Origin of the sequence: Streptomyces sp. NPDC005402, from assembly GCF_040606575.1 — a bacterium.
Taxonomy (GTDB): domain Bacteria; phylum Actinomycetota; class Actinomycetes; order Streptomycetales; family Streptomycetaceae; genus Streptomyces.
Map to the genome: position 1 here is coordinate 44,404 of NZ_JBEXFB010000028.1, position 56,801 is coordinate 101,204.

51 protein-coding genes, 4 tRNA genes and 1 other RNA gene (1 of these 56 running past the window's edge) are annotated in these 56,801 nt (G+C 69.6%); 22 read left to right on the forward strand and 34 right to left on the reverse strand.

Annotated features, from left to right (window positions below):
- Nucleotides 1-327 precede the first annotated feature (327 nt).
- Nucleotides 328-543: a DUF6274 family protein gene (locus ABZT02_RS38165; protein ID WP_356026218.1), complete on the forward strand. Its 216-nt coding sequence runs from the start codon at nt 328-330 to the stop codon at nt 541-543.
- Between the two features lie 391 nt (nt 544-934).
- On the opposite strand, the gene bldC is transcribed toward ABZT02_RS38165, so the two are convergent.
- Both bldC and ABZT02_RS38175 read right to left on the reverse strand, forming a co-directional pair.
- On the reverse strand, nt 935-1,141 hold the full coding sequence (gene bldC / locus ABZT02_RS38170) for a developmental transcriptional regulator BldC (protein ID WP_003949541.1): 207 nt from the start codon (nt 1,139-1,141) through the stop codon (nt 935-937).
- Between the two features lie 514 nt (nt 1,142-1,655).
- Nucleotides 1,656-2,498, reverse strand: coding sequence for a hypothetical protein (locus ABZT02_RS38175; protein WP_356026219.1), 843 nt, complete (start codon nt 2,496-2,498; stop codon nt 1,656-1,658).
- Nucleotides 2,499-2,721: 223 nt separating this feature from the next.
- Between ABZT02_RS38175 and ABZT02_RS38180 the strand changes: the two genes are divergently transcribed.
- On the forward strand, nt 2,722-3,822 hold the full coding sequence (locus ABZT02_RS38180; RefSeq protein ID WP_356026222.1) for a Glu/Leu/Phe/Val dehydrogenase dimerization domain-containing protein: 1,101 nt from the start codon (nt 2,722-2,724) through the stop codon (nt 3,820-3,822).
- Nucleotides 3,823-4,103: 281 nt separating this feature from the next.
- Nucleotides 4,104-4,358 (forward strand): DUF3073 domain-containing protein, encoded by a 255-nt coding sequence (locus tag ABZT02_RS38185; RefSeq protein WP_123990237.1) that lies wholly within the window; start codon nt 4,104-4,106, stop codon nt 4,356-4,358.
- Between the two features lie 72 nt (nt 4,359-4,430).
- On the opposite strand, the gene purM is transcribed toward ABZT02_RS38185, so the two are convergent.
- The 7 genes from purM to purS all read right to left on the reverse strand — a co-directional run bounded on the left by purM (nt 4,431) and on the right by purS (nt 12,257).
- Complete coding sequence (purM, locus tag ABZT02_RS38190; protein WP_356026225.1) at nt 4,431-5,498, reverse strand: phosphoribosylformylglycinamidine cyclo-ligase; 1,068 nt, start codon at nt 5,496-5,498, stop codon at nt 4,431-4,433.
- A gap of 45 nt (nt 5,499-5,543) precedes the next feature.
- Nucleotides 5,544-7,070: an amidophosphoribosyltransferase gene (gene purF, locus ABZT02_RS38195; protein WP_356026227.1), complete on the reverse strand. Its 1,527-nt coding sequence runs from the start codon at nt 7,068-7,070 to the stop codon at nt 5,544-5,546.
- A 57-nt stretch (nt 7,071-7,127) separates the two neighbouring features.
- The gene (locus tag ABZT02_RS38200; RefSeq protein WP_356026230.1) at nt 7,128-7,922 is read right to left on the reverse strand and encodes an META domain-containing protein; all 795 of its coding nucleotides are present in this window, start codon (nt 7,920-7,922) and stop codon (nt 7,128-7,130) included.
- Between the two features lie 60 nt (nt 7,923-7,982).
- A complete protein-coding gene (locus ABZT02_RS38205; protein WP_356026232.1) occupies nt 7,983-8,777 on the reverse strand; it encodes a sterol carrier family protein in 795 nt (264 codons plus the stop codon).
- Between the two features lie 284 nt (nt 8,778-9,061).
- Nucleotides 9,062-11,320 (reverse strand): phosphoribosylformylglycinamidine synthase subunit PurL, encoded by a 2,259-nt coding sequence (gene purL, locus ABZT02_RS38210; protein WP_356026235.1) that lies wholly within the window; start codon nt 11,318-11,320, stop codon nt 9,062-9,064.
- Nucleotides 11,317-11,997 (reverse strand): phosphoribosylformylglycinamidine synthase subunit PurQ, encoded by a 681-nt coding sequence (gene purQ / locus ABZT02_RS38215; RefSeq protein ID WP_356026237.1) that lies wholly within the window; start codon nt 11,995-11,997, stop codon nt 11,317-11,319. Before purQ ends, purL begins: the two co-directional genes overlap by 4 nt.
- Nucleotides 11,994-12,257 (reverse strand): phosphoribosylformylglycinamidine synthase subunit PurS, encoded by a 264-nt coding sequence (gene purS / locus ABZT02_RS38220; protein ID WP_356026239.1) that lies wholly within the window; start codon nt 12,255-12,257, stop codon nt 11,994-11,996. The genes purQ and purS overlap by 4 nt, the downstream gene beginning before the upstream one ends.
- Nucleotides 12,258-12,527: 270 nt before the next feature.
- Between purS and ABZT02_RS38225 the strand changes: the two genes are divergently transcribed.
- From ABZT02_RS38225 to ABZT02_RS38260, 8 genes are all read left to right on the forward strand, one after another.
- On the forward strand, nt 12,528-12,845 hold the full coding sequence (locus tag ABZT02_RS38225) for an Lsr2 family protein (protein ID WP_328639513.1): 318 nt from the start codon (nt 12,528-12,530) through the stop codon (nt 12,843-12,845).
- A 124-nt stretch (nt 12,846-12,969) separates the two neighbouring features.
- Nucleotides 12,970-13,041: transfer RNA gene (locus ABZT02_RS38230), tRNA-Gly, on the forward strand.
- Nucleotides 13,042-13,121: 80 nt separating this feature from the next.
- Nucleotides 13,122-13,194, forward strand: a tRNA-Gly gene (locus tag ABZT02_RS38235).
- 127 nt (nt 13,195-13,321) lie between these two features.
- The gene (locus tag ABZT02_RS38240; RefSeq protein ID WP_356026241.1) at nt 13,322-14,260 is read left to right on the forward strand and encodes an ABC transporter ATP-binding protein; all 939 of its coding nucleotides are present in this window, start codon (nt 13,322-13,324) and stop codon (nt 14,258-14,260) included.
- The gene (locus ABZT02_RS38245; RefSeq protein WP_356026244.1) at nt 14,257-15,030 is read left to right on the forward strand and encodes an ABC transporter permease; all 774 of its coding nucleotides are present in this window, start codon (nt 14,257-14,259) and stop codon (nt 15,028-15,030) included. Before ABZT02_RS38240 ends, ABZT02_RS38245 begins: the two co-directional genes overlap by 4 nt.
- Before the next feature lie 14 nt (nt 15,031-15,044).
- Nucleotides 15,045-16,259, forward strand: a complete 1,215-nt coding sequence (locus tag ABZT02_RS38250) for a histidine kinase (RefSeq protein ID WP_356026246.1) — start codon at nt 15,045-15,047, stop codon at nt 16,257-16,259.
- Nucleotides 16,256-16,864, forward strand: coding sequence for a response regulator transcription factor (locus ABZT02_RS38255; protein WP_356026249.1), 609 nt, complete (start codon nt 16,256-16,258; stop codon nt 16,862-16,864). Before ABZT02_RS38250 ends, ABZT02_RS38255 begins: the two co-directional genes overlap by 4 nt.
- Nucleotides 16,865-16,886: 22 nt before the next feature.
- Nucleotides 16,887-16,959, forward strand: a tRNA-Gly gene (locus ABZT02_RS38260).
- 44 nt (nt 16,960-17,003) lie between these two features.
- Here ABZT02_RS38260 and ABZT02_RS38265 read toward each other — a convergent pair.
- The 6 genes from ABZT02_RS38265 to ffs all read right to left on the reverse strand — a co-directional run bounded on the left by ABZT02_RS38265 (nt 17,004) and on the right by ffs (nt 26,735).
- Complete coding sequence (locus ABZT02_RS38265; RefSeq protein ID WP_356026252.1) at nt 17,004-17,903, reverse strand: phosphoribosylaminoimidazolesuccinocarboxamide synthase; 900 nt, start codon at nt 17,901-17,903, stop codon at nt 17,004-17,006.
- Nucleotides 17,904-17,996: 93 nt separating this feature from the next.
- On the reverse strand, nt 17,997-19,517 hold the full coding sequence (locus ABZT02_RS38270; protein ID WP_356026254.1) for a N,N-dimethylformamidase beta subunit family domain-containing protein: 1,521 nt from the start codon (nt 19,515-19,517) through the stop codon (nt 17,997-17,999).
- A 237-nt stretch (nt 19,518-19,754) separates the two neighbouring features.
- Nucleotides 19,755-22,397, reverse strand: coding sequence for a hypothetical protein (locus ABZT02_RS38275; RefSeq protein WP_356026257.1), 2,643 nt, complete (start codon nt 22,395-22,397; stop codon nt 19,755-19,757).
- A 308-nt stretch (nt 22,398-22,705) separates the two neighbouring features.
- The gene (purD, locus tag ABZT02_RS38280; RefSeq protein WP_356026259.1) at nt 22,706-23,968 is read right to left on the reverse strand and encodes a phosphoribosylamine--glycine ligase; all 1,263 of its coding nucleotides are present in this window, start codon (nt 23,966-23,968) and stop codon (nt 22,706-22,708) included.
- Between the two features lie 83 nt (nt 23,969-24,051).
- The gene (locus tag ABZT02_RS38285; protein WP_356026261.1) at nt 24,052-26,577 is read right to left on the reverse strand and encodes a DNA polymerase III subunit gamma and tau; all 2,526 of its coding nucleotides are present in this window, start codon (nt 26,575-26,577) and stop codon (nt 24,052-24,054) included.
- Between the two features lie 59 nt (nt 26,578-26,636).
- Nucleotides 26,637-26,735, reverse strand: an RNA gene (ffs, locus tag ABZT02_RS38290) — signal recognition particle sRNA small type.
- Between the two features lie 72 nt (nt 26,736-26,807).
- On the opposite strand from ffs, the gene ABZT02_RS38295 reads away from it, so the two are divergent.
- A tRNA-Ser gene (locus ABZT02_RS38295) sits at nt 26,808-26,895 on the forward strand.
- A gap of 79 nt (nt 26,896-26,974) precedes the next feature.
- Here ABZT02_RS38295 and ABZT02_RS38300 read toward each other — a convergent pair.
- The 10 genes from ABZT02_RS38300 to ABZT02_RS38345 all read right to left on the reverse strand — a co-directional run bounded on the left by ABZT02_RS38300 (nt 26,975) and on the right by ABZT02_RS38345 (nt 33,992).
- A complete protein-coding gene (locus ABZT02_RS38300) occupies nt 26,975-28,216 on the reverse strand; it encodes a tyrosine-type recombinase/integrase (RefSeq protein WP_356026264.1) in 1,242 nt (413 codons plus the stop codon).
- Nucleotides 28,217-28,226: 10 nt separating this feature from the next.
- Nucleotides 28,227-28,460 carry an excisionase family DNA-binding protein gene (locus tag ABZT02_RS38305; protein WP_356026267.1) on the reverse strand — a complete coding sequence of 78 codons (234 nt, stop codon included), beginning with the start codon at nt 28,458-28,460 and terminating at the stop codon, nt 28,227-28,229.
- On the reverse strand, nt 28,453-29,772 hold the full coding sequence (locus ABZT02_RS38310) for a replication initiator (RefSeq protein WP_356026269.1): 1,320 nt from the start codon (nt 29,770-29,772) through the stop codon (nt 28,453-28,455). Before ABZT02_RS38310 ends, ABZT02_RS38305 begins: the two co-directional genes overlap by 8 nt.
- Nucleotides 29,773-29,895: 123 nt before the next feature.
- Nucleotides 29,896-30,144 carry a SpdD protein gene (locus tag ABZT02_RS38315; RefSeq protein WP_356026271.1) on the reverse strand — a complete coding sequence of 83 codons (249 nt, stop codon included), beginning with the start codon at nt 30,142-30,144 and terminating at the stop codon, nt 29,896-29,898.
- A gap of 25 nt (nt 30,145-30,169) precedes the next feature.
- Entirely contained in the window at nt 30,170-30,364 is a 195-nt protein-coding gene (locus ABZT02_RS38320) for a hypothetical protein (protein ID WP_329441665.1), read from the reverse strand.
- Nucleotides 30,365-30,379: 15 nt separating this feature from the next.
- On the reverse strand, nt 30,380-30,571 hold the full coding sequence (locus ABZT02_RS38325; RefSeq protein ID WP_356026274.1) for a mobile element transfer protein: 192 nt from the start codon (nt 30,569-30,571) through the stop codon (nt 30,380-30,382).
- A gap of 15 nt (nt 30,572-30,586) precedes the next feature.
- Nucleotides 30,587-31,216, reverse strand: coding sequence for a DUF2637 domain-containing protein (locus ABZT02_RS38330; protein WP_356026276.1), 630 nt, complete (start codon nt 31,214-31,216; stop codon nt 30,587-30,589).
- Nucleotides 31,217-31,297: 81 nt separating this feature from the next.
- Nucleotides 31,298-32,674 carry an FtsK/SpoIIIE domain-containing protein gene (locus ABZT02_RS38335; RefSeq protein WP_356026279.1) on the reverse strand — a complete coding sequence of 459 codons (1,377 nt, stop codon included), beginning with the start codon at nt 32,672-32,674 and terminating at the stop codon, nt 31,298-31,300.
- Nucleotides 32,674-33,030 (reverse strand): hypothetical protein, encoded by a 357-nt coding sequence (locus ABZT02_RS38340; protein ID WP_356026280.1) that lies wholly within the window; start codon nt 33,028-33,030, stop codon nt 32,674-32,676. Before ABZT02_RS38340 ends, ABZT02_RS38335 begins: the two co-directional genes overlap by 1 nt.
- Nucleotides 33,031-33,200: 170 nt before the next feature.
- Nucleotides 33,201-33,992, reverse strand: coding sequence for a GntR family transcriptional regulator (locus ABZT02_RS38345; RefSeq protein WP_062025424.1), 792 nt, complete (start codon nt 33,990-33,992; stop codon nt 33,201-33,203).
- Nucleotides 33,993-34,102: 110 nt separating this feature from the next.
- Between ABZT02_RS38345 and ABZT02_RS38350 the strand changes: the two genes are divergently transcribed.
- The 5 genes from ABZT02_RS38350 to ABZT02_RS38370 all read left to right on the forward strand — a co-directional run bounded on the left by ABZT02_RS38350 (nt 34,103) and on the right by ABZT02_RS38370 (nt 38,653).
- A complete protein-coding gene (locus ABZT02_RS38350) occupies nt 34,103-34,510 on the forward strand; it encodes an NUDIX domain-containing protein (protein ID WP_356026336.1) in 408 nt (135 codons plus the stop codon).
- 46 nt (nt 34,511-34,556) lie between these two features.
- A complete protein-coding gene (locus tag ABZT02_RS38355; RefSeq protein ID WP_356026284.1) occupies nt 34,557-34,985 on the forward strand; it encodes an ATP-binding protein in 429 nt (142 codons plus the stop codon).
- Complete coding sequence (locus ABZT02_RS38360; protein ID WP_356026338.1) at nt 34,985-35,383, forward strand: hypothetical protein; 399 nt, start codon at nt 34,985-34,987, stop codon at nt 35,381-35,383. The genes ABZT02_RS38355 and ABZT02_RS38360 overlap by 1 nt, the downstream gene beginning before the upstream one ends.
- 9 nt (nt 35,384-35,392) lie before the next feature.
- Entirely contained in the window at nt 35,393-35,812 is a 420-nt protein-coding gene (locus tag ABZT02_RS38365) for a hypothetical protein (protein ID WP_356026286.1), read from the forward strand.
- Nucleotides 35,813-36,331: 519 nt separating this feature from the next.
- The gene (locus tag ABZT02_RS38370) at nt 36,332-38,653 is read left to right on the forward strand and encodes a hypothetical protein (protein WP_356026289.1); all 2,322 of its coding nucleotides are present in this window, start codon (nt 36,332-36,334) and stop codon (nt 38,651-38,653) included.
- A 1,233-nt stretch (nt 38,654-39,886) separates the two neighbouring features.
- Here ABZT02_RS38370 and ABZT02_RS38375 read toward each other — a convergent pair.
- Nucleotides 39,887-40,357, reverse strand: coding sequence for an SMI1/KNR4 family protein (locus tag ABZT02_RS38375; RefSeq protein ID WP_356026291.1), 471 nt, complete (start codon nt 40,355-40,357; stop codon nt 39,887-39,889).
- Nucleotides 40,358-40,691: 334 nt separating this feature from the next.
- Here ABZT02_RS38375 and ABZT02_RS38380 point away from each other — a divergent pair, with 334 nt between their 5' ends.
- From ABZT02_RS38380 to ABZT02_RS38390, 3 genes are all read left to right on the forward strand, one after another.
- A complete protein-coding gene (locus ABZT02_RS38380; RefSeq protein ID WP_356026294.1) occupies nt 40,692-41,207 on the forward strand; it encodes a hypothetical protein in 516 nt (171 codons plus the stop codon).
- An 840-nt stretch (nt 41,208-42,047) separates the two neighbouring features.
- A complete protein-coding gene (locus ABZT02_RS38385) occupies nt 42,048-44,894 on the forward strand; it encodes an SNF2-related protein (protein WP_356026296.1) in 2,847 nt (948 codons plus the stop codon).
- Entirely contained in the window at nt 44,891-46,126 is a 1,236-nt protein-coding gene (locus ABZT02_RS38390; protein WP_356026299.1) for an SWIM zinc finger family protein, read from the forward strand. The genes ABZT02_RS38385 and ABZT02_RS38390 overlap by 4 nt, the downstream gene beginning before the upstream one ends.
- A gap of 590 nt (nt 46,127-46,716) precedes the next feature.
- On the opposite strand, the gene ABZT02_RS38395 is transcribed toward ABZT02_RS38390, so the two are convergent.
- The 3 genes from ABZT02_RS38395 to ABZT02_RS38405 all read right to left on the reverse strand — a co-directional run bounded on the left by ABZT02_RS38395 (nt 46,717) and on the right by ABZT02_RS38405 (nt 49,256).
- Nucleotides 46,717-47,505 carry a DUF2637 domain-containing protein gene (locus ABZT02_RS38395; protein WP_356026301.1) on the reverse strand — a complete coding sequence of 263 codons (789 nt, stop codon included), beginning with the start codon at nt 47,503-47,505 and terminating at the stop codon, nt 46,717-46,719.
- Complete coding sequence (locus tag ABZT02_RS38400; protein WP_356026303.1) at nt 47,477-47,704, reverse strand: hypothetical protein; 228 nt, start codon at nt 47,702-47,704, stop codon at nt 47,477-47,479. Before ABZT02_RS38400 ends, ABZT02_RS38395 begins: the two co-directional genes overlap by 29 nt.
- Before the next feature lie 772 nt (nt 47,705-48,476).
- The gene (locus ABZT02_RS38405) at nt 48,477-49,256 is read right to left on the reverse strand and encodes an SDR family oxidoreductase (RefSeq protein WP_356026304.1); all 780 of its coding nucleotides are present in this window, start codon (nt 49,254-49,256) and stop codon (nt 48,477-48,479) included.
- Between the two features lie 31 nt (nt 49,257-49,287).
- Here ABZT02_RS38405 and ABZT02_RS38410 point away from each other — a divergent pair, with 31 nt between their 5' ends.
- Nucleotides 49,288-50,130: a DUF72 domain-containing protein gene (locus ABZT02_RS38410; protein ID WP_356026307.1), complete on the forward strand. Its 843-nt coding sequence runs from the start codon at nt 49,288-49,290 to the stop codon at nt 50,128-50,130.
- On the opposite strand, the gene ABZT02_RS38415 is transcribed toward ABZT02_RS38410, so the two are convergent.
- The 5 genes from ABZT02_RS38415 to ABZT02_RS38435 all read right to left on the reverse strand — a co-directional run bounded on the left by ABZT02_RS38415 (nt 50,096) and on the right by ABZT02_RS38435 (nt 56,094).
- Nucleotides 50,096-51,865 carry a copper resistance protein CopC gene (locus ABZT02_RS38415; protein WP_356026309.1) on the reverse strand — a complete coding sequence of 590 codons (1,770 nt, stop codon included), beginning with the start codon at nt 51,863-51,865 and terminating at the stop codon, nt 50,096-50,098. The two genes, ABZT02_RS38410 and ABZT02_RS38415, sit on opposite strands and share 35 nt — an antisense overlap.
- Nucleotides 51,866-51,988: 123 nt before the next feature.
- Nucleotides 51,989-52,741: a glucose 1-dehydrogenase gene (locus tag ABZT02_RS38420; protein WP_356026311.1), complete on the reverse strand. Its 753-nt coding sequence runs from the start codon at nt 52,739-52,741 to the stop codon at nt 51,989-51,991.
- On the reverse strand, nt 52,738-53,205 hold the full coding sequence (locus ABZT02_RS38425) for a cupin domain-containing protein (RefSeq protein WP_356026314.1): 468 nt from the start codon (nt 53,203-53,205) through the stop codon (nt 52,738-52,740). The genes ABZT02_RS38420 and ABZT02_RS38425 overlap by 4 nt, the downstream gene beginning before the upstream one ends.
- A complete protein-coding gene (locus tag ABZT02_RS38430) occupies nt 53,195-53,806 on the reverse strand; it encodes a GNAT family N-acetyltransferase (protein WP_356026316.1) in 612 nt (203 codons plus the stop codon). The genes ABZT02_RS38425 and ABZT02_RS38430 overlap by 11 nt, the downstream gene beginning before the upstream one ends.
- Before the next feature lie 8 nt (nt 53,807-53,814).
- The gene (locus ABZT02_RS38435) at nt 53,815-56,094 is read right to left on the reverse strand and encodes a penicillin acylase family protein (RefSeq protein WP_356026319.1); all 2,280 of its coding nucleotides are present in this window, start codon (nt 56,092-56,094) and stop codon (nt 53,815-53,817) included.
- A gap of 78 nt (nt 56,095-56,172) precedes the next feature.
- Between ABZT02_RS38435 and ABZT02_RS38440 the strand changes: the two genes are divergently transcribed.
- Nucleotides 56,173-56,801 carry the 5' portion of a siderophore-interacting protein gene (locus tag ABZT02_RS38440; protein WP_356026321.1) on the forward strand. The gene runs 109 nt beyond the window's last position, so only the first 629 of its 738 coding nucleotides appear in the window; its start codon is at nt 56,173-56,175; the stop codon falls past the right edge of the window.

Genomic DNA, 56,801 nt, shown 5'->3' on the forward strand with positions numbered 1-56,801 from the left:
CGCAATCAGACACAGCAAATCCCGTCAGGACCGCAGCAGAAGCGAGGCCCGCATCCCGGCAACGGGGCGCGGGCCTTCTTCGTATGCGGACGCGGGTCCAGGCATCCCAGCCCGTCCGGCAGTTGAGGACGAGGCCCCTTCAGGGCCGAAGCGGGGCACTGGGAGGCGGCAGCCCCCAGTACGGCCACCGCAGCGCCGGGTGAGGCATCGCGGGGGTTCAGGCGAGTCACGGCACCCCCGCGGAGCGCCACGCCATCTTGACGGCGCCTCGAAGCACCGGTACCCAGAAACCAGGCCCCCGTTCCCAACGGAGCCCGGAGGTGGCGTATGACGGCATCGGTCAGGCACGAGACGCGGGCATTGCTCCGCGCGCATCTGTCGGCCGCGTCGTCGTATCGGCATCTGACCCGCCACTGCCCGATCTGCCACCGCCTGTTGCGGCTGGCGATGGACTCCGCCCCAGGAGCCGGCACATCCCCGGAGGACCGCGCGGAGGACTTCACGGAGGAGTTCACGGAGGACGAGACTCCCTCCCCGGCCTGACGCTCTCTAGCGCACCGGGCCCGACGGCAACAAGGACTCTGGCATGTGACGGGAGTCACCGCATGAGTTTTTGAAACCGTGGAACTTACCCCTGTCTTACAACAGGTCAATTTAATATGTGCAATTGCACCCTTGATCGCACGTCGACCGGGGCCCGCCTCACAGGAGATCCGACACCCCTCCCCAGACTCCGACAAGCCCGCCCACAGGGCCACCGACCGCCCACGGTCCGCGCACAAAAAAGATCGCGCTGGACTCGGCGGAGTCCAGCGCGATCGACGACGAGGTTGAGAATGGGCCCTGTTGGGGCAGGACCCGCGTCGCTTGGAGCCGGTGTTCGGACGCCGCGGCCAGCTGGGGGGCGGGCCGGTTTGTCCGGTTATTCAGTTGTTCAGGCCTCGCTGCGCTGCTGCGGGATGCCCGCGAGCAGAGCGCGGACCTCAGCCTCGCGGTAACGGCGGTGCCCGCCGAGCGTGCGGATCGACGTGAGCTTGCCGGCCTTCGCCCACCGCGTGACCGTCTTCGGGTCCACGCGGAACATCGTGGCGACCTCAGCCGGGGTCAGCAGCGGCTCGGCATCAGGGGTGCGAGCGGTCATGAGCGGCCTCCTCGGGAGAACCGATCGTTCTCGGTTCTTTCCTCTAAATTCTGCACCTTGACCCGCGTTGCCCGAAATGGCGGATGCGGGTCGAGTCGGTTATAGGACGAACGGCTTGTCCTCGGCACTACAACTACACCATCTGTCCAGCCGCGTCGGCCAAACCGATGGAATTGCCCCCCAGGTGTTCATCGGCGACGGATGCCGATGGACCATGCCATAGCGGACAGTCACGCCACTGTGACGATCAGTCACAGGGCGATCAGGAGTCACCAGACCCCCCAAAGCGGAACCTCCCCCGGGCCCCTTGTCCTATTTTGGCATGAGGAGGGGCAAGAGATGCAAGAGCCGGGTACGTGCGGTCCGTCACGCTTGACACTTCGTGAGGCGTACGCCCGGATCGAAACCTACGTCCCTTGTCGGTGAGACTTCAGGGGAAGTTGAACACCTTGAGCGAGGACGAAACCCCAAAACGGGCGTCAGGTCAAACGCCTGTTCGTGACATGGGGCACATTCAGTTCGCCGAGCGACGATCCCTGACGGACCGCCAGCGCTCCCCGAGCCGCCCGTAGGCCTCGCCCGCCGCGACCCCGTCACCGTGCCTGAGCGCCTCCACGCCCTCGGCCACGTCGGCCGCCGAGTGGTCGTCCTCCAGCTCGCCCGGCGGGAGCACATGCACCAGACCGCCGTAGTCGAGCTCGACCAGTGAGCGCGGGTGGAACTCCTCCAGCCAGCGCCCCACATCGATCAGGCCGTCGATGAGCGGCCCCTCGTCGACGGCGTCCTTGAGGGCCCGCAGAGCCCGCGCCACGCGCCGCCTGGCCTGCACCATGGGCGTGCGGTAACGCAGCATCGGCGGGATCTCGCCGGAGCCCTTGTCGAAGCGCCGCTCCTCGTCGGAGACGAGCACGAACCAGTTCAGCGGCACCTGCCAGGTCGCGGTGCGGATCCAGGGCCGGGCGTCCGGGTTGCGGGCGAGCCAGCGCTCGTAGTCCTGGGCGCTCTGGCGGCGTACGACCTCGGGCAGCACCGCGTCCAGGACCGGCCCCGGCAGCTCCTCCCCGAGCTCCTCCAGGGCCAGCCAGCCGCGCAGCCGGGTGCGCCACGGGCACACGCACACCACGCCGTCCACGTCGAGCACGAAGGCGTCGCTGCTCTCGTGCACCGGCACCGGGACGGGCGGGGTGGGCAGCAGGTCGGCCAGGGAGCGGCGCAGCTCGTCCTGGTACGAGGGGCGGTCCGGGCGGCGGGCGTAGCGCGCCCAGTGGGTGCGCTCGGGCTCGGGGAAGGCGGCCAGCGGTTCGTACACGCGCAGATAGGTCGCGTACGGGACGATCACCGAGGACACCTTGGGCACGCCTGCTCTCTCCCCCGCAGCCTGCCGGGAAAACCTGCGAGACCCGCACACAAAACGTGCGGGAAAACTATGCAAATCGTCGCACGCCCGTCCCCCCGAAGGAGGTGATCCTGAGCACTGCACGCTCACGGGCCGCGACAGGCCCTAATCTCGTGCTCACAGGCCCCGCCACCCTTACGGGCGCCTGTGCCCCATCGCCGCAATGGACCCAGGAGTCACCACAGTGACCGACGTAACCGGCGCCGCTGCCGACGTGCTGCACACCCTGTTCCACTCGGACCAGGGCGGTCATGAGCAGGTCGTGCTCTGCCAGGACCGCAGGAGCGGCCTCAAGGCCGTCATCGCCCTCCACTCCACCGCGCTCGGCCCCGCCCTCGGCGGGACGCGCTTCTACCCGTACGCGAGCGAGCAGGAGGCCGTCGCCGACGCGCTGAACCTCGCGCGCGGAATGTCGTACAAGAACGCCATGGCCGGGCTCGACCACGGCGGCGGCAAGGCCGTGATCATCGGCGACCCGGAGCGCGACAAGAGCGAGGAACTGCTGCTCGCCTACGGCCGTTTCGTGGCCTCGCTCAGCGGGCGCTACGTCACCGCGTGCGACGTCGGCACCTACGTCGCAGACATGGACGTCGTCGCCCGTGAGTGCCGCTGGACGACCGGCCGCTCCCCGGAGAACGGCGGCGCCGGCGACTCCTCCGTCCTCACCGCCTACGGCGTCTACCAGGGCATGCGGGCCAGCGCCGCGCACCTGTGGGGCGACCCCTCGCTGCGCGGCCGCAAGGTGGGCGTCGCGGGCGTCGGCAAGGTCGGGCACCACCTGGTGGAGCACCTCCTCGAGGAGCGCGCCGAGGTCCTGATCACGGACGTGCGCCAGGAGGCCGTGGAACGGATCGCCGGCCGGCACCCCGCCGTCTCCCGGGTCCCCGACACCGACGCGCTGATCCGGACCGAGGGCCTCGACATCTACGCCCCCTGCGCGCTCGGCGGGGCCCTGAACGACGACACCGTGCCCGCGCTGACCGCGCGGATCGTCTGCGGCGCCGCCAACAACCAGCTCGCCCACCCGGGCGTCGAGAAGGACCTCGCCGACCGCGGGATCCTCTACGCGCCGGACTACGTGGTGAACGCCGGCGGGGTCATCCAGGTGGCCGACGAACTGCACGGGTTCGACTTCGAGCGGTGCCGGGCGAAGGCCGCGAAGATCTACGACACCACGCTCGCCATATTCGCACGTGCGAAGGAGGACGGGATTCCGCCGGCCGCCGCGGCCGACCGGATCGCCGAGCAGCGGATGCATGAGGCGGCCGCGAAAGCGGCCCGCTGAGGTTTGACCGGTACCCGTCGGCGCACTCTTGGAGAGAACTCTCACGTTCGTCGGCGGGTCGGCCGCTCAGAAGTGGTTAAAATCGCGGTTGACCAGCGGGGACGGGGCTCCCCGGTGGTCCTGGGTCCGGGCCCGTGCTGCGGGCGACGTACCGTATGGGCGTGGGCTCAGGTACCGTGGAAGCCCTACGGACCGGTCTCTCCGCGGAGAGCCCGTTCCAGATCATGAACGCGTGTCAAGACTCTGGGGCCACCGAGCCCCGTATCCGAGGGGGTCGAGCCATGGGGCGCGGCCGGGCAAAGGCCAAGCAGACGAAGGTCGCCCGCCAGCTGAAGTACAGCAGCGGCGGGACTGATCTGTCGCGTCTGGCCAATGAGCTGGGCGCTTCGACTTCGAGTCAGCCGCCGAATGGCGAGCCGTTCGAGGACGACGACGAGGAAGACGACCCGTACGCCCAGTACGCGGATCTCTACAACGACGACGAGGACGAGGACGACGAGTCCGGTCCTTCGTCTCAACACCGCCGCGGCGCTTGACGCTCCAGCTGTGCTTGACCCGGTCCGGGGTGATCCACACCACCGGACCGGGTTTTGCGCTGCCGTCGCTTCTTATGCGGCGTAATCGCCGACCAGCTCGGCGCCGGTCTCCTTGTCGCCGCGGTCCGTGATCTCGCCCGCGACCCAGGCGTCGACCCCGCGGTCGGCCAGGGTGTCCAGGGCGACGTCCGCCGACTCCTCGGGGACGATCGCGATCATGCCGACGCCCATGTTCAGGGTCTTCTCCAGCTCCAGGCGCTCGACCTGACCCGTCCTGCCGACGAGGTCGAAGATCGGGTCCGGGGTCCAGGTGGAGCGGTCCACGACGGCGTGCAGGGCGTCGGGGATCACCCGGGCCAGGTTGGCGGCGAGGCCGCCACCGGTGACGTGCGAGAAGGCGTGCACCTCGGCCGTGCGGATCAGGGCCAGGCAGTCCAGTGAGTAGATCTTGGTGGGCTCCAGGAGCTCCTCGCCGAGAGTGCGGCCGAGCTCCTCGATCCGGGCGTCCAGGGCGAGGCCCGCCTGGTCCAGAAGCACATGCCGGACGAGCGAGTACCCGTTCGAGTGAAGACCCGAGGCCGCCATGGCGATGACGGCGTCACCCTTACGGATGCGATCCGCGCCGAGCAGCCGGTCGGCCTCCACGACGCCCGTACCGGCGCCGGCGACGTCGAAGTCGTCCGGACCCAGCAGACCGGGGTGCTCGGCCGTCTCACCGCCCACCAGGGCGCAGCCGGCGAGCACACAGCCCTCGGCGATGCCCTTGACGATCGCGGCGACCCGCTCGGGGTGGACCTTGCCGACACAGATGTAGTCGGTCATGAACAGCGGCTCGGCACCGCACACCACGATGTCGTCCATGACCATCGCGACCAGGTCGTGGCCGATGGTGTCGTAGACGCCCAGCCGGCGCGCGATGTCCACCTTGGTGCCGACGCCGTCCGTGGCGGAGGCGAGCAGGGGACGCTCGAAGCGCTTGAGGGCGGAGGCGTCGAAGAGTCCGGCGAAACCGCCGAGGCCGCCGAGGACCTCGGGGCGCTGGGTCTTCTTCACCCACTCCTTCATGAGTTCTACGGCGCGGTCGCCCGCCTCGATGTCAACGCCCGCGGCTGCGTAGCTGGCACCAGTTGTCTCAGACATGGCAGTAGAGAACTTTCGTGTCGTACGGCAGGTAGGACGGGCTGTCTACGGGCGACGGATCGCGTCGGCCGCGGCCGTGGCGGCGGGCCCTGCGGCCAGCTCGGTCTCCAGGAGCTGCTTGCCGAGCAGCTCGGGGTCCGGGAGTTCCATCGGGTACTCACCGTCGAAGCAGGCACGGCAGAGGTTCGGCTTGGCGATGGTGGTCGCCTCGATCATGCCGTCGATGGAGATGTACGCCAGGGAGTCGGCGCCCAGCGAGGTGCCGATCTCGTCGATGGTCATGCCGTTGGCGATGAGCTCGGCGCGGGTGGCGAAGTCGATGCCGAAGAAGCAGGGCCACTTCACGGGGGGCGAGGAGATCCGGATGTGGACCTCGGCGGCGCCCGCCTCGCGGAGCATGCGGACCAGGGCGCGCTGGGTGTTGCCGCGCACGATCGAGTCGTCGACGACGACCAGGCGCTTGCCCTTGATGACTTCCTTGAGCGGGTTCAGCTTCAGGCGAATGCCGAGCTGGCGAATGGTCTGCGAGGGCTGGATGAACGTACGGCCGACGTAGGCGTTCTTCACGAGACCCGCGCCGAAGGGGATGCCGGACGCCTCGGCGTAGCCGATGGCCGCCGGGGTGCCGGACTCCGGGGTCGCTATGACCAGGTCCGCGTCGACCGGGGCTTCCTTCGCGAGCTTGCGGCCCATCTCCACGCGGGAGAGGTAGACGTTCCGGCCGGCGATGTCGGTGTCGGGGCGCGCCAGATAGACGTACTCGAAGACACAGCCCTTGGGCTTCGCTTCCGCGAATCGGGAGGTGCGCAGGCCGTTCTCGTCGATGGCGACGAACTCGCCCGGCTCTATCTCGCGGACGTAGCTGGCACCGCAGATGTCGAGGGCGGCGGACTCGGAGGCCACCACCCAACCGCGCTCCAGGCGGCCGAGGACCAGCGGGCGGATGCCCTGCGGGTCGCGGGCGGCGTAGAGGGTGTGCTCGTTCATGAAGACCAGCGAGAAAGCGCCCTGGACCTGGGGGAGGACCACGGGAGCGGCCTCCTCGATGGTCAGCGGCTTGCCGTCCTCGTCGACCTGGGCCGCGAGGAGCGCGGTGAGCAGGTCGGTGTCGTTGGTGGCGGCCACCCGGGTGCTGCGGCCCTCCTGCTTGGGCAGGTCGGCGACCATCTCGGCGAGCTGCGCCGTGTTGACCAGGTTGCCGTTGTGGCCGAGCGCGATGGATCCGTGCGCGGTGGCACGGAACGTCGGCTGGGCGTTCTCCCACACGGAGGCGCCGGTGGTCGAGTAGCGGGCGTGACCGACCGCGATATGACCCTGGAGCGAACCGAGAGAGGTCTCGTCGAAGACCTGGGAAACGAGGCCCATGTCCTTGAAGACGAGGATCTGGGAGCCGTTGCTGACCGCGATACCCGCGGATTCCTGGCCCCGATGCTGGAGGGCGTAGAGCCCGAAGTAGGAGAGCTTGGCGACCTCTTCGCCCGGAGCCCAGACACCGAAGACGCCGCAAGCGTCCTGGGGGCCCTTCTCGCCGGGGAGCAGGTCGTGGTTGAGTCGTCCGTCACCACGTGGCACGGTTCCGAGTGTAGGCGAGATCGACCACTGGTCCGAATTCGCGGAGAGTGGGCTTTCTTACTCCGCCCGGGCCACGACGCTCTCCCCGGGGCCCTTGATGATCTTCAGGGAATCGTGTTCCTGCTGGTAGGAGACCTTTCCGGCGAGGATTCCGGCGAGTTCGCGCTCGGTCTTCATCACCGGTCCCGAACACATCATGCGCGTGGTCGCGAGGGGCCCGAACTCGATGGTGCCGTCCTTGACGGTGGCCTTGCCGTGGAAGTTGTTGCAGCCGAGGCTGCCGGTGACGGTGTTGTTCTTGGTGAGGGTGAGGTAGGCGTTCTCGCCGAGCGCCCAGCGGGTGCCCTTCAGGGCCGGGGGCTTCTCCTCGCGCAGGGTGATGGTGTCGTCCTGCGGGCTGGTCAGGGTGAGGGTCCTGGCTCCCGGGCGTCCGGATAGCTCGGCCTTGAGGTCGTTGTCGAAGACGCCGACGAACTTCTCCTCGAACTCCCCCACGGCCCCTGGGCAGCCCATCAGAGTCATGATGAGGTCGGAGACCTTCACGGTGTCGCCCCGGATGTCCACGTCGGCACCGATGCTGTTGCAGCCCACGGAGCCGCCGGAATCCCCACCGTCGGTGTCCGAATCGGCGGCGCCGGGCATGAAGGCGATCCGGGCCTTCTTGAGGGCGCCCTTCATGGGCAGGACGTAGTCCTTGCCGTCGACGGTGACCTTCCTCGGCACCCAGGCGGTGTCCGCGATGGCGGAGACGTCCTGGGTCCTGGTCCCCGCGGGCTCCGTGCCACAGGCGGCCAGGACGGTGGTCCCGGCCAGGGCTGCGGCCGCGTACTTGGCGTATGTCGTCCGCTTCATGGCTCTTTGACGCGTGAGGCGGGTGAAGGGTTCAGTCCATCGGCAGCCGTTCGCAGCTGATCAGCTCATCAGGGGAAGCAGCCCGCCCAGGTCCGCCCGCTCCCCGCTCGCGCTGACCCTGGCCGCGTCGAGCGCGTCCTTCCAGGAAAGCCGGCCGGTGGCGAGCCGGATCCAGGTCAGCGGATCGGTCTCGACGACGTTCGGCGGGGTGCCCCGGGTGTGCTTCGGCCCCTCGACGCACTGCACGACCGCGTAGGGCGGGATCCGCACCTCGGTCGAACCGCCGGGCGCCTTGGCGGCGAGGGCGTCGGCGAGGAGGCGGGTGCAGGCGGCGAGTGCCTGGCGGTCGTAGGGGATGTCCAGGCCGGGGACGGCGGCGCTCAGGTCGTCGGTGTGCACGACGAGTTCCACGGTGCGGGTGACGAGGTAGTCGGCCAGGGTCATGGCACCGGTACGGGCGGCGAGGACGCGGGAGTCGGGAGCGTTCAGGGCTTGGCGGAACCGGTCCTCGGTGCGGGCGTACAGCGCGTCGAGGTCCGGGTTGGCGGTGGCCAGGTCCCGGGTGCCGTCGGCGATGTCACCGGCCCGGGCGGCCGTGGCGAACGGCCATTCGAGGAGCGTGAGCTGCGGCGCCGGGGGTTCGTCCCGGTCGAGGTTCCGGCTGACCGTCTCGACGGCCATGGTGATGTGCGCGGCCAGGTCCCGGACGGTCCAGCCGGCCAGGCGGGTCTCGAGAGCGAGCTGCTCGGGGGTGAGGGCGCCCACCGCCTCCCGTACATGTCCGAACTGGTTCTTCAGAGCCTCGCGGATCTTGGCGGAGTCGTAGGTGCGGGCGCGCTTCCTGGCCGTGGGCATGGCGGTGAGCCTAGTCGGCGGGGAGGGCGGGAGGGTGAGGTGGTCTTGGGGTGGGAACGTGCCGCGGGCGCGCGGGCTGCGACCGTGACGCGAGAAGCGACCGGCGTGGCCTTCCGGGCCGGTGCCGGGCTGATGGCCCTGGCCGTGGTGTTGGCCCCGCGCTGCCCAAGTCCCCGGCCGCACCCGGCACTTCGGCGTCTCCGGCACGCGAACCGGTGGCGGTGTGACGAAGGCCCCGCTCGTCGCTGTGACGAGCGGGGCCTTCCTGGTCGTACGACCACCGACTACTTCAGCAGTGCCGGAATCGTCTCCTCGTGGGCCGTCCGCAGTTCCTCCAGCGACAGCTCGAACTCGCCCTGGAGCTCGATCGAGTCGCCGTCGACGACACCGATGCGGGTGACGGGCAGGCCCCGCGCGCCGCACATGTCGTTGAAGCGGACCTCCTCGGAGCGAGGGACGGCCACGACCGCACGGCCGGCCGACTCCGAGAACAGGAGGGTGAACGCGTCCAGACCGTCCGGGACGATCAGCCGGGCGCCCTTGCCGCCGAGCAGCGCCGACTCCACGACCGCCTGGATCAGGCCGCCGTCGGACAGGTCGTGGGCGGAGTCGATCATGCCGTCCCGGCTGGCGGAGATCAGGATCTCGGCCAGCAGGCGCTCGCGCTCCAGGTCGACCTTGGGCGGCAGGCCGCCGAGGTGGTCGTGGATCACCTGGGACCAGGCCGAGCCGCCGAACTCCTCACGCGTGTCGCCGAGGAGGTACAGCAGCTGGCCCTCCTCCTGGAAGGCGACCGGGGTGCGGCGGGCGACGTCGTCGATGACGCCCAGGACCGCGACGACGGGGGTCGGGTGGATGGCCACCTCGCCCGTCTGGTTGTAGAGGGAGACGTTGCCGCCGGTGACCGGGGTGCCCAACTGCTGGCAGGCGTCGGCCAGCCCACGGATGGCCTCCGCGAACTGCCACATGACGGCCGGGTCCTCGGGCGAGCCGAAGTTCAGGCAGTCGGAGACGGCGAGCGGCTTGGCGCCGGTCGTCGCCACGTTGCGGTAGGCCTCGGACAGCGCCAACTGGGCGCCCGCGTACGGGTCCAGCTTGGCGTAGCGGCCGTTGCCGTCCGTCGCGATCGCGACACCGAGGCCGGTCTCCTCGTCGATGCGGATCATGCCGGAGTCCTCCGGCTGGGCCAGCACCGTGTTGCCCTGCACGAAGTGGTCGTACTGCGAGGTGATCCACTTCTTGGAGGCCTGGTTGGGGGACGACACCAGCTTCAGGACCTGGTCCTTCAGCTCCGCCGAACTCCCGGGCCGGGCAAGCTTGCCCGCGTCGTCCGCCTGGAGGGCGTCCTGCCAGTCCGGGCGGGCGTACGGGCGCTCGTAGACCGGGCCGTCGTGCGCGACCGTGCGCGGGTCGACGTCGACGATCTTGCCGCCGTGCCAGTAGATCTCCAGGCGGTCGCCGTCGGTGACCTCACCGATGACGGTGGCGATGACGTCCCACTTGTCGCAGATCTCCAGGAACCGGTCGACCTTCGACGGCTCGACGACCGCGCACATGCGTTCCTGCGACTCGCTCATGAGGATTTCCTCGGGCGAGAGCGTCGAGTCGCGCAGCGGTACGTCGTCCAGGGTGACGCGCATGCCGCCGGAGCCGTTGGAGGCGAGCTCGGAGGTGGCACAGGACAGACCAGCGGCACCGAGGTCCTGGATGCCGACGACCAGCTTCTCCTTGAAGGCTTCCAGGGTGCACTCGATGAGGAGCTTCTCCTGGAAGGGGTCGCCGACCTGGACGGCGGGACGCTTCGACGGCTTGGCGTCGTCGAAGGTCTCGGACGCCAGGATCGACGCGCCGCCGATGCCGTCGCCGCCCGTGCGGGCCCCGTACAGGATGACCTTGTTGCCCGCGCCGGACGCCTTCGCGAGGTGGATGTCCTCGTGCCGCATCACACCGATGGCACCGGCGTTGACCAGCGGGTTGCCCTGGTAGCAGGCGTCGAAGACGACCTCGCCGCCGATGTTGGGGAGCCCGAGGCAGTTGCCGTAGCCGCCGATGCCCGCCACCACACCCGGCAGCACGCGCTTGGTGTCGGGGTGGTCGGCCGCACCGAACCGCAGCGGGTCCACGACCGCCACCGGACGGGCACCCATCGCGATGATGTCGCGGACGATGCCGCCGACACCGGTGGCCGCGCCCTGGTAGGGCTCGACGTACGACGGGTGGTTGTGCGACTCGACCTTGAAGGTCACGGCGTAGCCCTGGCCGACGTCGACGACACCGGCGTTCTCGCCGATGCCGACGAGCAGCGCGTCGCTCTGCGGGGCCTTCTCGCCGAACTGGCGCAGGTGCACCTTCGACGACTTGTAGCTGCAGTGCTCGGACCACATGACGGAGTACATGGCGAGCTCGGCGCCGGTGGGCCGGCGGCCGAGGATCTCCACGACCCGCTCGTACTCGTCCTTCTTCAGGCCCAGCTCGGCCCAGGGCAGCTCGACGTCGGGGGTCGCGGCCGCGTGCTCGACCGTGTCCAGAGGCGTCCGGCTCATGCGTTGACCAGCTTCTTGAGGATCGACGTGAAGAACGGGAGGCCGTCGGTGCGGCCCGTACCGATCAGCGGCTCGGTGGCGTGCTCCGGGTGCGGCATGAGGCCTACGACGTTCCCGGCCTCGTTGGTGATGCCGGCGATGTCACGGAGGGAGCCGTTGGGGTTGACGTCCAGGTAGCGGAAGACGACCCGCCCCTCGGCCTCCAACTTGTCCAGCGTGTACTCGTCGGCGACGTACCGGCCGTCCATGTTCTTCAGCGGGATGTGGATCTCCTGGCCGGACGCGTAGTCGACGGTCCAGGCGGTGTCCGCGTTCTCCACCCGCAGCTTCTGGTCGCGGCAGATGAAGTGGAGGTGGTCGTTGCCGAGCATCCCGCCGGGAAGCAGGTGGGCCTCGGTGAGGATCTGGAAGCCGTTGCAGATACCGAGGACCGGAAGCCCTGCCTTGGCCTGCTCGATGACCGTCTCCATCACCGGCGAGAAGCGGGAGATGGCGCCGGCCCGCAGATAGTCGCCGTAGGAGAAACCACCGGGAAGGACGACCGCGTCGACCTGGTGGAGGTCCTTGTCCTTGTGCCAGAGGGCGACCGGTTCGGCGCCCGCGAGGCGGATGGCGCGCTGAGTGTCCCGGTCGTCGAGGCTGCCGGGGAAAGTGACGACGCCAATACGAGCGGTCACTTCGCGGCCTCCGCGACTTCCTCCACCTTGACGGTGAAGTCCTCGATCACGGTGTTGGCGAGGAAGGATTCCGCAAGATCGTGGATGCGGGCGAGCACGGCCTCGTCGACCGGTCCGTCAACTTCCAGTTCGAATCGCTTTCCCTGACGTACGTCGGAGATGCCGTCGAAACCCAGTCGCGGCAGTGCGCGCTGGACCGCCTGGCCCTGGGGGTCGAGGATCTCCGGCTTGAGCATGACGTCGACTACGACGCGTGCCACTGGCACTCCCGGTGGTGTGGTGCTGAGCAGGTTCCTTCAGACTACCCGCACAAAATTTCTACGCGCGTTGAGTTGTAGGAATCTACGTGACGGCCATCACGAAGCACCGGGGAGGTGGCTGTTCGCGAAAATTTCCCGGAAAGATCTCAGATCGACACCCGATACCTATTGCGCTCGGACACGCGGAAGGATTTAGTCGAGACTTCACAATGCATTGTCGGGCACTGTACAAATGAATTGGCAACGTGCCGTACGAAGGGACCGATATTCGTGGCGCAGAAGGTCGTGGTCACTCTCTTTGACGACATCGACGGCTCGGAAGCGGCGGAAACGATCGCCTTCGGACTCGACGGCAAGTCGTACGAGATCGACCTGAATCAAGCCAATGCCAAGAAACTGCGTAAGGCGCTCGAGCCGTACGTGGAGGCCGGCCGCAAGCGGTCCAGGTCGGGCAAGGCGTACCGGCAGACCGAGGTCGCTCCCGACCCGGCGGCGGTCCGGGCCTGGGCCCAGGCCAACAAGATGGACGTCCCCGCCCGCGGACGGATCCCCAAGAAGGTCTACGAGGCGTTCACCGAGGCTCAGTGAGGGCCTGTCGACGCCGGGTCACCCGCCCCTCGGGACAACCGACTTGCGTTGCACCCCATCTGGTCAGCTAGAGTCTGGAGCACGCCGAGGGGCGAGGCCGAAAGGCCCAGCTCACGGAGTACACGCGGGTGTAGTTCAGTAGTAGAACATCCCCCTTCCAGGGGGAAGGCGCAGTGTGCAATTCCTGTCACCCGCTCTGCACCACCGATCCACCCCCTGGGGAGGATCAGGTAGGATGGTGCTCGCGCCGATCGGTGAAAGCCGGTCGGAGGCAATGCGGACGTAGCTCAGTTGGTAGAGCGCAACCTTGCCAAGGTTGAGGTCGCCAGTTCGAACCTGGTCGTCCGCTCCGCAGAGAAGGCCCCGGTCATCGCGACCGGGGTCTTTTCGTGTCCGTCCCTCCGTCTGACATTTGTCATACGGAGTGGTGACAGCACGCACTGCTGTCGCCTCCGGTCCGCCGGGACGCTGGTTTCATGAACACCGACGAACACGAACACGTGATTGAGGTCACCGACCTACGGCGTGTGTACGGGGGCGGGTTCGAGGCCGTGCGGGGGATCAGTTTCTCCGTGGCCCGCGGAGAGGTCTTCGCCCTGCTCGGCACCAACGGCGCCGGCAAGACCTCCACCGTCGAACTGCTGGAGGGTCTCGCCAGACCGACCGAAGGGCGGATCCGCGTCCTCGGACACGATCCGTACACCGAGCGCGCCGCCGTACGCCCGCGGACCGGGGTGATGCTCCAGGAGGGCGGCTTCCCGTCCGAGCTGACCGTCGACGAGACCGCGCGGATGTGGGCGGGCTGCGTCAGCGGGGCCCGGCCGCCGCTGGAGGTGCTGGAACTCGTCGGGCTCGCCCGGCGAGCCGACGTACGGGTCAAGCAGTTGTCCGGAGGCGAGCGGCGGCGCCTGGACCTGGCGCTCGCGCTGCTCGGCGACCCCGAGGTGCTGTTCCTCGACGAGCCGACGACCGGCCTCGACGCCGAAGGGCGCCGGGACACCTGGGAGTTGGTGCGGGTGCTGCGCGACCGGGGGACGACCGTGCTGCTCACCACGCACTATCTGGAGGAGGCGGAAGATCTCGCGAGCCGGCTGGCGATCCTCCACGAGGGGCGGATCGCGGCCACGGGGACACCGGCCGAGGTGACCGCCTCCCAGCCGGCGCGGATCTCGTTCGAGCTGCCGGACGGGTACTTCGTGGGGGATCTGCCGCCGCTCGGGGAGCTGGGGGTGTGCGGGCACGAGGTCGACGGGAGCGTCGTACGGCTGCGGACGCGGGAGTTGCAGCGGGCGGCCACCGGGCTGCTGGTGTGGGCCGAGCGGGCCGGTATCGAATTGCGGCGGCTCGATGTGCGGTCGGCCTCGCTGGAGGAGGCGTTCCTGGGGATCGCGGCGCGTGAGGAGGTCTCGGTATGAGCATGGTCACCACCCCCGCGAGCAGGCTGAATGCCCTCGCCCGTGCCGAGTTCACCCTGCTCGGACGCAGCAAGGCCACACTCGTCGCGGCCGTACTGGTGCCACTCGCGCTGCCGTTCAGCCTGCGGTCCGTCGTGGACGACATGGACGTCCAGGAGGCCGGGCTGAGTGTCGGCCTGGTGCTGCTGCCGGCCGCGATCGGCTTCGCCCTGCTGTTCGGTGTGTACGGCGCACTCGTCGGGATCTACACCTCCCGGCGCGAGGAACTGGTGCTGAAGCGGCTGCGCACCGGGGAGCTGCGGGACGTCGAGATCCTCGTCGGCACCGCGCTGCCGATGGGCGCGACCGGGCTCACCCAGTGCCTGGTGCTGGTGGCCGCGAGCACGGCCCTGCTCGACGTGCCGGCGCCACGCGCGCCCCATCTGGCGGTCCTGGGACTGCTGTTGGGCCTGGTGATGTGTGCGGCGCTCGCGGCCGTGACGGCGGCGGTGACCAGGACCGTGGAGAGCGCGCAGGTCACCACACTGCCGTTCGTAGTGATCTCGATGGCCCTCTCGGGCGTCACTGTCCCCCTGGAGATGCTGCCCGACACGTTCGCGTCGGTGTGCGAGCTGCTGCCGCTGTCGCCCGTGATGACCCTGGTTCGCGGCGGCTGGACGGGCACGCTCTCCACGTACGAGGCACTGGGCGCCCTGGCGACCGCACTGGCCTGGACCGTGCTGGCCGTGTTTGCTGTACAGCGGTGGTTCCGGTGGGAGCCGAGGCGCTGACGTACGGGGAGAGCATGCGAGAGCCGGGGGGCTGGTGGCGGCGCAAGAGCACGCCCGCGAAGGTGGAGACGTACACCCGGTGGTCGTTCCACTTCTTCGCGGTGATCTACGTCGCCGCCGTCGGACTGCCGGTCTTCGGGCAGGTGACGGGTCAGCTCGCGGTCTGGCTGGTGCTGCTGGTGTGCGTGCACGCCGTGATGTGTGCGGTGACCGCCTCGCGGGCGCTCGACTGGACGCGTGGGCGGCGCGAGCAGCCGGTGCGGACGTTGTGGGCGCTCGGGGCGGTCACTCTCGCCGTCGTCGTCGCGGTGATCGGCATCGCCGAGCGGGGTCCGCACGACGAGGGTCTCGACATGGCGGCGGGCGCGGTCTTCGCGGGCGTGCTGACCTTCGCTGCGGGCATCGGCGCGCTCGGTGTCCGCAGGCGCCGCCGCGTGCTCGCGCTGGTGTGCGGCTTCGCCGCGGGCGCCGCGCTCGGCGGCTTTCCCCTGGGGTACGCCCTCCCGGAGTCCCTGGTCACCGGGATCGTGGTGCTGGTCGCCGCCGGGTTCCTCGCCTTCACCTCCGTCTTCTCCGTCTGGCTCCTGAACGCCGTCTACGAACTCGACACGGCCCGCGAGACCCGCGCCCGGCTCGCCGTCGCCGAGGAACGGCTGCGGTTCGGGCGGGACCTGCACGACGTGATGGGGCGGAACCTGGCCGTGATCGCCCTGAAGAGCGAACTGGCCGTGCAGCTCGCGCGCCGGGGACGGGACGAGGCCGTGGACCAGATGACCGAGGTGCAGCGGATCGCGCAGGAGACACAGCGCGAGGTGCGGGATGTCGTACGGGGATACCGGGAGGCCGACCTCGGGGTCGAACTCACGGGAGCGCGAGGGGTGTTGATCGCCGCCGGCATCGACTGCGAGGTCACCGGGGAGCCGGACGGGCTGCCCGCCGAGGTGCAGTCGGCGCTCGGCTGGGTGGTCCGGGAGGCCACCACGAACGTGCTGCGGCACGGAGACGCCAAGCGGTGTGTGGTGGAAGTGCTGAGGGAGGAGGAGCGTGTGGTGCTGACGGTGGAGAACGACGGGGTCGTGAGGTCGCCGGGCGCCGGCGGGTCGGGGCTCGCCGGGCTGCGGGAGCGGCTCGCGGGGGTGGCCGGGACGCTGGAGGCGGGACCTGTCCGCGAGGGCGTGTTCCGGCTGGTGGCCCAGGTGCCGCTGGTGGCGCAGGAGGGGATCGCGTGAGCGTGCGGGTGCTGCTCGCCGATGACGAGCATCTGATCCGGGGCGCGCTCGCCGCGCTGCTCTCGCTGGAGGACGACCTGGCGATCGTCGCGGAGGCGGCCACCGGCCCCGAGGCGCTGGCGATGGCCCGGGCGCACGAGCCCGATGTCGCCGTACTGGATCTCCAAATGCCCGGCGCGGACGGTGTGAAGGTCGCCACATCCCTGCGGACCGAACTGCCCTCGTGCAACGTGCTGATCGTCACCAGTCACGGTCGGCCGGGGCACCTCAAACGGGCTCTGGCGGCCGGTGTGCGGGGGTTCGTCCCGAAGACCGTGAGCGCGCAGCGGCTCGCGGAGATCATCCGCACGGTGCACGCGGGAAACCGTTACGTCGACCCCGAGTTGGCGGCCGACGCGATCTCCGCCGGGGACTCGCCGCTGACCGCCCGGGAGGCCGAGGTGCTGGAACTCGCCGCCGACGGGGCGCCCGTCGCGGAGATCGCCGAACGGGCCGCGCTGTCGCAGGGGACCGTACGGAACTATCTGTCGTCGGCCGTATCCAAGCTCGGCGCGGAGAACCGTCACGCGGCCGTGCGGCTCGCACGCGAGCGAGGTTGGGTATAGTGGTTCTCGCGCCACGGCGCATGCGAACGTAGCTCAGTTGGTAGAGCGCAACCTTGCCAAGGTTGAGGTCGCGAGTTCGAACCTCGTCGTTCGCTCTGTTTCGGCAAAGGCCCCCGGTTCTCACCGGGGGCCTTTCGCGTTACGACCAGCTCGTGCCCGTCAGGCGCTCGTACGCCTCGATGTACTTGGCGCGGGTGCGGTCCACGACCTCCTGCGGAAGCGGCGGCGGAGGCTGCTCGCTCTTGCGGTCCCAGCCGGACTCCGCCGAGGTCAGCCAGTCGCGCACGAACTGCTTGTCGTACGACGGCTGCGCGTGCCCCGGCTCCCACTGGTCGGCCGGCCAGAAGCGGGAGGAGTCCGGGGTGAGGACCTCGTCCGCGATGACGAGGGTCTGCCCGTCGAAGCCGAACTCGAACTTGGTGTCCGCGAGGATGATCCCGCGGTCCCGTGCGATGTCCCGGCCCCGCGAGTACACGGCGAGGGTCGCCTGGCGCAGCTGGGCGGCGGTGTCCGCGCCGACCTGGCGGGCGACCTCCTCGTAGGAGACGTTCTCGTCGTGCTCGCCCACGGCGGCCTTGGTGGCCGGGGTGAAGATCGGGGCGGGCAGCTCGCTGCCGTCGGTGAGTCCCTCGGGGAGGGCGAGGCCGCAGACCGTGCGGGACTCGTTGTACTCCAGCAGGCCCGAGCCGGTGAGGTAGCCGCGGGCGACGGCCTCCACGGGGACCATCTGGAGCGACGTGCAGACCAGAGTGCGGCCGGCCCAGTCGGCGGGGGCGCCTTCCGGTACGTCCGTGCTCAGGACGTGGTTCGGCAGCAGGTCCGCGATCTGGTCGAACCACCACAGTGACAGCTGGGTGAGGACGCGGCCCTTGTCGGGGATCTCGGTCGGCAGCACCCAGTCGAAGGCGGAGATACGGTCACTGGCGACCATCACGAGGTCGCCCGCCTCGTTCTGGTACAGCTCGCGCACCTTGCCGGTGTGCAGGTGCACCAGGCCCGGAACCTGGAGCGGCTCGGGCTTTTCTACGAATCCGGACACGGTTCCTCCCCGTGGGTATGTCCAACGGGTCGATTGTCCCGCACAAGCGGCTGACCTTGGACTTGGGGTGTGCTGCGAAAGTTCTGCGTGAGCTCAGTCACGCTTGCAGATCCGGTCCAGGAGGTTGGCGGTGGCGCGCTGGACACGGGTGTCGACGTGGCCCGGGCGGTCCAGTGCCGGGGACCAGGCGAAGGTGCCGGCGGCGAAGACCAGGGCGCCGGAGGGGGCGCGGTAGAGGGACGTCTCCTGGTGGCGGAGGGTGCCCTCGCTGTCGGCGTAGGGCGAGTGGGCGAGCAGGATGCGGTCGTCGTGCTCGGGGAGCGGGGCACGCGGGAAGTAGCGGTCGGCCTCGCCCGCGACCAGACCGGCGAGTTCGTCGCCCTCCTGGGCGCCGGTCGCCTCCCACAGCCAGTGCTCGGCGTTGCGGACGATCAGGGGGTGGGGCTCGGGCACCCTTCCCGCGTACTGGATGCCGACCAGCTGCTGTTCGGGGCGGTCGACTTCGCGCCAGAGCGCCGGTTTCCCCGGCCCCCTGCGTTTTCGGCAGGTGAGCAGGCGGTCGGGGACGCCGGACGGTGAGGGGCCCAACTCGACCTGCCAGTACATGGTGTTGGCGGACAGGAACACCAGGGAGGTGCCGCTGTCCCGGGCGCGCTCGACCGTGCGGCGCATGGCCGTCGACCAGTACTCGTCGTGGCCGGGGAAGACCAGGCCCCGGTAACGGGTGGGGTCGAGGTGACCGGCGTGCAGGTCGCGGGCGTCGGCGTAGGCGAGGTCGTAGCCGTAGCGCTCGGCGAAGCGGATGAAGTCGTAGGCGTGGCCCACGTGCATCGGCAGGCCCGCGCCCGCGTACGGCCGGTCGAAGGAGACCGTGGTCGCGGCGTCGGCCTCGCCGAGGAGCCGGCCCTGTTCGTCCCAGGCGTGGTAGAGGCTGGCGCCGGTGCGGCCGTCCTCCGGGTAGAGGTTGTACGCCTGCCAGGTCACGTCGGGCAGCAGGAGCAGTAAGTCCGCCGGGTGGTTGTCGCGGACCGTGAAGGGGATGTGGGAGCGGTAGCCGTCGGCGGTGGTGAGGACGGCGACATACGCCCCGATGCTCCAGTACGACGGGATCTGCAGCCGCCAGGACAGCCACCAGTGGTGGCAGGAGACCGTGCGGTCCGCGGTCAGCGGCGGGGACTGGACGATGCCGGAGAGGCGGGGGCTGGTGGTGATCTTCGCCGCGCCGTCACCGCCGTAGTGGCCGATGCGGTAGATGTCGACGCCGAACTCCTGCGGCGGGTCGACGGTGATGTGGAAGTCGACGGCCTCGCCGGGGGCGACCGCGCCGGTCGAGGTGAAGCCCTTGATCTGACGGCGGACGTCGTCGGCGGAGCGGGGGCCGCCGCCCGGCGCTGTGCGGGGGGCGGGGACGCGCGGGGTGCCCTGCTTCGGGGCGTGCGCCGGGTCCGTCTCGACGTACCAGGGGACCACCTGACCGGTGTCGTCGAAGTACGTCTCACTGCCGCGCAGCCAGGGGACGGGGCCCAGCCCGAAGGGGTCCGTCACGGCGTGCGCGAGTGCTCCCGACTCCCAGCGGCGGATGTGCTCCGGTCCTGGCCGTGGCCCTGGCCCCATGGTCGCTCCCCTCCCTCGTGCCCCCGTCGTTCGTCCTGCGCGGTGTGTGGTGCGGTGTGCGGTGCGGTGTCTCTGCTGTCCGTCTGCTGTGCGCGCGGGTCGTGCGCCTGTCCTATGGCACTCGCCCTTGCCATGTGCGCGATCGATCCCAGCACATCACATTCTGCGCTCAGGCTGTCACTACTCGTTGCTAATTGGCCGAAAGTGGAAGCGGGTATTCCGTCTCTGTCAGACGAGTCAGACGAGGCGGACCGGCTTCTCGGGGCGTATCCCCGACTTGACCAGCCAGGCGCGCAGAGGGGCCGGGTCGCCGTCCTCCACGAGGCTCAGGACGCGCGGGGCGAGGTCTGCCGCGCGTTCGCCGTTGATCAGGAGGGACGGGCCGTCGAGCCAGTCCAGGCCCGGGGTGGCGCCGGCGGTGTCGATCGCGGCGCAGCAGACCATCGCGGTGACGTGGTCGGTGAGGAGTTCCCGGGCGCTGCGAGGGGGCTGGAGCGGGAAGAGGGGCAGGGCGGTGTCGTCCCAGGGGGTGGCGTCCGGAGCGGTGCGGGAGTGGGGGGCGGCGGCTTCCTCACGGGCGAGCTCGGCGGTGAGCGCTGCGGCGAGGGTCTCGGCTTCGCCTTCGCCTTCTCTGCTTCCGGTTGCGGGTGCGGATGTGGTGCCGCTTTGGTCGTCGGGTGCGGGACCGGTGCCGCTTTCGTCATCCGGTGCGGGACCGGTGCCGCTTTCGTCATCCGGTGCGGGTTCCCGCGGGGCGGTCGCGCCGTCGGCGACTGCGGGGGCGGCGTGCGGCGGGGCTGGTGCGTTCCGGGTGACTGCGGGTTCTTCGGGCGAGGGCGGTTCGCTCTGTGCGGTCGCGCGGTCGTCCGGTGGGGGCGGGGGGTCGTCCGGCGGAGACGGTACGGGGTGGGCGGGGGCCGTGTCCGGCAGGGGCGGCGCGGGATCGGTGGTCGATCGCGCCTGCGGCGGAGTGGGCTCGTGCTGTACCGCCTCGCGGTCGGCCGCCGCGGCCGGTGCAGGGTCCGTAGCCGTGTCGTCGGGGGGCGGAGTCGGGACGAGGTCTGCGGAGGCGGAGGCCGAGGCGGGGGCCGAGGCCTGCGGGTGGGTGGGTGGCGTGTGGGTGGGCTGGTCGACGGCTGCGGGGGGTGACGTCGGGTCGGCGGCCGTGGGATGTGACACCGGGTCGGCGGACCCGTCGAGGGCCGAGGACAGTGACGCCGGACCGGCAGACGCGTCGGCGACCGGGGATGGTGACGTCGGATCGGCGGGTCGGTCGGCGGCCGTGGGCGGTGCAGCCACACCGTCAGGCCCGTCGGCGACCGTGGACTGTGACGTCGGATCGGGCGTCGGGTCGGCGGGTCGCTCGGCGGCCGCGGGGTGTGACATCGGGTCGGCGGACCCGTCGAGGGCCGGGGGCGGTGACGCCGGATCGGCAGACTCGTCAGCGACCGTGGACTGTGACACCGGATCGGACGCCCGGTCGGCGGCCGCGGAGTGTGAAGCCGCACCGGCAGGTCGGTGGGTGGCCTTGGGCGATGAGATCGGGTCGGCGGGCCTGTCGACGGCCGTGGGCTGTGGGGTGGGAACGGGTGGCCTGGGGGAGGACAGGCGGGTCAGGACTCGGGAGAGGGTGGGGGCGTCGGATTCCGGCGGGGTGGCTCCGGGGGTGCGGCGCACGCCCTGGGCGTCGAGGACTCGGTGGAGGCGGGCCGCGTCGAGGCGCCACTTCCGGTCCACGACCTCTTCCGGGTACTCCTGCCAGTCCACCGGGGACCAGTCCGGGCCGGTCTCCGCGGGGCCGCCGTGGAACAGTCGGGCGGCGAGGAGGGAGGCGGCCTCGTCGATCGCGCCGGGCTCCTCGAGCAGGTCGCACGCGGGGCGCTCACCCAGGCGGGAGGCGAAGCCCTCGGCCAGGCGGTCGCGGCGGGACAGCTCGGTGAGGGCGGCCACCACACCCGCGTCCAGACGGGAGGGCCAACGGCCCATCCGCCAGGCGGGGAGCGCGACCCGGGTCAGCAGCCGGTCCCAGCCCGCGTACGCCAGGCCCACCTGCTCCTGGGCCACGATCCTGAGACCGTAGTCCACAGCCTGTGCGCGCTCGGAGGCCGCGGCGGCGACCCCGCGCTCCATCTGGGTCGCGTGCTCCCGGCAGCTGCGCAGCAGGAGACGGGCCACCCAGGCCACGCCCGCGCACACCACGCGGGTGAGCGGGCAGCGGCCTGGGACGGACCCGATGGCCACGGCCGCGTCCAGACCCCGTACGAAACGGCGGGCCGCCGCTATGTCGGGGTGGGCCGAGGGGCCCGTACCGGCGACGACCGGGGCCAGGACCGCGCGCAGTTCGCCGACGCGCATCCACCACAGGAACGGCGAGCCGATGACCAGCACCGGTGCGGCCGGGACACCGCGGTGGGAGCCGCGGACACCCGCGATCTCGTCGTCCCGGCCCTCCTGCGGGGGCGGGCCGTGGGCAGGGTGGGTGCGGTCCTCCAGCCAGCTGTCGCAGTCCGGGGTGAGCGCTATGGCGGAGGGGGCGGGCACGTCCAGCCGATCGGCGAGGTCGCGCACCATGCGGTACAGGTCGGGCGCGGACTCCTCGGCGATCGCGACGGTCGGACTGACGGCGGGGCGGGCGCGGGCGACGACCAGGGCTACCGCCCCGGCGGCGAGCAGCACCACGGCTCCCAGCACGCTCATGACCAGCCGGGCGGTGTCCCAGAACCCGCCCACGAGATGGTCGGTGGAACCTCCGGCGAGCAGCACCACGGCCACCGCCGCGGGCAGCAGCGCCACGGCCAGCGCACGGCTGCGGATCCGCAGCACGGCGAGGGCCCGGGAGCGCGCGGCCTGCGCGCCCGCCTCCACACCGATACCGGTCATGACCGGACCTCACCCCCTTGCTGCGTTCCTGGATGCCCAGCTGTCCTGGCGTTGCTCACTCCCCCACTGTGGCACCCGCCACTGACACCGCAATGCCGGTGGGCCAAGTGCCGGACCGCTTGCGCCGCACCCTAGTTGGGCTCCGGGCCCCCGTCAGCCGTATGCGGCCCCGGTCACTCGATGGAATGGCTTTGGGGAAAGGTGGATGACGTACAGCAAAGATCAGGCCCCGGATCCTTAGACGGATCCGGGGCCGATCGGGTTGTTCGGGGGCGGGGATTTCGCCCGGTTTTCAGACTTCTCGGGCTTCAGACTTCTCGGGCCTCGGACGCCGCCTTCGCCGCGATGTCCGTCCGGTGCTGGGAACCGTCGAGCCGGATACGGCCCACGGCCCGGTACGCGCGCTCGCGGGCCTCGGTGAGGTCCTTGCCGGACGCCGTGACCGACAGGACGCGGCCGCCGGCGCTGACGACGGCGTCGCCGTCCCGCCTGGTGCCGGCGTGCAGGACGTACGCGTGCGGGGCGTCCTGCGCGGCCACCTCGTCGAGGCCGGTGATCGGGTCGCCGGTGCGCGGGGTGGCGGGGTAGTTGTGCGAGGCGACGACCACGGTGACCGCGGCGTCCTCGCTCCAGCGCAGCGGCGGCAGGTCCTCGAGGTGGCCGCTCGCGGCGGCGAGCAGGACACCGGCCAGCGGGGTCTTGAGGCGGGCCAGGACGACCTGGGTCTCGGGGTCGCCGAAGCGGGCGTTGAACTCGATGACCCGCACGCCCCGGGACGTGATCGCGAGACCGGCGTACAGCAGACCGGAGAAGGGGGTGCCGCGGCGGCGCATCTCGTCGACCGTCGGCTGCAGAACCGTCTGCATGACCTCGTCGACCAGCTTCGGGTCGGCCCAGGGCAGCGGGGAGTACGCGCCCATGCCGCCGGTGTTCGGGCCCTCGTCGCCGTCGAGTGCGCGCTTGAAGTCCTGGGCGGGCTGGAGCGGGAGGACGGTGTCGCCGTCGGTGATGGCGAAGAGGGAGACCTCGGGGCCGTCGAGGAACTCCTCGATGACGACCCGCTCACAGGCGTTCGCGTGGGCCGTCGCCACCTCGATGTCGCTGGTGACGACCACGCCCTTGCCCGCGGCGAGACCGTCGTCCTTCACCACGTACGGGGCGCCGAAGGCGTCGAGGGCCTCGGCGACCTCCTCGGGGGTCGTGCAGACGTAGGAGCGGGCGGTCGGTACTCCGGCCGCGGCCATGACGTCCTTGGCGAAGGCCTTGGAGCCCTCGAGCTGCGCGGCCTCCCCGGACGGGCCGAAGACGGGAATGCCCACCTCGCGCACGGCGTCGGCGACCCCCGCGACCAGCGGGGCCTCCGGGCCTACGACGACCAGGTCGGCGCCGAGTCGCTGCGCGAGCGCGGTCACCGCCTCGCCGTCGAGGGCGTCGACCGGGTGCAGCTCGGCGACCTCGGCGATTCCGGCGTTGCCGGGTGCGCAGTGCAGTGCGCTGACGTCGGGGTCGAGGGACAGGGAGCGGCACAGGGCGTGTTCGCGGGCGCCGTTACCGATGACGAGGACCTTCACGGGGTCAGCCTAACGGGGTTTTTGTGGGGGCTTCCTACTGGGTGGAGCCAGCGGAGTCGTAGGTTCCTCCAGGAGCCGGGGTCCTACTCGTTCGTGATCTCCTCCACCACTGTCGCCCCGAGCTCCCGCACGATCAGTTCGCGGCCCGAGAGAGCCGACTCGTTGAGGTCGGGGTCGTCGTCCTCGGGGATGTCGTCCTCGATGGAGACCGGCGGGGGTTCCGGCGCGGACCGCTGCGGGGCGGGGGCCTGTGAGGGGGCGGGCGTCGGCCTGGACTGGCTCGCCGGCGCGGATGCCGACTGAGGGGACGGCGGGGCCTGAGGGGCCGGGGCGCCGTAGCCTCCCGTGTTTCCGGTGCCGTAGCCGCCCGCGTTGCCGCCTCCGCCGTAGCCACCGCCACCGCCGTTGAAGCCGCCGGATGCCGGGGGGGCCGCGCCGCCGCCCGACGGGTCGACGACGGCCTCGATCTTCCACTGGACGCTGAACTGTTCGGAGAGTGCCTGGCGCAGCACCTCCTCGCTGCCGCTGCTCGCGAAGTTGTCCCGGGCGCCGGCGTTGACGAAGCCGAGCTGGAGGGTGGTGCCGTCGAAGCCGGCCACCTGGGCGTTCTGGCTGAGCAGGATCCAGGTGAAGCGGCGACGGTTCTTGACCGCTTCCAGGATGTTGGGCCAGAGCTGGCGGGGGTCGAGCCCACCGGTCGGCGGCGCGTAGGCGGCCGGGCCGGGTGCCGAGGCCGCGGGTGCGGCCTGGGCCGGTGCCGGGGCTGACGCGGGTCGGTGCGCTGCGGGCGTCTGCGACTGGCCGCCGCCCGCAGGGGTCGCGGTGGGCCAGCCACCGGGGCGCCGGCCGCCACCGGCGGGTGCGGCGGTGGGCCAGGCGCCGGGAGCCGGGGCCGGAGCGGACGCAGCGGGGCCCGTGGGGGCCGTAGGGGACGGCGGCTGGTGGGTCGGGTGGGGCTGGTCCGGGTGGGGCTGGTCCGGGTGGGCGGCAGGGGATGAGCCGGCGGGTGGACCGGCCGGAGCACCCGGAACCTGGCCCGCGGGAGAACCGTGCGCCGGACCGGCGGACGGGCCCGAGGGCGGACCGGCGGGGGCCGCCGGAGCGGCGGTGGCGTCCGGGGCCGGGGACGCCGAGTCGGCCGTAGCGCCGGGGTATCCGCCCGGGCCACCTGCTCCACCGGGCACCCCGGCCGGGATGCCGCCACCCTGCGCGCCACCGCCGGGGAGGCTTCCCCCCTGGATGCCGCTGCCAGGCCCCGGGCCGGCGGGCGGTGCACCCGCGCCCGAAGCCCGGACCGCGGCCCGGGCCGCGGCAGGACCGCCGCCGGGCGGAACCGGAGCCGAAGGCGTCGGCGGTACGGCGACCGCCGAGGGGCCCGGGGCGGCTCCCCTGTGCGCCTCCGGCCCGGGCACGTACCCCATCGCGGGGGCGCCGCCACCGGCCGAGAAGTGCACGCCCCGTTCGATGCGGTCGAGGCGGGCCATGACCGAGCGCTCGTCCCCGTAGGCGGCGGGAAGCAGCACGCGCGCGCAGATGAGTTCCAGCTGGAGGCGGGGCGAGTGGGCGCCGCGCATCTCGGTCAGGCCTTCGTTGACGAGGTCGGCGGCGCGGCTGAGCTCGGCGGCGCCGAAGGTGCCGGCCTGGGCCTGCATGCGCTCGATGACGTCGGCGGGGGCGTCGATCAGCCCCTTCTCGGCGGCGTCGGGAACGGCGGCCAGGATGACCAGGTCCCGCAGTCGCTCCAGCAGGTCGGCGACGAAACGGCGCGGGTCGTTGCCGCCCTCGATGACGCGGTCGACGACCTCGAAGGCGGCGGCGCCGTCACCGGTGGCGAAGGCCTCGACGACGGAGTCGAGAAGGGAACCGTCGGTGTACCCGAGGAGGGAGGTCGCCATGGCATACGTCACACCCTCCTCCCGCGCTCCGGCGAGGAGCTGGTCCATGACGGACATGGAGTCACGCACGGAGCCCTGGCCGGCCCGCACGACGAGCGGCAGGACGCCGTCCTCGACGGGGATGTTCTCCTTGCCGCACACCTCGCCGAGGTACTCCCGCAGGGTGCCGGGCGGTACGAGCCGGAAGGGGTAGTGATGGGTCCGCGACCGGATCGTCCCGATGACCTTCTCGGGTTCGGTGGTGGCGAAGATGAACTTGAGGTGCTCCGGGGGCTCCTCGACGACCTTCAGCAGCGCGTTGAACCCGGCCGACGTGACCATGTGGGCCTCGTCGATGATGTAGATCTTGTACCGGCTGCCCGCCGGGCCGAAGAAGGCCTTCTCACGCAGCTCACGGGCGTCGTCCACGCCACCGTGGGAGGCGGCGTCGATCTCGATGACGTCGATGGACCCCGGGCCGTTCCTGGCCAGGTCCTGACAGGACTGGCACTCGCCGCAGGGCGTGGGCGTGGGCCCCTGCGCGCAGTTCAGGCACCTGGCGAGGATGCGCGCGCTGGTCGTCTTGCCGCATCCCCGCGGACCGCTGAACAGGTACGCGTGATTGACCCGGTTGTTCCGCAGCGCCTGCTGCAGCGGGTCGGTGACATGCTCCTGCCCGATGACCTCGGCGAACGACTCCGGGCGATAGCGGCGGTACAACGCGAGAGACGACACGCATACGAGGTTATAGGCGCCCACTGACAACCCGACCCCGCGCGGGCCCCCCGTCCGGGAACGCGAACGCCCCCCACGCACCCGCCAGAGCCAACCTACCCTTGCTGCCTTCCGGCCCTGGGGGAGTTCAGTCAGATAGCGCCGCGTGAGGGGCTGCCCAAACAGTACCCGATGGCGGGGGGTGGGAACGAGTTCGCGAGCACTCCTCAACGTCTTGTATTGTTTGCCGCGGAGGATTCGCCTAGAGGCCTAGGGCGCACGCTTGGAAAGCGTGTTGGGGGCAACCCCTCACGAGTTCGAATCTCGTATCCTCCGCCAGTGCCTCACCGGGCACGATGTCGAAGGGCCCCGCTGTTCGCAGCGGGGCCCTTCGTCGTTGTCCGTCTCAGTTTCCGTCTCAGTTGGGCTTCGGCGGCTCCCAGAGAGCGTCGCCGACTTGTTGAGCCACCTTCCGCAGCAGCGTTCCCGTGACGTGCATGTAGCGGGCGCGCATGCGTGCCGCTCCCCCGGGCTCCCATCCCATGATCGCGTCGACCACGACGTCCGGGACGCCGAGGATCAGGAGGACGGTGGCGGCGGTGTGGCGAGCGTCATGGAGACGGCCGTCTCGTACGCCCGCGTCTCGCAGGAGCTTCTTCCAGGTGTGGAAGTCAGTGTTCGGGCTGAGGGGGCCGCCGGTCGAAGAGGCGAAGACGTATCCCTTGTCCTGCCAGTCGGCTCCGGCCTCGATCCGCTCCTTGTCCTGCTGCTCCTGGTGCTGACGGAGGAGCTTGATCAGCGGGTCGGGGAGGCCGATGGTGCGGCGTCCGGCGCGGGACTTGGTGGACTTGTGCTCGCGGCGGGTCTGCTGCTTCTGGGGGCAGTAGCCAGCTTTACGGCCGCACGGGGTGTCTCCGCAGCCGTGGGCGTACTTGGGGCGGAGACGGTTCTTGCGGATGCGGACGTAGCCCGTGTCCAGGTCAACGTCTTCCCAGTGGAGCCCGAGCGCTTCCCCTTGGCGAAGGCCGAGCGCCAGGGCGACGACCCACCTCGTGCTGTTGCGGAGCTTGGCGGCCTCGACGAGGAGGCTCTGAACCTCCTCGATGGTGAATGGCTCGATGTCCTCTTCTTCGAGACGCGGAGCCTTGGCGATCTCGGCCACGTTGGTCGCGACGTGACCGCGTCGCTTGGCTTCACCGAGGGCGACCCTGATCGTCCGGTGAGCGTGGTGGGCGGTGCCGGCGGAGCTCCCGGCTTTCTGCATCTTCCCGTAGAAGCGCTCCAGGTGCTCAGGCTCCAGCTTGTCGAGCTTGTGAGCACCCAGGCCGGGGACGAGGTGTACGCGTACGTCGACCTCGTAGCCGTCGTACGTGTTCTCGGAGACGTACGGCTTGGCGATGTTCTCGACCCAGTGCTCAAGCCAGGCTTGCAGGGTCCAGCTCTGGCCCGGCTTCCTGAGCTTCTTGTCGTCTCTCGCCCGCTCCATTTCGCGGACGGCCTTGGTCACCTCGGCCTTGGTCTTGCGCTCGATGTGGCGGCGGTCCGGCTTGCCGTCGTCGCGAACGCCGACTGTCACTCGGCCGTGCCACTTACCGTCTTTGCCGAGGTAGATGGAGGAGGCGCCATTGGGCTGTCGGGTGCGTGTCTTCTTCTCTGCCATGTCGTCCCCCTCAGGCCGCTTGGGCGGGTCGGTGGCGGAGCTTGGTGACGTAGGCGGGCACGGCGTCGGCGGGGACTCGGCGGAGTCTTCCGACTGTGATCGACTCGATCTCTCCGGCGAGGACGAGGCGGAAGCATGTCGTACGGCCGATGCGGAGGCGCCGGGCCGCTTCCTCGACGGTCAGGAGGGCCAAGGAGGGGTCGGGCTGCTCGGGCCTGCTGGCGGGGACTCGGGGCTCAGCCACGAGTTGGTTCTCCTTCCGTTCCGGGGGCGGGTTCAAGGGATGCGGACAGCCAGGCTTCGGTGTCGGAGAGGCCGGTTCCGGCGAAGACCCAGTGGGCGAGGACGTATGTCGTCTCCGGCTGAGGGTTGGTGGCTTCTGCGGCTTGGGCGCGGCGGTATTCGGCGCGGGCGTTGCGGAGGGCGCCGAGGGTGGTGGAGTAGCGGCGGGATTTGGTGGAGAAGTGGCCGCGGAAGCCGAGCATGTGGGCCCAGGCGCGTAGGCGGAGGTGTTCGAGATCTTTGCGGGCGCCGAGGGTCCAGGCGGTTCGGATGAGTTGGCGGGCGTGGTCGCTGATGTCGAGTTGGGCGAGTTCGGCGACGAACTTCAGCGGGCGGTCGAGGGCGCCTGTCGCGGTTTCGGCGCCCTTGGTGGCGTACTTGGCGATGTAGGCGGCGACGGCTCGTTCGGTCAGCTCCTGGCCGTCGTTGAAGTCGGCGGATCGGATGGTGCGGACGTCGAGTTGGCGGCCGAAGGTGAAGGTGTGGGTGCGGCTGTCGATGACCGGGCCGTCGACACGGACCTTGGTCGTGGCGGCCTGGATTGCGTCGGTGAGCAGTTCAGCGGTTGCCCAGTTGGGGGGTGACGTGTCTCCCCCGCCGGGGCCGTCGAGGCGTATGACCGCGTGAAAGTGGACGGCACCGCGCTTTTGGTACTCGGCGACCTTTGCGAAGGAGACGCGGGCGTGGTCGCGGAGACGGCGTTGCGAGAGCCCTGCGCGCTTGGCGACCTCCCGGCGGAGGTAGATCGAGAACCGGCGCCAGAGAGCTCCCGCGTGGGCGTTCCAGAGCACGGCGGCTTCGTAGTCGTAGGTGTTCGGGTTGAGCGGGGTGCCGAGGGCTTCGTCGTCCTGGTCGTGGTGGAGGCCGCAGCGGCAGGGGCGGCCGTCGGTGCGGCGGTTGTGGACCGGGCCGAAGCTGGGGGCGGTGAAGGTGGCGAACACGCGGGGGTGGGCGCCGACCTGTTCGGGGGTTCCCTTGCCTCCGCGTAGTCCGGAGCTGATCAGGTGGAAGGTGTCGCGGCGGTAGACCTCGGCGCAGGCCTCGCATCGGGTGGTGCGACGGTTGTTGCAGCGGACGAGGAGTTGGCCGGCGGGGAGGCTGGTCGAGTCGAGGTGCTGGAGGACGCGGCCGATCTCGCCGGTGGTGGTGTCGAGGTCGTATTCGGTGCGGTGGCCGTCGAGGCGGATGGGGTGGGCGCAGCCGCCGAGGGTGGAGAGCTGGCGGAGGATACCGGGGAGCGTTCCCTGGGCGGCCAGGTTCGCGAGTTCCGGCACGGGGGCCGGGTTGGTGCGGGTGAAGATGGCGTTTCTCCTTCTGGCTTGCTCGGTCGGGAGGAACAGGCCCCGGGGCGGCGTAATGCTTGGTCGTGTGCCGCCGCCCCGGAGGCCGGGCGGGATCTAACGGCGGTGCTGGTCGCGGAGCATGGAGCGCAGGACCACGGCGGCCACGGCGACGGAGATGGCCGTGACGGCGACGGCGGCCAGGAGCGCAGTGAGGACGACTCCGCCGACGACCAGGGCGACGACCGTCTTCTGATCGATGGACACCGAGGGCAGCGAGCGGCGTGCGGGTGCCGGGTCGGTCGTCGTGGTGTGGGTGTGTGCGGGCGGCGGGGTCGGGTTGTCGGGGTACTTGGGCAGGAACACGGCGGGTCCTTTCTCATCTACTCGTCTAGGTATGTGAGCCGTTTATGACGGTGACGCCGGAGCGTGTGCCGGATTCGATCGCGGGGGCGAGGAAGGTGTGGGAGAGCCAGAAGCCGAAGAGGGCGATGAGGACGACGATCCAGGTGCGGACGCCGAGGAACTTGACCGCTCCCCAGGCAAAGAAGCCGAGGACGACGACGAGCGGCAGGCTGACAGTCACGGGTGGTGGGTCCTTTCAGCGGACGGGGCAGCGGTGGGTACGGGCGGCCAGTTCGGCGGCGGCACGGCTGTCGTAGTCGGCCGAGAAGCCGCATCGCGGGGCGGTGCAGGCGGCGGTGTGCTTCTCCCGGCCCCGGCCGTCGTAGGCGGTGGCGACCTGGACGGGGCCTATACGGGTGACGTTGCGGAAGCGGCGGTTGGCGGTCATGTGCTTGCTCTCCCTTCAGAGTTGGGCGGCGATGGCTTCGGCCAGGGGTGCAGGTACGCCGAGGCGGGCGCGGAGGGTTGGGATGTCGATCCGGGTTCCGTTGCGGGTGTGGTGTTCGGCGGCGACCTTGCGGGCGTGGTCGACCAGGGCGACCGGGACCGGGACGGGCGGGGGCGGCGTGGTCGATTCGGTGGTGGGTTGGACAGGCGGGTCGGATGTGGCTTCGGGCTCGTCCTCCTGGTCCTCGATGAGTTCCGCGCCGTTCTCGTCGGTGGCCGCTTTGGGCGCTGAGTGGGCGAGGAGGGTTCCGCCGAGGAAGGCGACCGCGGGCCAGCCCGCGACGAGGATGCGCAGCCAGGCCGGCACGTTGGTCATGTCGAGGAGTCCGGCGGTGGCGACGTTGGCGCCGAGGGAGGCGGTGAGGGCGATGACGAACCAGCACCAGGCCGCCGCTTTGGCCGTACCGGAGCGCAGTCGACGCCATGCGGCGACGAGCAGCAGGTCAACGCTGATCGGGTAGGCCCACGCCTTCCATCCGTCCTGTCCGGTCGCCATGGCGATGTCGTGGATGTGGGCGAAGGACAGTGCGGCGGCGATGAGCGCCTGGACCAACACGGCGTCGACACGGGCCAGATGGGCGCGCACGGTCCGGCTCCTTTCGGTTTCAGGCATGCAGGGGTAGGGACATGGCGCGAGGCGGTCACGCCGACCGGGTTGAGGTGAGCGTCAGTCGGTCACCGGGTGCGGGAGAGCTGCCGGGGCCGGGGTCTCGACGGGACGTGTGGGGACGTCGGGCTGGAAGGGCTTGAGCGCGGGCAGGTCGGGCACCAGGTGCGCCGACTCCCGGCAGATCTCGGCGGCATCGCCGAGGGAGAGGTACGGCGTGCGAATGCGGGACCAGCCGCCGGAGGTGTCGCCCGCGACGGCGAGGCCGGGCATTTCAGGGGCGACGGCGCAGGCGGCGTCGACCGCTTCCGGGGCGATGTCGCCGAGTGCCATCTTGGCGGAGGCTTCGTCGTTGACGCGGTGGCAGACGCGGCCGGTGAGCTGGGCGCGGAGCATGGTGGCGCCCTTGCCGAGTTCGGCGCCGAAGCGCTGGCCGCACACCTCCAGGTAGATGCCGGCCGCGCGGCCGAGCTGGGCGAGGCGGATGAGCTGGGTGACCATTTCGTCGCGGCGTTCCTCGTCCTTGCGGGTGGCGGTGAGGAAGAGTTCGGCGACCTCGTCGACGAACAGGACGATGGGCACGGGCCGTTCGTTCTCAGGCAGGCCCCAGACATCGGAGGTGATCTCCTCGTCCGGGGTGCCGGGCGTGATGCCCTGCCGGGCCTTGATCAGGTCGTATCGGTCCTCCATTTCCTTGACCAGGACAGGCAGCAGTTCGGCAGCTTCGTCCGGGTCGGTGGCGAGTGCGGAGAGACGGGCGGCGAAGGGCGCCAGTTCGACACCCCGCTTGCAGTCGATCCCGACGAGGGCAACGGGCTGAGAAGCCAGTCCGGCAATGAGGTGGCGCAGGTACATGGACTTACCCGACAGGGTTGCGCCCAGGGTGAGTTGGTGAGGAACAGTCCGGTAGTCCCGTACGAAAGGAGTGGCATCCTCCCTCAGCGCCACCGGCACCTTGAGGAACCCAGAGTCGACCTTGCGCGGCATCCGGACCCGCCGCAGGACGTCGTAGCCGACAAGCCGGAGTTCGACGACACCCGGCTTGACGGTGTTGACGTAGACGGCATGAACGCCCCAGGCGTGCCGCAGCCGTTCGGCCGAGGCGGCGACGTCGGCGGGTTCCTGCCCGGGTGCGAGCCGCAGCCGGATGCGCAGCCCTGTCGAGGTGGGCCGGATGAGTCCCCGGCGGGGCGGGACCGGCCGGACTTCTCGCCGAGTAGTCGCCTTCACGGCGAGAACCCGCAGCCGCGAGGGCGCGACCGTCAGGCCGCAGGCCTCCATGACGGAGCTGTACGAGCTGAGCAGGCGGGCGGTGGATATCGGGCCGCCGATGGCGGACCAGTAGACGGCCGGGTACTTGGCCCGGGTGTAGGCGGTCCCGCCGCCGAGCGCGGCGAGGGGACCACCCACCTCCAGGAGTGTCGTCAGGTCGGTCATCAGGCGGTGGCCCCCATGGCGGCCGGGAACGTGGCCGGGGTGACGGCGGCGGCCCGGTAGGCGATGCCGTGACGCTGCTGGCCGTTGAACACGGACTCCCACGGCCGGGCGATGAGCCCCGGCAGGGAGACCGGAGCACCGAGGGTGAGGCCCTCGGAGACACCGCCCTCCGGGACGGTGACCTTGATCAGCGAGGACTCGCCGTCCTCGATGTAGACGACGCCGAGCGTCATCAGCGCCTCACCGCTGACAGCGTCCTTGGCGATCTCGCCGGTCTGACGGTCGCGGACCTTGGGCTCAGGAGCCTCGGTGAGGAGGATCGTGGCGGCGGAGGTCTCAACACGGATGGTACGCAAGGCAGTTTCCCTATCTACTCGTCTATACATGTAGCGATCTGCGAACCCGATCTCCCGGGCTCACGACGATCACCCTGCCACACAACTTGCCCACTCGTCTATACGAGTATGCATGCTGAGGTGTACGAGTTCGGGCGAGCACCCCCGCGCACCATCGCAAACCATGGCGATTAGGTCGCCGGAAGCTGATACGACAGCACGTAGGCGTCCGCTGCCATGACCGTGTCGCAGACCTCGACGGCCCGTCCCTCGGTGTCGAAGGCAGTGCGGATGAGGTGGATGACGGGCACGCCGGAGGCCAGCCGGAGCGTCTTGACCTCGTCCGGTGAGGGCATCCGGGCCCGGATCTCCTCCTCGAAGTGGTCGAGGCGGTGGCCGAGTTCTTCGAGGCGGGCGTAGATGCCGCCGGGACCGGGGTTGGGTTCGGCGATCTGCGTACCGCGGGCGATGTCGAGGGGGAGGTAGGAGGTGGCGAACTCGACCGGCCGCCCGTCGAGGAGGTACCGCCGGCGCCGGGCGAGCACCCGCCGTACCGAGCCGAGCCGCGTGGAGATGTCCTGACTGGCCTTCTCTTCCTTGACCTCAAGGCTGTCGACCTGCGGATGGCTGCCGACCGTGTCCGCCTCGACGATGAACGCGGACTTGCCCTGCTCGCGATGCCGTCGGGCGAACCGGTCGGAGGCGAGCCGCCGCACGGGCGGACGGGGCCGGACGAATACGCCCTTGCCGTGTTCGGCGTGGACGAGCCCTTCCCCCTGGAGGATGGAGAAGGAGTTGCGGACGGTCATCCGGGATACCCCGTAGTGGTCCACAAGCTCTGCCTCTGAGGGCAGCTTCTCGCCCTCTCGGAACCGCCCACGGTCAATGGCCTCGCGCAGCTGGTCGGCGATCTGCCGGAAGACCGCACGATCGCTCGTGGGGTCGAGATCACCAAGCTGGCCGGAGGGAAGAGCAGGGGTCACGAGTGCACTCCTTTAGGTATCTAGACGTGTGGGCGAGTGTTGTTGCTACGGTAGGAGAGCCTAGCCATCCGAGAGGGCCGAGGAACGTGAGCACAGAACGCCCGCACTCCGTGAGCGTGGCCGGAGTCGTCATCGACGACTTGGGCCGGGCCCTCCTGATCCAGCGCCGGGACAACGGCAAGTGGGAGCCCCCGGGCGGTGTCCTCGAACGCGAGGAGACCGTCCCCGAGGCACTGCAACGCGAAGTCCTCGAAGAGACCGGCATCAAGATCACCCTCCCGGCGACTCTGACCGGCGTCTACAAGAACATGACGGGCCTGATCGTCTCCCTGGTCTTCCGCTGCCAGGCCGCCGACGGCACGCCCACGACCGGCGACGAGACCCGCGCACTGCGCTGGGCCACCCGTGAAGAAGTCTCCGAGCTTGCCGACGAGGCTTACGCCATCCGCGTCCTGGATGCGATGGACGCAGCGTCTCCACCTGCCATCCGCGCCCACGACGGCGTGAAACTCGTCTAGCCCGAACCCGCTGAACATGGCGGCCTACCAGCACGAAGGAACTTGTATGCACGAGTATACGAGTACAGCCCGGGTCTGGGGGCTCACTTGCCCAGGTTTCCCGGAAGAGGTCAGCCGGGCCCGCCGCTGGACCCGTGACATCCTGAACGGCTCGCCGTTGGCCGACGACGCGGAACTGATCGTGAGCGAGCTGAGCGCGAACGCGATCCTGCACACCGCCAGCGGCCAGGACTCGGGCAGTTTCCATCTGGCTCTGGCAGTGTCCGCACAGGTCATCGCGCTGTCGGTCACGGACGGCGGAGGTGCCGGCACCGCCCCGAAGATCGAGCGCCAGGACCAGGACGCCGAGCACGGCCGCGGCCTGGGCATGGTCAGCGTGATCGCTCACCGGGTCGTCGTCCACGAGAGCGATGGCGGCCACACGGTCACCGCGGAACTGTTCACAGACTCCAGGGCCGGGGGGCACCCGTGCTGATGGACAAGCCGCAACGGGGCTACTGGTGCGAGTGCTGGGCCCAAGACCTCACCGAGGAGACGCGACCGGTCCTCCGGGCATCCTTCGACGCGTACTCGGCGCCGCAGGCCGACAGATGGGTAGCGGTCGCACTCCGCACGATCTCACCGGCGCTGGATCCCGACGCGTCCCAGGAGGCGTGGGAGTGGCTGTACGACGGCCGCATCACCACGAGGAAGGCACTCCTACGCGCCGAGCCCAGCACGGTGACGCTCACCCAGGCCCGTACTCGCATCACATGGACTATCCGGCCTGTGATCTTCCTACCGTTGGCACACCGCCAAAGCCTCGACATCCCAGCCTGCGCGCACCAGTTCAAGCCTCGTACAGGGCCTTCAACTGGCACGACTTCTCAATAGAGTGCACGCATGACCGACTCAGACGTACGCGGGATGAGATGCAGGCCCAGGCGCATCGAAGATCTCACCGACGTGTATGACTTCCTGGAGGAAGTACGACTCCGTCCGGGCATGTGGGTCCGCAGCAACTCCTTGCAGCACTTGGACTCCATGCTCACCGGCTACCGCGTGGCGCTAGGCATCCACGACATCGCGGAGCCGTTCGACTTTTGGACCCCAGGCAGCCCGAGCCCCTTCTCCGACTGGCTATGTCAGCGCCAAGGCAGCCCTTCCTCCCTCGGCTGGGCCGCAGAGATCGAACGTGAAGCAGAGCGGTCCAGCAGGCCCGCCATGGAGATGTTCTTCGAGCTCCTGGACGAGTTCCGAGCCGATGCCAAGCCCGACGGGCAGTCTCGGACAGAGACTCAACAGGCCCACGCCTCAGACTGAGTTACAACTTTCTCTACTGATTCAAGGCGGCTCGCTCCGCTCCCCGCGCGCGGCCCGGCCCCCGGCCGGGCCTGCGCTCCTGCCTTCGTCCCGCTCCAGCCCGGCCGGCGCCCGTGCCGCGCTCTAAGCAATCAGCCGCCTGATGCCAGAGAAGGGGGACGTCGTGGCTGGGGCGGTCGGCTCCACGGCTTTAGGCAGCCACTTTGGCGCGAGCCTCGAAGATCATGGCCCCAACGTCGTGCTTTACCGGGCAGGTCCACAGACTGCCCGACGCGCCGGAAGCTTACGGGGCCATGATCACTCGCGCCAAAGCAGCTCCAGCCCAAAGCCGCTCCACCGCCCTCATGGGTCACCGCTCCGACCTTCTCGAACCCTGCACAAACAGCCCCATTCAGGGTTACCCTACGGCTGGGGAACGGAGGATCTTGCATGCCGCACACGGTTCGTGATCTCAGGTCAATGTATTCAGACACGGATGAACGCATCAATCTACTCCGATTGATTGCTATCCAGGAGTTTATGAGCAATTCCATCTTGCCTACGCGGTACCGTGTTCCGTCAAAGCTAATCGACCCCATTATCCTAACACCACACGGCGAAGAGGTCTGCCGCCATGTTATGCGAGCGCGGAACTTCAAATGGGCAGAGGTCAGGTTGGCATGCTTCCTCAAGTTCTTCCACGAAGAATTGCTAGTCGACCATAAAGCAACAGACCTACCGCGCTTAACTGCCGCACTGAACGAGGAAATTCAGGCCGGGAAAATCCTACACCCCTTCATATGGGGGCGCGAGCTCTACGACAAGGCTTTTGAAATATTCAAACATGTGCCCGTGTCGCTAGACGAAAGCCAAACCGCCCACTTACTAGAAGGAACTCCCAGGGGAGTATTCCAATCCTTCGATCTGGTCACTGGGCCGCTAGGCATTCTGACAAGCCGAGGCATTAGGGAACTTCCCCCTCTCATCAACGTACCGCTCTATCACTGCGAGAAAAGGAGCTGCCGTACTGTTCACCGAACTTACCTTGAGACCACGAACAGTCAGATCCATAAGACACGTGCGAGAGTAAGGGAAGTTCTGGAGAGGGATTTTGGGCAGCCCTCTTCTTTCCGCGACTTCTTCACGGAGATAGACAACGACTTCGGTGCGTTTTACGGAGATCAGAAAACCGTTGCCGAAGTCCCCCTCCTTGGTGAATGCTTCACCGAAGACGAGCTAGATACTCTTATATTTGTGGCGCTCAGGGGAAAGGATTCTCCCCTGCGTGCCGCGCTCAGCGATAACGGCATCCCGGCGGGCAATCCACAAGATTACATCGATGGCCTCGATAAAGCGGCAAGAATTCAGTCTCTTCTCCTCCTGGGCAGCACGGAACTTTCCTCATGCATAGACGAGGCGATTCACGCGAAGGTGATAAAAATCCCTGAGCATGAAATTCGAAGCCCTAGAATCCTAGATATTACCGGGGGGTATTACAACCTATCAATCGAGTGCTCGCGCTATGGCGTCAGGAGTCTCCCAGACGACACTTCGCTAGCGGTAGTGCGACTTCAACGTCTCATCTCTTCAATCTACGACCTGTCGGATGAAGCTTCAAGGACAGATCTACACTGGCGCCTTCGCCGCGTCGAAGGAAAGTCAACAGAGGAGCGACTCGACCAATACCTCAGGAGTGAGGAACCGGTAGAAGTACTCCGCCATCTGGTCCTCGTTGGCCCGGGGCCGACTGCACTGGCCGCCGGAAAGTGTGGACTTCCCAACAGCCTGGAACTCGAACGTCTCGAAGACTCAGAGATCTTGAATCTACTTCTTTGGAAGCTAGGATTCAATGTTAAGAGCGCAGATGAAGCCTTTGGCTCATTGCGAAAAAACCAGGAGGTTTTCGCGCAAGCGGTCGCCGGCGTGACGGCTTACAGCGAGACGGAAAAGTATGAGATAAAGCGGGAGTCCTCGCCTCTGTTCTCATCAATTGAGAGCGCCCTTGATGCAACTCTGGCCTTCAGTACCTGGGCTCTCACGTTCGACCACTGGTCGGCAAAATCTAGGTTCGTTTATCGCCACAGCGAGGCGAGGGAGCAGATGGCCAAAATACTCAATAGCTCCTCCGCGCGACGAGGTTCCTCGACAGGCGAACTCATCATCTACGACGCGCAAGGTAAGAACACGCTGGCCCCATTGATCTCGGGTTTCGCCCGTCTCAAGAAATTTCTGTCCACCGTATTGGATGACGCCGATCAATACAAGCGACAGGAATCCGAGATGCCTTCATACGCAGCGTCGGCCGAACTGACTCCTTTCGCATTCTCTCATACCCTTCCATTCTTGGACTTGGGCACCGACTCTCAGAAATCCATCTTGGATTTGCTAGGCGACATCACGAAACTTCTGGAATCAGGCAACGTATCGAACGTACGGAATCAACTCCAGCACTCACGAGATGATTTCCCCACCAAGGAGGAGTTGGCACAATTCCTCGATTCAATCACTAAGTTCATCGACATCACCGAACGGTCAGGATTGTGCCCTATGGCATTTCGACCAGCAGGACACTTTCGCGACTCGGCAGGTCGATCTTCATTCTATTTTAAGGACTATAGAGAGCGCGACTACATTGCTCAGCGGCCGTCAGGAATTGGTCGTTCCGGCATGCCTGGACTCGCGCGGGACCAATTCATCATACCTGCAGCTCGCCTTAAGGAATCTGCTGAGGTGCTGAGGTTTTCGATCGGAACTCGGTCCACGTATGATGAAATTTGGGCTGATTGGCCAAAATATCGAGCTTCTGTAGATGGCGCGAGTGAACTAATGCTTCCTATCGATGAAGCAGCACAGGTCAGCTAGCGAAGGTGCTTTACGGAATGCAAAGGGATCCTCGCTGTCGAGCCTGGCGACACGTCGGTCACATGTACAGGTGGTCGGCTCGCGTTACAGATCGCGGCCGTGGCTGACTCTCGAACATCAGTACGTTCGAGCTTGTGCTGCTGCAGTGCGTCCTCGTAGCGTTTCAGCAGAGCGTCGAGGCCCGCCAGGAGCAGGCCGGACGAGTCTCGTACCTCGGCGAGGTCGCCCCGCTCGCGCGCTTCCACCACCTCGGCCAGATCGCTACGAAGGATGTAAAGGGAGTCGCCCTGCATCACCACACGGGGATACGCCGGCCGTCTCTCGCCTCAGCGCCAGCTCGCCCGCCAGACGCGCCGCCGGGAACGTGGTGGCTCCAACCGGCCGTTGGGAGCCGTGGTGCTGGGAGAGTGGCGCCTTCTCTGACGATCGCATCTGTACGGCAGCGCTCAGGACGCCGCGCCACAACCGCACCAGATCGAGCGGGGACCAGCGGGGAACCACAGTGAAAGCAGTCGAGCCGACGAGGCCACGCACCACCTATTCGCCCAGGTCAACGCTCGAATCGGCTGCAAATGCCCGCAGCTTCCCAAGCTGAGGGCTCACGCGCCGTCGCCGCGGCCACCGCAGCTTGCTCTGTTCGACGACACAGGGGCCTATAGCTTGGCTGAGACCGGTGAGGGTGCAGCGGCCCCATGTCATCATCGGACAATGCTGACTGAGGAGGACGCACGCCGACTGGTGCTTGCCGAGATCGACGAGGTACGAGGCAACATTGAGCACGACCTCCAGATCCTTCGCGTAGAGGTCCTGTCATTCGGGTGGATCTTCTACTGGGGAGCAGTCCGAGATGAGCAGAGCGGTCGACGTCCTCGGCTGGGCGGTAACGGCCCCTTCCTGATAGATGGCGAAAACGAACGGTTGATCCGAACTGCCACCTGCTTTCCTCTGGCCCGTCAAGTCGCTGACTACGAACGGCGACTACGACGCGAAGCCCATGCTCGGAACGCGGCAGCGAAACGAGCTGCACAGCAGGGGTGAGTGTCTAACTGCGTGACAACGCCGACGAACAGCGGCGGACAAGCGCGAACGTCTGTGAACTATCAGCGCAGTTGAGAGCCACACCGGCCCAAGGCCCCACCCCCACCCAAGTTGCTTCGGGACGAAGAGGTTGGTGGGTTCAAGTGCCGCAGCCATGAAGGAGAAGTGCCAGCCCAGGGCAGCGGGGCATCTGGTCTACGAGGGGGGCTGGCTCTCCAGCAGCGTTTCCACCGTCAATGTTCCTGCGAGCGTGCTCGTCAGCCACTCCGCGAGGTTCACACCCTGGGGCCAGCACTCGCCTTCATGGTTGACCCACATGACGCCCTCAGGGTCGCGGAAGTCGACCAGCGACCAGATGGTGCAGCCCCAGTCGTAGATCAGCACCAGGCCGGCCGGGATGCGACCGGACGGATCCGGCCCGTCCTGGTACAACTCGGCGATGTCCGCAAAGTTGCCCTGCGCGGCCCCACCGCTCACGCCCAGGATTCCTTTGTTCGGGCCGAATCCCCCGTTGGCGACCTCGACGTACAAGCGCCGCAGGAGAGGAGGCAACGGGAACCCGATGGCCTCTTCCGCCGCGGCGACAGCCTCCGGTGTTGCGGGCGGTGGCAAAGTCCCCGCCCTCGCTACGACCCGCAACGCCTCGACAACCTCATCATCAGTCATCGGCCCAGGCTCTCAGCCCGGGGTAGTCGGACGCGCCAGATGTGTGCCAGATCCTGCGGCGAACCACGGGGAACAGCGGGGAACAAGTCGGCGGCCACTTCCGCCCCACTCCAGGTCCACCGCAAGTCAGAACAGGCAGCGCCTTCAGGGAACCCGAGCTTCCCAAGCTGAGGCGCCAGCTCATACCGCTGCTTCTCGTCAGAAGCACAACTAGCGGCGATCGAATGCGTTCACTTACACACGCAAGTATTCATAAATTGATCAAATATCAACCAATCATCACAAACTGACGCGCATCGCCCTACTCTCTGGCCAACACGCACGTGGGGGGGACATGGCCTGGCAACGACCCGCCTGGTTGACCATGAACGTCTGGACGGTCACGTCCGGGATCGCCGCATTGGTTCTCAGCGGCGTAAGCATCTATCTCATGCTTCCTGCGTCGCCCACGCAGGCATCAACGGGGTACGCGATCACAACGCCTAGCGAGGCGGACCGAATTGGGCTCTGCCTCCATTCCGTCAAGGGCGTCGGCCAGATGCCGAAGGAGGGAACGCTGTGGCTCGTGGTCCACGGCGTCGGCAACCGTGGCTATTACTTGTCCCGGCAAGTTCAACCCGACGCCAGCGGAGATGGCTGGGGCGTGGGCTCCCTCCAGGTCGGCAACGCGGCGAGTCCTGAGGGTCAGCAATACGAGCTGATCCTGTGGCGCCTCGACCCCAGGCTGACGAACGTAATGGATCGGGTGTTCACTCCGGAGGGCATGCCGGTGTTCGTTGGACCGCCGGAGGGGGCTACCCCGGTGGCACACACGACGGTCATCCGGACAGCCGATAAGCGCCCCTGCTGATAGGTCCGCACGGGCCCCGGACCATCGAGCGGCTACCGAACGACTGTCGGTAGCCGGCCGGGCGGCCGTCTCAGTTTCCGTCTCATTCACCGCGGTTCGCGGACGTTCAGGCTCGTTCACAAGCCCAGCTCTGAGCACCGTCCATCCTTGCATGAACGCAGGTGAACGCCCCCGAACGCACCCCAAGACCCCACCAACACAGTTGGAAAGCGTGTTGGGGGCAACCCCTCACGAGTTCGAATCTCGTATCCTCCGCCAGTGCCTCACCGGGCACGATGTCGAAGGGCCCCGCTGTTCGCAGCGGGGCCCTTCGTCGTTGTCCGTCTCAGTTTCCGTCTCGGCGACATTTAGGGCATATCGCCAAACGGGAAAGCCCCAGGCCCAGTAGCGGTATGCCTCGATCCACTGCGAGCCCTCGGGGGCGGGCTCCGGCAGCGGCAGGTCCATAGTCCTGGCGGACCGGCCCCCGGGCACAGCCTGAGCAACCGGTGAGCTGCTCATCCTCGCCGTAGCCGTCGACGGTGGCCTCTTCGGTCAACGCCTCGCGCGCGGCTGGTTCCCAAATGCTCTTGGCCTCACCGAAGCGCTGCATCTTACGGTTGAGGACCGGCGCGTTCAGCAGCGGCGTATCCGCCGTGGCGACGCCGTCGCCGGCAGCCAAGCAGAGGCCCACGGTTGCCGGCGTGTGACGTTGCCTGGTGGGGTTCGGTAGTGAGCGGGCCTGGGGTGGTCCGGCACGCGACAGGGCGGAAGAGAGTGGCACGAGTCGTCGTACGAGAGCCGAGTACGGGCGGCGCGAGGAGCGCACCGCCGCTGGCCCGGCAGGAGACATCCGGCTTCGTGAGGGAGCTGCTCGGCGCCGGCTGGGCGGCGGTGTTCCTGCCCGGTGAGCCCGCCCGCCTTGGGCGGCTGCTGCTGTGGAAGCCGACCGGGGCAGCGGCCGGAGACGGTGTGGCGCCCGCCGGCCTTGAGACCGAGGCGGTGGAACTGGTCCTGCCGCACGGCCGCTCGGTCAGGCGGCGCAGGGTCGAGGGTTACGCGCTGCCTGTCGCCGTCGCTGTCTCCGCCCTGGCCGATGCGGAGCCGACGCATCCCTCCGGCGCCGCCTGGCAGGCCGCCACTCGCTTCGCGCTGCGGCTGCTGGCCGACGGCCGCCTCCACCCGGCCATCACCCCCGCCGGCTACGACACCTGGCAGGTGGGTCCCCTCACCGTCGCCCAGCGCCAGACGCTGGACGCCCTGGCCGCCGCCTTCCCGCCACACGGCCACTGCCTGCCCGAGCCAGGTCCTGCGCCGGTGCGGATCGCCGAACCGGCCGCGCTGGTACGTCAGTTCTGCGATGCGGTCGCCGATGATCTGGTCCGTACGCCGGCCGCGCCGCTCGCCGTGGGAGCACTGCCGTACGCCTGGCGCGAGGTCCGTGCCGTGCCCGCCTTGCGGGACTGGGCCGAGGAAACCCGGGCGGCGCTCACCGCCGAGGTCGGTGTCTCCCTGCGCGTCGACGTACCCGAAGGACGCCGACGGCAGTTCCGGGCCGTCCTGCAACTGCACACCGCGGCGGACCCGGCGCTCGTCATCGAGGCCGCACGGCTGTGGAGCGAGCCGACCGAAGTGGAGCGGCTGCTCGGCCCGCGCGCCGAGACCGAGACCCTGCTCGCCCTGCGTCGCGGCGCCCGCGCCTGGCCCCCGCTGCGGAGGCTGCTCGACGATGCCGCTCCCGATCAGCTCCGGTTGACCGACGACGAAGCCTTCGAACTCCTCGGGGACGCCACAGACGCGCTGCGTGCGGCCGGTGTCGACGTGCACTGGCCGCGCGAACTGGTCAAGGCCCTCACCGCGACCGCGGAGATCGGGCAGCGCACCGCCCCCGGTTCCACCGCGGGCGGCCTGCTGGACACCGAGGCCCTCCTCGACTTCCGCTGGCAGGTCTCCCTTGGCGGCGAGCCGCTCACCGAGGCCGAGATGGACGCCCTCGCAGAGTCACGCCGCCCCCTCGTCCGGCTTCGCGACCAGTGGGTGGTCGCCGACCCGAAGCTGGTGGCCCGCGCCAGGCGCCGCCGGATGGAACCGCTCACCCCCATGGAGGCGTTGAGCGCCGCGCTGACCGGCGAGGCCGAACGGAGCGAGATGGGGGTCCCCCCGGCCGGAGGCTGGGGGAGGGACGGTGGCCGGATCCCCTGTGCGGCGGTCGGTGCGCTCGGCGAGCTGGTCGCTCGTATCCGTGACCCCGAGTCCCGCACCCCCGCGCCCCAGCCCGCCGCGCTCAAGGCGACCTTGCGCGAGTACCAGAAACGGGGCCTGGCCTGGCTGGCCGAGATGTGCGCACTCGGCCTCGGCGGCTGTCTCGCCGACGACATGGGCCTGGGCAAGACCATCACCTTGCTCGCTCTGCACCTGCACCGCCAGAGCGACCCCACCACCGCGGGCCCCACCCTCGTCGTCTGCCCGGCCTCCCTGCTCGGCAACTGGCAGCGCGAGGCCGCCAGATTCGCCCCGTCCACCCCCGTACGCCGCTACCACGGCGGTGACCGCCACCTCAAGGACCTGGCCGGCGACGAGATCGTCCTGGTCACCTACGGGGTGCTGCGCCGAGACCGCGAAGTTCTCGCCGAGACGGCTTGGTCGCTGGTGGCCGCAGACGAGGCCCAGCACATCAAGAACCCCTACGCCGTCACCGCCCGCGAACTGCGCGCCCTGCCCGCCCGCGCCCGCGTCGCCCTCACCGGCACCCCCGTGGAGAACAACCTCTCCGAGCTGTGGGCACTGCTCGACTGGACCACCCCCGGGCTCCTCGGCACACTCACCGCCTTCCGTGACCGGCACGCCCGCGCCATCGAGACCGGCAAGAATCCCGAGGCAGCCGAACGCCTGTCCCGTCTCGTACGGCCCTTCCTGTTGCGCCGCAAGAAGTCCGACCCCGGCATCGCGCCCGAACTGCCGCCCAAGACCGAGACCGACCACGTCGTCCCGCTGACGGCCGAACAGGCCGGCCTGTACGAGGCACAGGTCCGCGAGACCATGGCGAAGATCGCGGAGTCGGAGGGCATCGCCCGGCGCGGTCTGGTACTCAAGCTGCTCACCGCGCTGAAGCAGATCTGCAACCACCCCGCCCAGTATTTGAAAGAGCACAGCCTGCGTCAGTCCACTCCCCTGCGTGGCCGCTCCGGCAAGCTCGACCTGCTCGACGAACTTCTCGACACCATCACCGCCGAAGGCGAATCCGTGCTGGTCTTCACGCAGTACAAACAGATGGCGGCGCTGCTGGAGAAGCACCTCTCGGAGCGCGGTGTCCCCACTCTCTTCCTGCACGGTGCCACCCCCGTCGCGCGGCGCGAGGAGATGGTGGACCGCTTCCAGCGCGGTGAAGTGCCGGTGTTCCTGCTGTCGTTGAAGGCGGCGGGCACCGGACTCAACCTCACCCGCGCCACGCACGTCGTGCACTACGACCGCTGGTGGAACCCGGCCGTCGAGGACCAGGCCACCGACCGCGCCTACCGCATCGGCCAGGACAGACCCGTCCAGGTGCACAAACTCCTCGCGGAGGGAACCGTGGAGGACAAGGTGGCGAAGCTGCTCGAAGCCAAGCGCGCCCTCGCCGACGCCGTCGTCGGCTCCGGCGAGGCAGCCCTCACCGAACTGTCCGACGCCGAACTCGCCGAACTCGTCGCCCTGGGAAGGCAGTCATGAGCCCCGCCGTCCCCGGCCCGCGCCGCGCGCCCGCCCGCGGCAAGCGAGCCTTCGCCGCGACCTGGTGGGGCCAGGCATGGGTGGCCGCCCTGGAAGACTCCACCCTGGACGCCGGACGGCTCTCGCGCGGACGCACCTACGCCCGCAAAGGCATGGTCGGCCCGGTCACCGTCACTCCGGGCCAGGTCAAAGCCGCTGTCCAGGGCAGCCGCCCACGCCCGTACCGCTCCTCGGTCCACCTGCCCGTCCTCACCGACCCGCAGTGGGACACCCTGCTCGACACGATCGCGGCCCGCGCCGGGCATCTCGCAGCACTTCTCGACGGCGAGATGCCCGCCGAACTCGTCGACGACGCCCGGCACGCAGGGGTCCCACTGCTCCCTCTGCCCACCGAGCTCGATCCGGAGTGCTCCTGCCCCGACTGGGGACACCCCTGCAAGCACGCCGCCGCGCTCTGCTACGCCGTCGCCGCCACCATCGACACCGACCCGTTCGTGCTCTTCGCGCTGCGCGGCCGCGGTCGCGAGGAGGTCTTCGCCCGGCTGCGCGCACTCCGTACGGCAGCACAGGAGACCGCCGCCGCACCGGCGCCGACCGGCATCCCGGCCGCCGCCGCGTACGCCCACTGGGCCGAAGATCCTCCCGAACTGCCCGAACTCCCGGATCCCGCCGCCCACATCACAGCGCTGCCCGTCGCCCCGCCACCCGGCACCGGCCTGGCCGCCGCGGACCTGGAACGCCTCATGGCCGACGCCACCGCTCGCGCCGCCCGGCTCCTCGCGGGCGACACCGCCGACCTGCACCTGACCCCGCATCAGGACGCCGTGCGCATCGCCGCGAGCAACCCCGGACCCGAGTGGTTCCACCACCTGATCCAGCACACCGGCGCCAACCCCACTGCCTTCGCACGCCTCACTCGCGCCTGGCGGCACGGCGGCCCCACGGGCATCACCGTCGCCGAACAGGCCCACACCCCCGACCCGACGCTGATGAAGGCCGCCCGCACCGCCCTGGCCACGGCCCTCGCCGAGATGACCGACTCCCCCACCCATCTCAGAGCCTGGCGCAACCGGCTCACCCTCACCCCGCACGGCATCCAGCTGCGTCTGGGCCCCGACGCCCGCTGGTACCCCTACCTCCAGGACGACGACGGCGAATGGTGGCCCGCGGCACAGGCCGACAGTGACCCGGTCACAGCGCTCACCGCGGCCTGGTCGCAGACCGAGGAGTAGGGGAGGCGATTCCCCGCTGACACCAGAAACCATGAGCAGCGGCTGGACACACTCACGCTGCTCCACTTCCGTGGTTGTCAGTTCTGGCTGCACTCACCGGCGTACAGCAGACGTGCAGGCAACGGGCGCGCATGCGTGCCGCTCCCGCAGGCGCGCAACCCGTGATCGCGTAGACGCCCGATTCCCTCAGGAGCTTGGGCAAGGGCGGGGCAGCCTTTGGCGAGACCACGTGCAGCGGCTGACACCAGCGGCTGACGCCCAACATGAACCGAACGGCAGCGGTCGACATCAGACCCCAGTGGACGATTTACCGAGGGCGCAGACACCGGTGATCGACCTGGCAGGGAAGAGGCCGGAGCTCAAAGGGGTCCACCGGGGCAGCACCATTGGTAACGGCTGGGCAGCGAAACTGTATTCGGACCGGCACGGCCTCGCTGGATGAGCCGGGGTGCTCAGTCGTGCCGGAAAGCGGAACTCCACGCCGGCCCGATCACTCCGGCGAGGTGAGCTCACTCGACGTCGGCCATCCCAAGCGACACCGAAAACGTTCAGGGAGAGAAACGGGTACTCGTACGCCGAGGACAATACTTTTATCGGCGGTGCCGCCGCGTGCCCTGTCGCGGTGGCAGAGTCAGCGTGATTTGCCGGACGAGTTGCTGGAAGCAGGTGAGGGAAGCGAGGGCCGGCAGGCATGCTCCGGCGATTCCGGTGACGGTCCTGTCTGCCTGCGCCACGCACAGCATTATCGCGACGGAGGAGAACAGCAGAACGATGCACCATGAGTGCACAGCTCGGCGCTGGTGCAGGGCAGTCCGGAGGATGGAGAGAGACGCCACCATCCAGGGGCCGTATACGAGAAGAGGCCACGTCGGGACCATGGCGCCTCCGGTCCCGGAGGTGATGTTCTGCAGAGGCCTATAGGCAACCATGCCGCCGAAGACGCTGACCATCGCTACGATCACGGCGACGAGCGCGACGATGAAGAAGCTGCCGGTCTGCAACCACTTGCGCCGGGTTTTGCGGGCGTGAAGCTTCCGGTGCCCGGCGGAGGAGCGTTGGATGGGCGGCAGATGGGCGGTGATCTGCGCCAGGTTCTCCAACGGGTCGGTGCAGGCTCCGCCGGGTGCGGGCTCGCTGCGAGGTTGCGGGATTCTGGCCGTCCGCTCCGCCGGAGCAGCCTCCTGCAGGAGATAGGCGAGTTCCTCGACCGGGTCCCAGCCTCCGGCGGGTGCGGTCAGGGGAACTCCTGAGTGGACGCTGTCGGCATGTCCGCCGTTCGAGCCGGTACTCGGCCCGTAGGAGTACGCGTCGGAGTAGTAGTCACGCTGCGCGAAGGCAGGATCGGCATAGTCATGATTCACGAAAATGCGACCCGTCACACTCTCCGCGGCGGCCGGAGTTCTCCTGACCGTTCCATCGTGAATTGAGTTCCTCCTGGACTTCCTCCAGTAGGGCGAGGAACTCGCGAAGCAGCGGCTCGGTGACCTGACGTTCGAACTGCACGTCATCCCCGGCCACCGCGCCCTGCACCATCAGCGCCGCGTACTCCGCACCAGGGTGGAAAGTGTACTTCCCCACTGTCAGATCGCGGACCGCAGAAATATTATCCGTCCTCGTGGTGCGTCGAGGCAGGTCATGGGTCCTTGATGTCGTCATGGCTTGATAACGCGGCCCCCGTCCTTCAGGGCGTGCGGCAAAAGAGTGAGCTACGAAGGCAGAAAACCTGAGAAAAGGGTTCTCAATCAATTATGCTACACATCTAACCCTGCACCGTATTGGTCGATAAATTCTTCTTCTCGACTCCACTTTAGGAGTAAATAGGATTCGCCGCCGGTGTAACTGGATGAAGAGTGCCGGCGATCACTGGGCCGGACACGACAGCGTCCATCGCCCTGGACAGCTGCGGCTGCGACCAGCGCAGTGCGGGGACGGATCACCGCATGGTGTCGTCCACCCGCACGCCGCCGCTGCGAGCGGCGCTCAGGGTCAGCTCAGGCCGTCCGCGAGGTGGGGCACCCGCAGGTCGGGGTCGAGCAGTAGCGCCAGTGCCACACGACGGTGTGGGACACGTACAGCGAGGAGGCGCCCCCGGCGAACTCGACCGGGGCCGGCGCAACGCGCGGTTACCGGTCGCCACGACCGTCACCTTCACCGCCACGCCCGACCCGGATTCCTACGTCAACGGCGGACCCGATCCGCCTGTCCGGCCTCCCCGACCGTGCGGTCCGGCTGCAACGCCACGTAGGCCGTGTTCTGCCCGACGGACGGCCTCCGCCCAGCGGATGACCGGACGGCCCGCTGCTCCAGCGGATGACCGGAGGGCCCCGGAGGGAGTGCACGGGCCGCACGGTCAGTGCACCGACAACCCCCCGTCCACGAAGAGCGACTGACCCGTGACGTAGGCCGAGGCCCCGCTCGCCAGGAAGACCGCGGCGCCCGCGAAGTCGTCGGGGAGGCCGTTGCGGCCGGTCATGGTGCGGGCGGCCAGGGACGCCACCTGCTCCGGGTCGGTGGCGAGGCGGGAGTTGAGGGGGGTCAGGACGAAGCCGGGGACGAGGGTGTTGCAGGTGACTCCGTGCGGTGACCAGGCCTCGGCCTGGGAGCGGGCCAGGGACTCCAGGCCGCCCTTGGAGACGCCGTAGGCACCGCTGTGGACGAAGGCGCGGTGGGCCTGCTGGGACGTGATGTGGACGATCCGGCCGAAGCCGCGCTCGGCCATGCCGGGGCCGAAACGCTGGCCCAGGAGGTAGGGGGCCTCCAGGTTGACCGCCATGGTGGTGTCCCACACGTCGTCGGTGAGCTCGGTCATCGGTGGACGCAGGTTGATCCCCGCGGAGTTGACCAGGATGTCCGGCTCGCCGAACAGAGCGGCGGCCGCCTCCGCCGCCGTACGGACACCCTCCCTGGTGCTCAGGTCTCCGCTCACCCAGGCGGCCCGGCAGCCGTCGGATGTCAACTCCTCGACCGCGGCGGCCAGTTCCGCCTCCCTGCGAGCCACGATCACCACGCTCGCCCCCGCCCGCGCCAACGCCCCCGCGATCGCCCGGCCGATGCCCGAACTTCCGCCGGTCACCAGGGCCACACGGCCGTCCAGCGAGAAGAGTTGGGAGAGATACGCCTGGGAAGTCATGCCCGCACCCTAAGTCGGTACCCGGTCCCCCATGACCCGCATTCTCGTCGGCACGTGCTCCTGGACCGATCCCGCGCTCGTCCGCAGCGGCTGGTACCCACCGGGGCGGCGGGACGCCGAGGGGCGGTTGCGGTACTACGCCGAGCGGTTCCCGGTGGTGGAGGTGGACGGCACGTTCTACGCCCTGCCCAGCGAGCGCAACAGCCGTCTGTGGGTGGAGCGCACGCCCGCCGGGTTCGTGTTCGACGTGAAGGCGTACGCGCCGCTCACCGGGCATCCGGTGAAGCAGGCCGCCCTCGCGGACGTCCCGCTGGACGAGGTGTGGGCGCGGTTCGCCGCCGGGATCGAGCCGTTGCGGGAGGCCGGACGGCTCGGCGGGGTGCTGTTCCAGTTTCCGCCGTGGCTGCGGCCGGGGGCGCGGGCGGAGCGGTTCCTGAAGGAGACCGCTGAACGCACCGCCGGGTGGCCCGTCCACGTGGAGTTCCGGCATCCGTCCTGGTGGGAGGAGGGCCGGCGGGACCTCACCCGCGCGCTGCTCGGCACGTACGACTTCGCGGCCGTCGGGGTGGACATGGCCCAGCAGCTGCCCGCCTCCCTGCCGCCGGTCATCCCCGTCACCGCGCCCCGGCTGTCCGTCGTGCGCTTCCACGGGCGCAGCGACTCCTGGGGGCGCGGCAGCAAGGAGGACCGTTTCCGGTACGACTACGAGAGCGCCGAACTCGCCGAGTGGGTCCCGCGGTTGCGCGCGGCGGCCGCCGAGACCGACGAGCTCCACGTCCTGTTCAACAACTGCTGCGGGGCGGCCGCCGTGCACGCCGCCGAAACCATGGCCGACCTGCTCAGCCCACGATCCTCACCGTCTTCGTCACGCTGATCTGGTCGACGTCGGAGACCCTGATCGTCGCCTTCATCCGCCAGTCGCCCGCCAGGGGCAGGGTCAGGTCGTTCGTGCCCCAGTAGCCGCCCTTGTTCTTCAGTTCGGCGTCGATCGGGCCGATCTTCTTGGCCGGGAGGGTGAAGGACAGCCGGAGTTCGGGGACCGTGGCGAGGCCTCCGTCGGCCGCGTAGACGATGGCCTGGACCGAGTTGTCGCCGGTGCGGCCCGGGTCGAGGGTGACCTGCACCTTGCCCGTGGCGCCGCCCACCGCGAAGGGGACCTCGGTGAGGGACGCGGCGGGCAGTCCGCCCGTGGCCGGGCCCGCTTCGGCTGCCTCGGCCTGCGCCCGCCCGGGCAGCGTGCCGCTCAGCACGGTGCTGAGCACCAGGACCACGACTCCGACGGCCACTTCGGCGAGGACGGAACGGCGCAGACCGTGCCGGTAGGCCGGTGCGGCCGGCCCGGGGGTGACGCGTGCCGGTGCCGAGGCCGACGGGGGTCCGCCCACCCGCTCCGGCACCTTCTCCCGTACGACCGTCTCCGCCTCCGCGTGCGTCTCGGCGGCGACCGTCACCAGCCGTCCCGTCCACCGCCGCGACAGCCTCGCCGCCGCCAGCAGCAGCGTCACCGCGAGCAGCTTGAGGACGAGCAGATGGCCGTACGTCGTGCCGGTGACGGCGTCCCAGGAGCCGAGGCCGCGCCAGGACTGGTAGACGCCCGTGCCGACCAGGACGGTCACGGAGGCGAAGGCCAGCCGGGAGAAACGGGCGACGACGGCGGCCGGAAGCTGCGACGGGGCCCGGTGCAGCGTGGTGAGCAGGGCCGCGAGGCCGCCCAGCCAGACCGCCATCGCCAGGACGTGCAGCACCGCGGACGTCATCGCCACCGGCACCTGGATCCCGGCGGACGCGTGCTCGGCGGCGGCCCAGGTCAGCGCGAGACCCACGGCGAGCGCGCCGCCCGCCGCCTGCCACGGGCGGGACAACCGCGACTCGCCGAGCCGCAGCAGTCGTACGAGGAAGAAGTACCCGACCAGCAGCAGCGCCAGCCGGACCAGGAGGGCCTCGCCGGGGCGGGTGCTCAGGGTGCGTTCGAACGCCTTCAGGGAGAACGCGGAGGCCGGGCCCGCCCCCGATTCGTACGGCGCCCGGAGCACCAGCAGGAACAGGGTCGAGCCGAGCAGGGTGCCCCAGCCCGCCCACAGGAGCCGGTGCAGGCCGGCCCACTCCGGGGGGCGGCAGGCGGTGAGGAAGACGGCCGTGCCGATGAGCAGGGCGACGGCGAGGTAGGCCAGGTAGCGGCCCATGTTGAAGAGGCTCTCCGTGGCCGGGTCCTCGGTCGGGCCGGTGTCCACGACCACGGTGGCCGGGGAGGGTTTGCCGACGGAGAAGGTGAAGGCGCCGGACACCGGGTGGCTGTCGGCCGAGACCACCCGCCAGGCCACCGTGTAGGTGCCCTGGGCGAGTCGTGCGGGCAGCGTGACCCTGGCCGTGTCCGAGCCGTCCGGCCCGTGTCCGGCGGCACCGACCTTCAGGCGCTTGCCGTCGGGGTCCAGCACCCGGAAGGAGTCGTCGAGCAGGCCGACGGACTCGGTGAAGGTCAGGGTGATGTCACGGGGGGCGGACTTGAGGACGGTTCCGTCCCCGGGGTCGGTGGCCCGGAGGGCCGCGTGGGCCGACGCCGCTCCCGCACCGCCGAAGAGGAGCAGGACCAGCACGGTGCCCAGCAGCACCAGCCCTTGAAGTCCTCGCCCTCGCCGGCCTGCGCTGCTGCCTGCACGCTCACACCTCACGTCACTACTCCGTACCTGGGCTCGCGGTCTTCCCGATAGGTACGCACGCGAGCCCCCGGGCACTCACCATGTCGGCCGGGCGGACATCCCTCCGTCCACCACCAGGTCGTGCCCGGTGACCCAGGACGCGAGCGGGGAGGCGAGGAACACGCACGCGTCGGCCACGTCCTCGGGCCGCCCGAGCCGCCCCAGGGCCGCCTTCCGCACCCACCGCTCCACCCCCTCCGGCCAGGCCTCCGCCAGGCCCTCCCGGTCGATCAGCCCGGGCGAGACGGTGTTCACGCGGACGCCGTGCGGACCGTACTCCAGGGCCGCTGCCCGCGCGTGCGCCACGATCGCGGCCTTGGAGGCGGAGTAGTGGGCGTGCCCGGGCGCGGGGTGACCCGCCTCGATGGACGCGATGTGGGTCACCGACCCGCCCGGGCGCATGAGCTCCGCGGCCGCCTGCGTACTCGCGAAGACGCTGGTGAGGTTGGTGTCGACGACCGCCCGCCAGTCCGCCGCCGTCATCCCGGGCAGGGGGTGGACGGGCTGCACGCCCGCGTTGTTGACCAGTGCGGTCAGTCCCCCGCCCCACGCGGCGGCCTCCCGCACCAGCCGCCGGCACGCGTCCTCGTCCCGCAGGTCCGCCTCCAGTACGACGGCCCGGGCGCCCGAGTCCTCGAGGCGCGAGGCCACTTCACGGGCCGCCGACACCGCCGTACGGCAATGGAGGGCGACCGCCGCGCCCTGCTCGGCGAACCGCAGGGCGATCCCCCGTCCGATGCCGCCGCCCGCGCCCGTGACCAGGGCCACCTGCCCTTCCAGGAGTCTCATGGGCGGCACAGTCCCGCGATCCGGGCGGCCTCGGCCGGATAACGCGCCGTCAGGTCGGCCGCGTCGCCGTGCTCGTAGTCCTCGTAGGTGAAGCCGGGTGCCATGGTGCAGCCGAAGAAGGTCCACGCGCCGCGGGTGCGGGCCCCCATCCAGGTGCCCGCGGGCACGGTCAGCTGGGGATGCTGGCCCTCGCGTATGTGCGGGCCCAGGACGGCGGTGGCCGTCGTGCCGTCCGGGGCGAGGAGCAGGAGGTCCAGGGGGTCGCCGAGGTAGTGGTGCCAGATCTCGTCGCTGGGCAGGCGGTGCAGGGCGGAGTAGTCGTCCGCGGTGAGGAGGGCGACGATCGCCGTGCCGTGCGGCCGTCCGTCGGCGCGCTCCTCGCCCGCCCAGGTCTGCCGGAACAGTCCGCCCTCGCGGGGGATCGGTATCAGGCCGTAGTGGGCGACTAAATCGTCAGGCGTCACCCGGAAAGGCTACCTCCCTTGCCAGAAAGGCCAGTTGGGCGCGCTTCTCGGGCAGATACACGCCGGGGACGTCGATCTCCGGCAGCACGACCGCGTCTCCGGCGACGAAGCCCTGCTTCACGAAGCGGGCGATGGCCTTCTCGTTGCGCACGTCGGGGTCGACCACGACCCGCCGCTTGTCCAGGCCCAGCAGCACGTACGAGGCCACGGCGGACAGCAGCGCCGACGACCAGCCGGGACGGTTGCCGTGCGGGCCGGGGGGCGGGAGCAGCAGGTGGATGCCGATGTCGCCGGGTTCGACGGGATAGCACTCGCTGACGCGGTCGGCCTCCGGATCGTAGGTCTGCAGGAGTCCGGCCGGTTCGCCGTCCTTCTCCAGCAGATAGGCGTGGTGGGTGTCGAGGGTGTCCAAGTGGGCGTAGATCTCGGCCACTTGCTGTTGTGTGAGGCCGTTCATGCCCCAGAACGCGGCGCGTTCCTCGCGGACCCAGGCGTGGACCGTCGCGACGTCGGCGTGCGGGTCGAGACGCAGGACGCGGATCGTGCCGAAGCCGTCCACTGTCCGGGTGTGGACCGCTTCACGGGTGGGGGTGTCGGACATCGGTCTCCTCAGTCTTCCTTCGTCAGGTGCTGCCAGTCGGTGACGACCGGGACGAGATCTCCCCTGAGCCACAAGGGGAGTTGGTCGCGGTGATGGGGTGAGCCGGGCAGTCCGGAGGCGCCCAGCGGGACCACCCAGAGGCTGTCCTCACGGCGGGCCAGGTCCCAGACGTAACGGGCGGCCGGGCCGCGCGCGGCGAGATCGGTGAACCCGGGCACCGCGGAGGTGCACAGCACGCAGTCGTGGTCGCCGGAGAGGGCGGGCGCGTCCCACGTGCTCTCGGGGAGCGCCTGCCAGGGGGCGAGACGGTGGGTGTCGCCCCAGGTGCCCGGCGGCGGCCCGGCGGCCACTTCTTCCAGGGCCTCGCGCACGACCTCGGTCCGGTCGATGCCGTACAACTCCTCGGCGCGCAGGAGGTGTTCGAGCGCGAAGGCGATACGGGGGACGAGGCCGAGCCAGGGCAGGAGGACATCGGGGTAGGCGGGCGGGTCGGCCAGGGCCGCGAACGCGGGGTGGGCGGCGAGCCGTCGTACGACCGCGCTGCGTACGGCGGCGTACAGGGCGGCCTCCCTGCTGCTCGCGGTCATGCGGCGATCCCAGCGGAGAATCGTTTCCCTCGTGGTCATGGCCCCGGGGCTCAGGTCGTCCAGCGCCTCGATGTGATCCAACAGGGGCTGTGCCGAGGCGAGATGGGTGTCCATGTGGATCCGCGGCATGTCGGCGGCCGACCAGCGCGCCTTCTCCCGCAGCAGGGCGGTGATGCGGTCCGCCCGGTGGGGCGGGGCGAACTCGACGCCGAGCGGGGCGGCGGGGCCGCGCTGGTTGGCCATCACGGCGATGCCGTCGGTGAGACCGGCGCGGGGGGTGTCGTGCCGGCCCCGCCAGTCGTGCCCCGGCTCCCAGGCGGGGACGGGCCGGAGCCGGTTGGCCTCCGCGCGCACCGGAACCCTTCCGGCGACCCGGTGCAGCAGCCCGCCCTCGGTGTCGGCGGCCTGTACGACGTTGACCGGCTCGGCCCACAGGTCGAAGGCGCGGCCCACGTCGGCGGTACGGCGGGCGCGGAGGAGGGGGAGGAGGGCGCTGAAGCCGAGGTCCTCGGTGACTCGGGGCGGATAGCGCAGGGAGAGGGCGAGGGGGGCCGGGGTGGGCCGGGGGGCTTGGAGGTCGGCGGAGTTCAGGTCCGCGAGGCCGTCCGACGCCTGCGGTGCGCGGAACGGGTCGGCGCCTGCCGTTCGCCGGTCGCTGGAGGCATCCGTGTCCGAGGAGGGGGAGCTCGGGTCCCCCGGCCGGCGGCCGCCGAAGGGCTCCCTGTCACGCTCCTGCGACGCGTCGAAGGCGCCCGCGTCCTCCTCCGGCACTCCCGCGTCCAGTCCTTCCGGGCCCCCCACGATCACCGGGCCCCGGTCCGTCTCGATCACCTCGATCTCGGTCGGGGCCTCGCCCGCCACCTCGACGGTCTCGGTGTGCCGGGTGGCGCGGTGCCAGGTGCCGTCCGGGCCGAGGGCCTCCACGCCGGCCCCCGTGCGGCGCAGCCGCTCCCGGTAGAGGTCCTGGTAGTCGGCCATGGCGTTGGTGATGGACCAGGCGACCGTGCCGGTGTGACCGAAGTGGGCGATGCCCGGCACGCCGGGGACGGCGAGGCCGATCACGTCGAACTCGGGGCAGACCAGGTGGATCTGCTGGTAGACGCCCGGGTCCTCGATGTAGCGGTGCGGGTCGCCCGCGAGGACGGCGTGGCCGGTGGTGGTGCGGGCGCCGGCGACCAGCCAGCCGTTGCTGCCGGAGGTGCCCGGGCCGTCGGCGGCGAAGAGGCCGACCGCGTCCGGGCCCAGGTGCCGTATCGCCTCGTCCCGCCAGAGCTTGGCCGGGAAACCGGCGAAGAGGATGTGCGTGGCGAGCCACACGCCGAGTGGAGTCCAGGGCTCCCAGCGCCCGGGGGCGAGGCCGAGGCGGGCGAACTCCGGGGCCGAGGTGGACGGCAGCTCCTCATTCACACCGTCGACGTACGCCCGGATCCACTCGGCCGTCTCCGGGTCCCGTCTCTCCAGCGCCCCGAAGCAGCGTCTCGCGGTGTCGTCCAGGCGGGCCCGTCTCGCGAGGACGTCCCAGGACAGGGCCCCGGCGCCGAGGAAGGCGGCCGAGGTGCCCTGCGCGCGGTGCCGTTCGACCTCCAGCTGCCAGGCACGGTCGCGGGCGGTGACCCGGCCCTGGGCGCGGGCGAGTTCACGCGCGCTGCCCGCGCGGAGATGGGGGATCCCCCAGGCGTCGCGGCAGATCTCGATGCTCACCCTCGAACCCGCTTCCATTTAAGTTAGGCTTACCTAAGTTTCCCTGGTGAGGGAATCGTACGCGAAGGGTGGGAAACCATGGGGCAGGGGCACGGCTGGGAGGGAGCGGTCCTCCGACTGCTGCGCGCGAAGGACTTCCTGTGCACCGTGACCGGCGCCGAGGACGTCACCGGCACGTACCGGCGGGTGCACCTCACCGACGGCGGGATGCTGGCGGTCACCGGCGTCCATCCGACGATGTGGGTGCGGCTGTGGTTCTCCGCCGCGGGCAAGTCGCACCAGCGCGCCTACACCCTGGTCGACCCGGACCCCGAGAAGGGCACCTTCACCCTGGAGTTCGCGCTGCACGACGGCGTCGCCAGCGACTGGGCCCGCACCACCCAGCCCGGCGACACCGTCGAGGCCACCGTCCACGGCACCGGTTTCGACCGCCCCGACCCGGAGCCCACCCACGTCTTCGCCTTCGGCGACCCGGCCTCCCTGCCCGCCCTCAACTCCCTTCTCGACGCCCTGGACTCCTCCCCCGCGACGGTCTGGTTCGAGGGCGGCGACGAAGACCTCCCCTTCCGCACCGACCCGTCCCGCCACGAGGTCCGCCGGGTGCTCCGCCTCGACTCCGGGACACACCTCGTCGCCCAGGCGAAGGCGGACCTGCCCGGCCTGCTGAAGGGCCACCCGGACGCGTACGTCTGGATCGCCTGCGACAC

Bases quoted from the DNA above. Each gene is read 5' to 3' on its own strand.
- ABZT02_RS38420 (WP_356026311.1), bottom strand. From the start codon at position 52,741: ATGAGACTCCTGGAAGGGCAGGTGGCCCTGGTCACGGGCGCGGGCGGC.
- ABZT02_RS38165 (WP_356026218.1), top strand. From the start codon at position 328: ATGACGGCATCGGTCAGGCACGAGACGCGGGCATTGCTCCGCGCGCAT.
- ABZT02_RS38430 (WP_356026316.1), bottom strand. From the start codon at position 53,806: ATGTCCGACACCCCCACCCGTGAAGCGGTCCACACCCGGACAGTGGAC.
- ABZT02_RS38390 (WP_356026299.1), top strand. From the start codon at position 44,891: ATGAGCCCCGCCGTCCCCGGCCCGCGCCGCGCGCCCGCCCGCGGCAAG.
- ABZT02_RS38370 (WP_356026289.1), top strand. From the start codon at position 36,332: ATGAGCAATTCCATCTTGCCTACGCGGTACCGTGTTCCGTCAAAGCTA.
- ABZT02_RS38360 (WP_356026338.1), top strand. From the start codon at position 34,985: ATGGACAAGCCGCAACGGGGCTACTGGTGCGAGTGCTGGGCCCAAGAC.
- ABZT02_RS38325 (WP_356026274.1), bottom strand. From the start codon at position 30,571: ATGACCGCCAACCGCCGCTTCCGCAACGTCACCCGTATAGGCCCCGTC.
- ABZT02_RS38365 (WP_356026286.1), top strand. From the start codon at position 35,393: ATGACCGACTCAGACGTACGCGGGATGAGATGCAGGCCCAGGCGCATC.
- ABZT02_RS38240 (WP_356026241.1), top strand. From the start codon at position 13,322: ATGAACACCGACGAACACGAACACGTGATTGAGGTCACCGACCTACGG.
- ABZT02_RS38410 (WP_356026307.1), top strand. From the start codon at position 49,288: ATGACCCGCATTCTCGTCGGCACGTGCTCCTGGACCGATCCCGCGCTC.
- ABZT02_RS38355 (WP_356026284.1), top strand. From the start codon at position 34,557: ATGCACGAGTATACGAGTACAGCCCGGGTCTGGGGGCTCACTTGCCCA.
- ABZT02_RS38275 (WP_356026257.1), bottom strand. From the start codon at position 22,397: ATGACCGGTATCGGTGTGGAGGCGGGCGCGCAGGCCGCGCGCTCCCGG.
- ABZT02_RS38300 (WP_356026264.1), bottom strand. From the start codon at position 28,216: ATGGCAGAGAAGAAGACACGCACCCGACAGCCCAATGGCGCCTCCTCC.
- ABZT02_RS38270 (WP_356026254.1), bottom strand. From the start codon at position 19,517: ATGGGGCCAGGGCCACGGCCAGGACCGGAGCACATCCGCCGCTGGGAG.
- purM (WP_356026225.1), bottom strand. From the start codon at position 5,498: ATGTCTGAGACAACTGGTGCCAGCTACGCAGCCGCGGGCGTTGACATC.
- ABZT02_RS38205 (WP_356026232.1), bottom strand. From the start codon at position 8,777: ATGCCCACGGCCAGGAAGCGCGCCCGCACCTACGACTCCGCCAAGATC.
- bldC (WP_003949541.1), bottom strand. From the start codon at position 1,141: ATGACCGCTCGCACCCCTGATGCCGAGCCGCTGCTGACCCCGGCTGAG.
- ABZT02_RS38250 (WP_356026246.1), top strand. From the start codon at position 15,045: ATGCGAGAGCCGGGGGGCTGGTGGCGGCGCAAGAGCACGCCCGCGAAG.
- ABZT02_RS38185 (WP_123990237.1), top strand. From the start codon at position 4,104: ATGGGGCGCGGCCGGGCAAAGGCCAAGCAGACGAAGGTCGCCCGCCAG.
- ABZT02_RS38200 (WP_356026230.1), bottom strand. From the start codon at position 7,922: ATGAAGCGGACGACATACGCCAAGTACGCGGCCGCAGCCCTGGCCGGG.
- ABZT02_RS38405 (WP_356026304.1), bottom strand. From the start codon at position 49,256: ATGACTTCCCAGGCGTATCTCTCCCAACTCTTCTCGCTGGACGGCCGT.
- ABZT02_RS38335 (WP_356026279.1), bottom strand. From the start codon at position 32,674: ATGACCGACCTGACGACACTCCTGGAGGTGGGTGGTCCCCTCGCCGCG.
- ABZT02_RS38375 (WP_356026291.1), bottom strand. From the start codon at position 40,357: ATGACTGATGATGAGGTTGTCGAGGCGTTGCGGGTCGTAGCGAGGGCG.
- purL (WP_356026235.1), bottom strand. From the start codon at position 11,320: ATGAGCCGGACGCCTCTGGACACGGTCGAGCACGCGGCCGCGACCCCC.
- ABZT02_RS38245 (WP_356026244.1), top strand. From the start codon at position 14,257: ATGAGCATGGTCACCACCCCCGCGAGCAGGCTGAATGCCCTCGCCCGT.
- ABZT02_RS38380 (WP_356026294.1), top strand. From the start codon at position 40,692: ATGGCCTGGCAACGACCCGCCTGGTTGACCATGAACGTCTGGACGGTC.